Annotated in this window: 63 protein-coding genes and 1 other RNA gene (2 of these 64 cut by a window edge); 41 read left to right on the top strand and 23 right to left on the bottom strand. The window is 44.6% G+C overall.

Translation table 11 applies throughout. The features are described 5' to 3' along the window. From M2444_RS10690 to M2444_RS10680, 3 genes are all read right to left on the bottom strand, one after another. On the bottom strand, positions 1–333 hold the 5' end (the start) of the coding sequence (locus tag M2444_RS10690) for a TIGR03943 family putative permease subunit (RefSeq protein WP_094876169.1). The gene continues 543 nt to the left of window position 1, outside the view; 333 of the gene's 876 nt are visible here — the first part of the coding sequence; the start codon lies at positions 331–333; its stop codon lies off the left edge, out of view. 48 nt (positions 334–381) lie between these two features. Then, positions 382–1299 (bottom strand): permease, encoded by a 918-nt coding sequence (locus M2444_RS10685; RefSeq protein ID WP_481857494.1) that lies wholly within the window; start codon positions 1297–1299, stop codon positions 382–384. A 68-nt stretch (positions 1300–1367) separates the two neighbouring features. Then, positions 1368–2396, bottom strand: a complete 1029-nt coding sequence (locus M2444_RS10680) for a CobW family GTP-binding protein (RefSeq protein ID WP_280786914.1) — start codon at positions 2394–2396, stop codon at positions 1368–1370. Positions 2397–2599: 203 nt separating this feature from the next. On the opposite strand from M2444_RS10680, the gene rpmG reads away from it, so the two are divergent. The 9 genes from rpmG to M2444_RS10635 all read left to right on the top strand — a co-directional run bounded on the left by rpmG (position 2600) and on the right by M2444_RS10635 (position 8929). Beyond that, on the top strand, positions 2600–2749 hold the full coding sequence (gene rpmG / locus M2444_RS10675) for a 50S ribosomal protein L33 (protein ID WP_280786913.1): 150 nt from the start codon (positions 2600–2602) through the stop codon (positions 2747–2749). A gap of 50 nt (positions 2750–2799) precedes the next feature. Then, complete coding sequence (locus M2444_RS10670) at positions 2800–4008, top strand: GTP-binding protein (RefSeq protein WP_280786912.1); 1209 nt, start codon at positions 2800–2802, stop codon at positions 4006–4008. A gap of 214 nt (positions 4009–4222) precedes the next feature. Further along, positions 4223–4930 carry a metal ABC transporter ATP-binding protein gene (locus tag M2444_RS10665; RefSeq protein ID WP_280786911.1) on the top strand — a complete coding sequence of 236 codons (708 nt, stop codon included), beginning with the start codon at positions 4223–4225 and terminating at the stop codon, positions 4928–4930. Then, positions 4876–5742 carry a metal ABC transporter permease gene (locus M2444_RS10660; RefSeq protein WP_094876164.1) on the top strand — a complete coding sequence of 289 codons (867 nt, stop codon included), beginning with the start codon at positions 4876–4878 and terminating at the stop codon, positions 5740–5742. Before M2444_RS10665 ends, M2444_RS10660 begins: the two co-directional genes overlap by 55 nt. Continuing rightward, complete coding sequence (locus M2444_RS10655) at positions 5732–6778, top strand: metal ABC transporter substrate-binding protein (RefSeq protein ID WP_280786910.1); 1047 nt, start codon at positions 5732–5734, stop codon at positions 6776–6778. Before M2444_RS10660 ends, M2444_RS10655 begins: the two co-directional genes overlap by 11 nt. A 28-nt stretch (positions 6779–6806) precedes the next feature. Continuing rightward, on the top strand, positions 6807–7076 hold the full coding sequence (gene rpsN / locus M2444_RS10650) for a 30S ribosomal protein S14 (RefSeq protein ID WP_094876162.1): 270 nt from the start codon (positions 6807–6809) through the stop codon (positions 7074–7076). 177 nt (positions 7077–7253) lie between these two features. After that, positions 7254–7691: a DUF6157 family protein gene (locus tag M2444_RS10645; protein WP_094876161.1), complete on the top strand. Its 438-nt coding sequence runs from the start codon at positions 7254–7256 to the stop codon at positions 7689–7691. After that, positions 7669–8442, top strand: coding sequence for a GNAT family N-acetyltransferase (locus M2444_RS10640; RefSeq protein ID WP_280786909.1), 774 nt, complete (start codon positions 7669–7671; stop codon positions 8440–8442). The genes M2444_RS10645 and M2444_RS10640 overlap by 23 nt, the downstream gene beginning before the upstream one ends. A gap of 127 nt (positions 8443–8569) precedes the next feature. Beyond that, positions 8570–8929, top strand: coding sequence for a class I SAM-dependent methyltransferase (locus M2444_RS10635; RefSeq protein WP_280786908.1), 360 nt, complete (start codon positions 8570–8572; stop codon positions 8927–8929). A gap of 324 nt (positions 8930–9253) precedes the next feature. Here the strand turns inward: M2444_RS10635 and M2444_RS10630 are convergent, their stop codons facing one another. Both M2444_RS10630 and M2444_RS10625 read right to left on the bottom strand, forming a co-directional pair. Continuing rightward, positions 9254–10057, bottom strand: coding sequence for an MBL fold metallo-hydrolase (locus tag M2444_RS10630; RefSeq protein ID WP_094874386.1), 804 nt, complete (start codon positions 10055–10057; stop codon positions 9254–9256). Positions 10058–10203: 146 nt separating this feature from the next. Then, positions 10204–10788: a helix-turn-helix domain-containing protein gene (locus M2444_RS10625; RefSeq protein ID WP_094874387.1), complete on the bottom strand. Its 585-nt coding sequence runs from the start codon at positions 10786–10788 to the stop codon at positions 10204–10206. A gap of 164 nt (positions 10789–10952) precedes the next feature. On the opposite strand from M2444_RS10625, the gene M2444_RS10620 reads away from it, so the two are divergent. The 9 genes from M2444_RS10620 to M2444_RS10580 all read left to right on the top strand — a co-directional run bounded on the left by M2444_RS10620 (position 10953) and on the right by M2444_RS10580 (position 16722). Beyond that, positions 10953–11240, top strand: a complete 288-nt coding sequence (locus M2444_RS10620; RefSeq protein WP_042126253.1) for a Dabb family protein — start codon at positions 10953–10955, stop codon at positions 11238–11240. Between the two features lie 210 nt (positions 11241–11450). After that, positions 11451–11891, top strand: a complete 441-nt coding sequence (locus tag M2444_RS10615) for a DUF86 domain-containing protein (protein WP_042186787.1) — start codon at positions 11451–11453, stop codon at positions 11889–11891. Positions 11892–11950: 59 nt separating this feature from the next. Next, positions 11951–12616 carry a helix-turn-helix transcriptional regulator gene (locus M2444_RS10610; protein WP_094874388.1) on the top strand — a complete coding sequence of 222 codons (666 nt, stop codon included), beginning with the start codon at positions 11951–11953 and terminating at the stop codon, positions 12614–12616. Positions 12617–12716: 100 nt separating this feature from the next. Beyond that, positions 12717–13169, top strand: coding sequence for a YtxH domain-containing protein (locus M2444_RS10605; RefSeq protein WP_094874389.1), 453 nt, complete (start codon positions 12717–12719; stop codon positions 13167–13169). Positions 13170–13423: 254 nt separating this feature from the next. Continuing rightward, positions 13424–14230 (top strand): glutamate racemase, encoded by an 807-nt coding sequence (gene racE / locus M2444_RS10600; protein ID WP_042193608.1) that lies wholly within the window; start codon positions 13424–13426, stop codon positions 14228–14230. A gap of 212 nt (positions 14231–14442) precedes the next feature. Beyond that, positions 14443–15657 carry a M14 family metallopeptidase gene (locus M2444_RS10595; RefSeq protein ID WP_094876157.1) on the top strand — a complete coding sequence of 405 codons (1215 nt, stop codon included), beginning with the start codon at positions 14443–14445 and terminating at the stop codon, positions 15655–15657. Between the two features lie 104 nt (positions 15658–15761). Then, on the top strand, positions 15762–16013 hold the full coding sequence (locus tag M2444_RS10590) for a hypothetical protein (RefSeq protein WP_094876156.1): 252 nt from the start codon (positions 15762–15764) through the stop codon (positions 16011–16013). 125 nt (positions 16014–16138) lie between these two features. Then, the gene (locus M2444_RS10585; protein WP_042126263.1) at positions 16139–16441 is read left to right on the top strand and encodes a HesB/IscA family protein; all 303 of its coding nucleotides are present in this window, start codon (positions 16139–16141) and stop codon (positions 16439–16441) included. A gap of 41 nt (positions 16442–16482) precedes the next feature. Beyond that, positions 16483–16722 (top strand): YuzB family protein, encoded by a 240-nt coding sequence (locus tag M2444_RS10580; protein WP_042126265.1) that lies wholly within the window; start codon positions 16483–16485, stop codon positions 16720–16722. An 86-nt stretch (positions 16723–16808) separates the two neighbouring features. On the opposite strand, the gene M2444_RS10575 is transcribed toward M2444_RS10580, so the two are convergent. Both M2444_RS10575 and M2444_RS10570 read right to left on the bottom strand, forming a co-directional pair. Next, entirely contained in the window at positions 16809–18779 is a 1971-nt protein-coding gene (locus tag M2444_RS10575) for a sulfatase-like hydrolase/transferase (protein ID WP_280787052.1), read from the bottom strand. 203 nt (positions 18780–18982) lie between these two features. Continuing rightward, a complete protein-coding gene (locus tag M2444_RS10570; protein ID WP_076283187.1) occupies positions 18983–20122 on the bottom strand; it encodes a THUMP domain-containing class I SAM-dependent RNA methyltransferase in 1140 nt (379 codons plus the stop codon). A gap of 198 nt (positions 20123–20320) precedes the next feature. On the opposite strand from M2444_RS10570, the gene M2444_RS10565 reads away from it, so the two are divergent. Next, positions 20321–20950 (top strand): O-methyltransferase, encoded by a 630-nt coding sequence (locus M2444_RS10565; protein WP_094876155.1) that lies wholly within the window; start codon positions 20321–20323, stop codon positions 20948–20950. A gap of 7 nt (positions 20951–20957) precedes the next feature. On the opposite strand, the gene M2444_RS10560 is transcribed toward M2444_RS10565, so the two are convergent. Next, positions 20958–22178 (bottom strand): MFS transporter, encoded by a 1221-nt coding sequence (locus M2444_RS10560; RefSeq protein WP_094874394.1) that lies wholly within the window; start codon positions 22176–22178, stop codon positions 20958–20960. 278 nt (positions 22179–22456) lie between these two features. On the opposite strand from M2444_RS10560, the gene hemE reads away from it, so the two are divergent. From hemE to M2444_RS10510, 10 genes are all read left to right on the top strand, one after another. Next, a complete protein-coding gene (gene hemE / locus M2444_RS10555) occupies positions 22457–23518 on the top strand; it encodes a uroporphyrinogen decarboxylase (protein WP_094874395.1) in 1062 nt (353 codons plus the stop codon). A gap of 35 nt (positions 23519–23553) precedes the next feature. Next, positions 23554–24510, top strand: coding sequence for a ferrochelatase (gene hemH, locus M2444_RS10550; protein ID WP_280786907.1), 957 nt, complete (start codon positions 23554–23556; stop codon positions 24508–24510). Next, the gene (hemG, locus tag M2444_RS10545) at positions 24507–25928 is read left to right on the top strand and encodes a protoporphyrinogen oxidase (protein ID WP_280786906.1); all 1422 of its coding nucleotides are present in this window, start codon (positions 24507–24509) and stop codon (positions 25926–25928) included. The genes hemH and hemG overlap by 4 nt, the downstream gene beginning before the upstream one ends. A 273-nt stretch (positions 25929–26201) precedes the next feature. Then, entirely contained in the window at positions 26202–27590 is a 1389-nt protein-coding gene (locus M2444_RS10540) for a CapA family protein (protein WP_280786905.1), read from the top strand. A 21-nt stretch (positions 27591–27611) separates the two neighbouring features. Then, positions 27612–28343 carry a glycerophosphodiester phosphodiesterase gene (locus tag M2444_RS10535; protein WP_481857493.1) on the top strand — a complete coding sequence of 244 codons (732 nt, stop codon included), beginning with the start codon at positions 27612–27614 and terminating at the stop codon, positions 28341–28343. A gap of 36 nt (positions 28344–28379) precedes the next feature. Then, positions 28380–29003, top strand: coding sequence for a fumarylacetoacetate hydrolase family protein (locus M2444_RS10530; protein ID WP_094872259.1), 624 nt, complete (start codon positions 28380–28382; stop codon positions 29001–29003). A 23-nt stretch (positions 29004–29026) separates the two neighbouring features. After that, a complete protein-coding gene (locus tag M2444_RS10525; RefSeq protein ID WP_094872260.1) occupies positions 29027–29830 on the top strand; it encodes a DUF92 domain-containing protein in 804 nt (267 codons plus the stop codon). Positions 29831–29841: 11 nt separating this feature from the next. Continuing rightward, complete coding sequence (locus M2444_RS10520; protein ID WP_094872262.1) at positions 29842–30444, top strand: TetR/AcrR family transcriptional regulator; 603 nt, start codon at positions 29842–29844, stop codon at positions 30442–30444. Positions 30445–30498: 54 nt separating this feature from the next. Continuing rightward, positions 30499–32436 carry an ABC-F family ATP-binding cassette domain-containing protein gene (locus M2444_RS10515; protein ID WP_280786903.1) on the top strand — a complete coding sequence of 646 codons (1938 nt, stop codon included), beginning with the start codon at positions 30499–30501 and terminating at the stop codon, positions 32434–32436. Between the two features lie 54 nt (positions 32437–32490). Next, a complete protein-coding gene (locus tag M2444_RS10510) occupies positions 32491–32961 on the top strand; it encodes a tetratricopeptide repeat protein (RefSeq protein WP_280787051.1) in 471 nt (156 codons plus the stop codon). A 55-nt stretch (positions 32962–33016) separates the two neighbouring features. On the opposite strand, the gene M2444_RS10505 is transcribed toward M2444_RS10510, so the two are convergent. From M2444_RS10505 to M2444_RS10480, 6 genes are all read right to left on the bottom strand, one after another. After that, positions 33017–33847, bottom strand: a complete 831-nt coding sequence (locus M2444_RS10505) for a hypothetical protein (RefSeq protein ID WP_280786902.1) — start codon at positions 33845–33847, stop codon at positions 33017–33019. After that, positions 33831–34871: a M42 family metallopeptidase gene (locus M2444_RS10500; protein ID WP_280787050.1), complete on the bottom strand. Its 1041-nt coding sequence runs from the start codon at positions 34869–34871 to the stop codon at positions 33831–33833. Before M2444_RS10500 ends, M2444_RS10505 begins: the two co-directional genes overlap by 17 nt. A 2-nt stretch (positions 34872–34873) precedes the next feature. After that, complete coding sequence (locus tag M2444_RS10495) at positions 34874–35185, bottom strand: LapA family protein (RefSeq protein WP_042186819.1); 312 nt, start codon at positions 35183–35185, stop codon at positions 34874–34876. Between the two features lie 87 nt (positions 35186–35272). After that, positions 35273–37063 (bottom strand): oligoendopeptidase F, encoded by a 1791-nt coding sequence (pepF, locus tag M2444_RS10490; RefSeq protein WP_094876149.1) that lies wholly within the window; start codon positions 37061–37063, stop codon positions 35273–35275. 220 nt (positions 37064–37283) lie between these two features. After that, a complete protein-coding gene (locus tag M2444_RS10485) occupies positions 37284–37454 on the bottom strand; it encodes a hypothetical protein (RefSeq protein WP_167348490.1) in 171 nt (56 codons plus the stop codon). Between the two features lie 6 nt (positions 37455–37460). Further along, positions 37461–37694 carry a hypothetical protein gene (locus M2444_RS10480; protein WP_036689271.1) on the bottom strand — a complete coding sequence of 78 codons (234 nt, stop codon included), beginning with the start codon at positions 37692–37694 and terminating at the stop codon, positions 37461–37463. A gap of 175 nt (positions 37695–37869) precedes the next feature. Between M2444_RS10480 and M2444_RS10475 the strand changes: the two genes are divergently transcribed. Next, a complete protein-coding gene (locus tag M2444_RS10475) occupies positions 37870–38067 on the top strand; it encodes a cold shock domain-containing protein (RefSeq protein ID WP_042126303.1) in 198 nt (65 codons plus the stop codon). Between the two features lie 213 nt (positions 38068–38280). Here M2444_RS10475 and M2444_RS10470 read toward each other — a convergent pair whose 3' ends face one another. Beyond that, positions 38281–39528, bottom strand: coding sequence for an MFS transporter (locus M2444_RS10470; RefSeq protein ID WP_280786901.1), 1248 nt, complete (start codon positions 39526–39528; stop codon positions 38281–38283). A gap of 201 nt (positions 39529–39729) precedes the next feature. Here M2444_RS10470 and M2444_RS10465 point away from each other — a divergent pair, with 201 nt between their 5' ends. Beyond that, the gene (locus tag M2444_RS10465; protein WP_179281672.1) at positions 39730–40812 is read left to right on the top strand and encodes a tetraprenyl-beta-curcumene synthase family protein; all 1083 of its coding nucleotides are present in this window, start codon (positions 39730–39732) and stop codon (positions 40810–40812) included. A gap of 66 nt (positions 40813–40878) precedes the next feature. Then, a complete protein-coding gene (gene pfkA, locus M2444_RS10460) occupies positions 40879–41850 on the top strand; it encodes a 6-phosphofructokinase (protein ID WP_094872270.1) in 972 nt (323 codons plus the stop codon). Between the two features lie 64 nt (positions 41851–41914). Here the strand turns inward: pfkA and M2444_RS10455 are convergent, their stop codons facing one another. The 4 genes from M2444_RS10455 to M2444_RS10440 all read right to left on the bottom strand — a co-directional run bounded on the left by M2444_RS10455 (position 41915) and on the right by M2444_RS10440 (position 46048). Then, entirely contained in the window at positions 41915–43288 is a 1374-nt protein-coding gene (locus tag M2444_RS10455; RefSeq protein WP_094872271.1) for an MATE family efflux transporter, read from the bottom strand. Between the two features lie 115 nt (positions 43289–43403). Beyond that, positions 43404–44612, bottom strand: coding sequence for a putative glycoside hydrolase (locus M2444_RS10450; RefSeq protein WP_094876146.1), 1209 nt, complete (start codon positions 44610–44612; stop codon positions 43404–43406). A gap of 233 nt (positions 44613–44845) precedes the next feature. Continuing rightward, the gene (locus M2444_RS10445) at positions 44846–45034 is read right to left on the bottom strand and encodes a hypothetical protein (protein ID WP_036689649.1); all 189 of its coding nucleotides are present in this window, start codon (positions 45032–45034) and stop codon (positions 44846–44848) included. Positions 45035–45226: 192 nt separating this feature from the next. Continuing rightward, on the bottom strand, positions 45227–46048 hold the full coding sequence (locus M2444_RS10440) for a YitT family protein (protein ID WP_094872274.1): 822 nt from the start codon (positions 46046–46048) through the stop codon (positions 45227–45229). A 332-nt stretch (positions 46049–46380) separates the two neighbouring features. Here M2444_RS10440 and cshA point away from each other — a divergent pair, with 332 nt between their 5' ends. Next, positions 46381–48027 (top strand): degradosome RNA helicase CshA, encoded by a 1647-nt coding sequence (cshA, locus tag M2444_RS10435; protein WP_094872276.1) that lies wholly within the window; start codon positions 46381–46383, stop codon positions 48025–48027. Positions 48028–48146: 119 nt separating this feature from the next. On the opposite strand, the gene M2444_RS10430 is transcribed toward cshA, so the two are convergent. Further along, entirely contained in the window at positions 48147–48242 is a 96-nt protein-coding gene (locus M2444_RS10430; RefSeq protein WP_042186834.1) for a hypothetical protein, read from the bottom strand. Between the two features lie 186 nt (positions 48243–48428). Here M2444_RS10430 and M2444_RS10425 point away from each other — a divergent pair, with 186 nt between their 5' ends. The 3 genes from M2444_RS10425 (at position 48429) to M2444_RS10415 (ending at position 50099) form a co-directional block, all read left to right on the top strand. Next, positions 48429–49253, top strand: coding sequence for a YesL family protein (locus M2444_RS10425; RefSeq protein WP_280786900.1), 825 nt, complete (start codon positions 48429–48431; stop codon positions 49251–49253). A 104-nt stretch (positions 49254–49357) separates the two neighbouring features. Further along, positions 49358–49549, top strand: a non-coding RNA gene (ssrS, locus tag M2444_RS10420) — 6S RNA. 160 nt (positions 49550–49709) lie between these two features. Further along, entirely contained in the window at positions 49710–50099 is a 390-nt protein-coding gene (locus M2444_RS10415; protein WP_036689295.1) for a DUF1499 domain-containing protein, read from the top strand. A gap of 293 nt (positions 50100–50392) precedes the next feature. Here the strand turns inward: M2444_RS10415 and tpx are convergent, their stop codons facing one another. Next, a complete protein-coding gene (gene tpx, locus M2444_RS10410) occupies positions 50393–50911 on the bottom strand; it encodes a thiol peroxidase (protein ID WP_042186841.1) in 519 nt (172 codons plus the stop codon). Between the two features lie 116 nt (positions 50912–51027). On the opposite strand from tpx, the gene M2444_RS10405 reads away from it, so the two are divergent. Next, positions 51028–51663: a rhomboid family intramembrane serine protease gene (locus M2444_RS10405; RefSeq protein ID WP_094872279.1), complete on the top strand. Its 636-nt coding sequence runs from the start codon at positions 51028–51030 to the stop codon at positions 51661–51663. A gap of 4 nt (positions 51664–51667) precedes the next feature. Continuing rightward, a complete protein-coding gene (gene gltC / locus M2444_RS10400; protein ID WP_042186843.1) occupies positions 51668–52582 on the top strand; it encodes a glutamate biosynthesis transcriptional regulator GltC in 915 nt (304 codons plus the stop codon). A gap of 34 nt (positions 52583–52616) precedes the next feature. Here gltC and M2444_RS10395 read toward each other — a convergent pair whose 3' ends face one another. Further along, complete coding sequence (locus M2444_RS10395; RefSeq protein ID WP_042186846.1) at positions 52617–53288, bottom strand: zinc metallopeptidase; 672 nt, start codon at positions 53286–53288, stop codon at positions 52617–52619. Between the two features lie 35 nt (positions 53289–53323). Next, entirely contained in the window at positions 53324–53758 is a 435-nt protein-coding gene (locus M2444_RS10390; RefSeq protein WP_042186848.1) for a MerR family transcriptional regulator, read from the bottom strand. A gap of 546 nt (positions 53759–54304) precedes the next feature. Between M2444_RS10390 and M2444_RS10385 the strand changes: the two genes are divergently transcribed. The 3 genes in view from M2444_RS10385 to M2444_RS10375 are tightly spaced (at most 40 nt apart) and all read left to right on the top strand, a layout consistent with a single transcriptional unit that may run on beyond the window. Further along, complete coding sequence (locus M2444_RS10385; RefSeq protein WP_094872280.1) at positions 54305–55699, top strand: ammonium transporter; 1395 nt, start codon at positions 54305–54307, stop codon at positions 55697–55699. 40 nt (positions 55700–55739) lie between these two features. After that, on the top strand, positions 55740–56813 hold the full coding sequence (locus M2444_RS10380) for a DUF294 nucleotidyltransferase-like domain-containing protein (protein WP_280787049.1): 1074 nt from the start codon (positions 55740–55742) through the stop codon (positions 56811–56813). Beyond that, positions 56810–57511 carry the 5' portion of an exonuclease domain-containing protein gene (locus tag M2444_RS10375; RefSeq protein WP_280786899.1) on the top strand. 48 nt of this gene lie beyond the right edge of the window, so 702 of the gene's 750 nt are visible here — the first part of the coding sequence; it begins with the start codon at positions 56810–56812; its stop codon lies beyond the right edge, outside the window. The genes M2444_RS10380 and M2444_RS10375 overlap by 4 nt, the downstream gene beginning before the upstream one ends.

The following is a 57511-nucleotide window of genomic DNA, read 5'->3' as shown; positions in this document are numbered from 1 at the left end:
CATACTTCCCAAGGCACGATCAGGAAGTACAAATCCAAGCAACAGTGGAAAGAGGAATAATCCATAAAGCGCTGTACTTTTAAATATGGAATGAGGGAGGCGGTGCTCGCAGTCACATAGCACACTTCCCTTACCAAATAAGGCTTGAATAGCCAAGCTGAGCGCCATAAGTGTGAGAGGAATCGGACATAACTGAACCCAGCGTGCTAGCTTAGGCGCTACATAATAATGCAAAGCGTCCTGCTGCACTAGTTGCCCAATATAGAGAGCAAAGGCGAGCAGAATGACCGCCCTTAACAAATAGTGAAATCGGATGCTTCGAGAGTCATTCATACGCTTCCTCCTAACAATGCGGTAAGCATCTGCTTGTCACCTTTATGATCACAGCCATAAGGACATGAGTACGGCTCCAATAAATACGCTCGAAAAGATAAGAAAGAACAAATAAAGAGCAAATTTGGTCTTAAACAGCGAAAGTAACATCAATGAATTTTTGAAATCTAGCATCGGCCCAAATACCATAAAAGCGAGCAGTGCTCCTGCTGGAAAAGAATGTACAAAGGTGGAAGCTACAAAGGCATCTGAGGTGGAACAGAGCGAAAGCACAAATGCCAGTCCCATCATGAAAAAATAAGACCCGAGCGGCTTATCTCCGATCGCAGCTAAACTGTCCTGAACCATAAACGTCTGAATGCCAGCGGTCAATAGGCAGCCAATGATTAAGTATTTTCCCATCTCAAAAAACTCATCCGACGTATGCACGAAGACGGCAGCTAACTTTCCTCCACGAGAATTATTATGATGAGTGTTATCGGTTTCGCGCTGAACGCTGAGGCGTATAGGGGGCTTTTTCACCGTTGCATAGATAATCAAGCCTATAATACAGGCGACTATAAAAGCTAGACCCATCCGCGCATAGGCCAGTTCTGAGTGGTTGCGAAAGGCAGTCAGTGTTGCTCCATAGACGACTGGGTTTAGGATGGGTCCGGATAAGATGAACACAATCGCGACATAGACAGGCATACCCTTATGGATAAGTCGGCGGACAAGCGGGATCATTCCACATTCGCATACTGGGAATATAATTCCGAGCAGGCAAGCGAATAAAATAGCCAGAAACGCCTGCTTCGGAATCCACCGGGAGATCATTTCATCCGGGATAAAGACACGAAGCAGCGAGGATAATAAAGCTCCTGCTAACACAAACGGCAAGGCTTCTAGCAAAATCCCGATAAAGCCGGTTTTGAACGTGTCAATGTACGCGTTATCTAGTAGCTCCAGTTGATTAGGCACCCATATAAAACCAATGATAATCAGGAATGAGATCGGTAGAAGCAGCGGCAGTATTTTTAAAGGGGAAAGGGTAGTCAAGGCTCGAATAAGGTGGACCACCGATCTGCCAGCAGTTCCTCATCTAAATTTATCCCGATGAATACTACATAAGGCATTCCGGGGTAACGTGACGCCTCCCAGCTTGTACGCATTCCCGCATATTGGACAAGTTGAACCGGTTCCTGTTCGGACAAAAGGATATGCCCTTTGGCACGGAGCAGATTGTCACCCCATTCTTGAAAGAAAGCCTCTAGCCGTTCTTTGGTAGGCATTGTAGTCCCCGCTTGCGGAATGGTTAGCGTGATGGCCGTCACTTGGGAAAAAGAGGCATGGGACTCCTCTTGCCGTTCTTTTACTGCTGTGGCTCCCTGTTCTGAATTCATTTGTTTAAGTGTTGCGCCTTTAAAGGTTTGAGGTGCACGTTGTGGCGCGGGAGCGATGATTTTACGTGGGGTGATTCCTGATAATATCGGTGAAAGGTTGATTTCGCTGTAATGGGTATAAACGATTTCAGCCTCTGAATTTTGTTTTCGGACACCCTTTTCAATTCGCCATAAGGTTTCTGGCTCTACAAGATCGCTCTTATTAACGACAATGAGATCAGCGGAGGACAGCTGCTTGCGAAGGGTACGAACCAGCTGTTTGTCAGAAGAGAGTCTGCTGTTATATTCCAAGGCGTTCTCTGCATCCAATAAGGTGATCGTAAAATGCAATTCAACCCTTTCCTGTAGAACGGCTTCTTGTAATGTTTTGGAAATTTCTTCAGGGTTCGCGACGCCAGTAAGCTCGATATAAATAGCATCAGGCCGTCCTCTTAACAGTACCAGCAGGCTGTCTGCCAAATCCTCTTTACGGCTACAGCATACACATCCGTCCAGTAGCTTAGTCACGGTTGTACCCGTATGCTCCTGCAGAATATACCCATCAACATCTCTCTTTCCCAGCTCATTCATAACTACGCCAGGGTTCAGACCTCTTACCTTGCTCTCTTTCAGCAGGGACAATAGCAGAGTTGTCTTCCCGCTCCCCAGAAACCCGCTCAAAATAATTACTGGTATCTTCATGATCTCCACTCCTGCCTGATTCTCTTGGAAATACAAGAATCATATTTTTATAATTCCATCTATACGTGAGTTGTCCGCCAGAAAGACCACAAAGTTAAGAGAGTTGAAATATTTACAAGACGATAGTTGACAGAGTGTGAATAAACCGTGTACGATGTGTTAATCGTAATTATTACGATTTAACTAAAAAGGAGATGGAACCGATGAGAGTAACCATTACTTTAGCATGCACCGAGACAGGAGATCGCAACTATACCACTACGAAGAATAAGCGAAATCACCCAGAACGTATGGAAATGAAGAAATATTGCCCACGTCTCAAAAGAGATACATTACACCGCGAAACCCGGTAAGTGCTATAAATGCCAAACATAAATGCTAATCAATGATAGGAGTGTTCTGAATGAAAAAAATCCCGGTTACTGTGCTCAGTGGCTACTTAGGCTCTGGGAAGACAACGCTGCTGAATCATATTTTGCATAACCGTGACGGGCTTAAAGTGGCCGTTATAGTAAATGACATGAGTGAAGTGAATGTGGATGCAAATCTGGTGAAGTCGGGAAATACGCTGTCCAGAACCGAAGAGAAGCTGGTTGAAATGTCTAATGGATGTATTTGCTGTACACTTCGGGATGATTTGATTATTGAAGTGCAAAAGCTAACTGCTGAGGGACGATTTGATTACATCCTGATTGAATCCTCTGGCATTAGTGAGCCGGTACCCGTAGCCCAGACCTTTACCTACGCGAATCCCGAGCTAGATATCGATTTAACTTCACTTGCTCAATTGGATACGCTGGTGACGGTAGTGGATGCTGGGCGTTTCTGGCATGACTTCTCCTCTGGGGATAGTCTAATAGATCGTAATCAAACGGCTGGTGAGGGAGATTTCCGCGATATTGTAGATCTGCTGATTGATCAGATTGAAACCTGTGATGTGCTGCTGCTGAATAAGTGTGATCTGCTGCAAGAAGATGAACTCAACAAGCTTGAAGCTGTGCTCCGTAAACTGCAGCCATTGGCCAAGCTTATCCGCACGGTTAACGGTGTAGTCGATCCGAAGGAGATTCTGAATACTGGATTGTTTGATTTTGACAAAACAAGCTTGTCTTCGGGCTGGATTGCGGAGCTGAATAAGGAGTCGCATACCCCTGAGACAGAGGAATATGGGATATCCTCTTTTGTCTATCGTCAGAGAACACCTTTCCATCCGCAAAGATTAAGTTTTTTCTTTAGCAACTGGCCGGAAGAGGTTGTTCGATCAAAAGGAGTAGTATGGGTAGCGGCCAAAGGGGATCTTGCAGCTACTTTAAGTCAGGCAGGACCTTCGATTCAGTTCGGACCTGCCGGTTACTGGCTGGCTACAATGCCTAAAGAGCAACAGCTGGAGGTGCTGGAAGAGGAACCTGAGCTGCGGGCGAAATGGGACGAGCAGTGGGGCGATAGAATCAATGAAATTGTATTTATCGGTGTAAACATGGATCAAGCTCAGCTCGAAGCCAGATTGGACAGATGTCTGCTGACAGCCGAAGAACTGAAGCTGGATTGGGCCAAGTTTAACAATCCATTACCATGGCCTGTTGAGGAGCTTCTAGCAGCCGCTGAAGAGTAGAACTATAGGGAGTTAGAGATGAAAAACCGGGATCCAGCAGGCTGGAATTCCGGTTTTTGCTATATGTTCCAGAAATTAATAGTTACTATTACGATTAATTTCTGGATTTGGGTTTACAAATCGTAATGATTACGATATTATCAATTTTGTTAATCGTAAAACTTACGATTTAAAAGCAAGGCAGACATAATCAGTCAGAAGGGAGGCGAGGCATATGATCCTGTCATCCATGCGAAATGTAGTGTTCGGGTATGGGGATGAACCTGTACTTGATAACATTTCACTAGACATTCATACCGGACAGTTTATTGGGATAACAGGACCTAATGGGGCTGCCAAGACCACCCTGTTGAAGCTTATGCTCGGCCTGCTCCGTCCATGGAGTGGAACGGTACATTTGAATAAAGCGCTGTCGGATAACGGGAAGCTGGTTATCGGGTACGTACCACAGCAGGTAGCTTCTTTTAACGCGGGGTTCCCAAGCAAGGTGATTGAACTGGTTCGCTCAGGTTGTTACCCAAGGCTGGGGTTATTTAGACGGTTCACACCGGAGCAGGACGAAATCGTTGAGCGAAGTTTAAGGCAGGTGGATATGTGGCATTTGCGAGACCGGAGGATAGGAGAGCTGTCAGGCGGTCAAAAGCAGAGGATCTGTATCGCCCGTGCCTTGGCACAGCAGCCGCAGATATTGGTTCTGGACGAACCCACTACAGGAATGGATCTGGACAGCCGCATAGGGTTCTATAAGCTAATGCGCCACGATGTCAGTGAACACGGTCGAACGGTAATCATGGTGACACATGCTCTGGAAGAGACCAGTTCCTATCTTGATACGGTGATCAGCTTGGAACGAAAGGAGGACGAAGGGTGGCAATGTTTAGTTACGAATTCATGCAACGTGCATTTTGGGCCGGTGGGTTAATTGGCATTATCGGTCCACTGCTCGGGGTGTATCTCATGCTTCGCCGTCAGGTGCTCATGGCAGATACCCTCTCTCATGTATCACTTGCAGGAGTAGCCCTAGGTTCGATCCTGCAGCTTAATCCAGCATTAAGTGGTTTCATGGTTGCGATTCTTGGCGGTATTGTTATCGAACAGCTTCGACGTTCCTATCGTACATACAGCGAGCTTCCGGTAGCTATTATTATGACCTCTGGACTGGCGTTGGCAGTTGTGCTTATGAGCTTAAAGCAGAATTTGAGTAAAAGCTTCAGCTCCTACCTGTTTGGTTCCATTGTTGCGGTCAGCGATACCCAATTGATGATTATTGCTCTCGTAGCTGTAATCGGCCTGCTCTATTTTATTGTTTTTCGCAGATCTCTGTATAATCTGACCTTTGATGAAGAAACCGCTACTATCAGTGGAGTTCATGTAGGCTGGTTATCCTTTTCGTTTGCGGTACTCACTGGGATGACGGTAGCGGCTGCAATGCCAGTTGTTGGGGTTTTATTGGTTTCAGCACTTATTGTTTTGCCAGCATCGATCGCTTTGCGTATCGCGTCAGGTTTTGCGACAGCTATATGGATCTCGATTAGCGTAGGACTGCTTGGTGTGTTTAGTGGACTCAGTGCCTCTTATTACATCAATACACCGCCGGGTGGGACAATTGCGCTTATCTTGCTATCTTTTTTGTTAATTGCAATCTTGGTACAGAAGCTGATCAGGCTTAAAAATCGTCGTCACATTCAAAAATCTATTTCCAGAAAAGGAGATATATCTCTCAATGAAATTTAGAATGCATCATCTAGCTATTTTGTCTCTATCCACCTTACTTTTTGCCGCAGGCTGCGGTAACAATAATGCAGTTAATTCTACTGCTTCGAATGCCGCGAATGCCTCTGGAGCCGCAGAAGTTACTGCACTTCCAGAAGCCTCGAAATTAAATATTAAAGTCAGTTTTTATCCGATTTACGAGTTTACGAAAAATGTGGCAGGTGATCTGGCAGAAGTAGAAGCACTCATTCCAGCTGGAATTGAGCCGCATGATTGGGAACCAACCGCTCAGGATATGGCTGAAATCTCAGATGCGGATATGCTGATCTATAACGGCGCTGGAATGGAAGGTTGGGTGGATCAAGTACTGGAAAGTGTATCTGGAAAATCATTAATCACGGTAGAGGCCAGCAAGGGCTTGGACATCATGGAAGGTACAGAAGAGGAAGAAGCGGACCACGACCATGGGGAAGGTGAACATGCTCACGAAGAAGGTGAACATGCTCACGAAGAGCATTCGCATGATCATGGTGGACTAGATCCGCATGTGTGGCTCAATCCAGTGCTTGCTATTCAAGAAGTGCGTAACATTGAAGCGGCTTTATCTGCGGCTGCACCTGACAACGCTAAGGATTTCAAGGCGAATGCAGATGCTTATGTAGCTAATCTGGAGCAGCTAGATCAAGCGTTTAAGGATGAACTTAAGGAGACTAAACGTAAGGATTTCATCACCCAGCATGCGGCTTTCGGTTACCTTGCCAAGCAGTATGGATTAACTCAGGTCCCAATTGCCGGATTGTCTCCGGAGCAGGAACCTTCTGCAGCGAATATGAGCAAGATTGTGGAGTTTGCGAAAGAGCATAAGGTGAAGACGATATTCTTCGAGACGCTTGTATCCTCAAGTGTGGCAGATACGATCGCTAAGGAGATTGGTGCCAAAACAGCCGTTCTAAACCCGATTGAAGGATTAACAGAAGAGGATCGTAGTCAGAACCTGGATTATTTAGGGATCATGCGTCAGAACCTGGCAGCCTTGAAAAGTGCATTAAACGAGTAGAACATACAGAAGTGGAAGGAGAACCACAATGGCCAAGAAATCAAAAGTTGTGAAAGAATTGAAGAGACAAGAGCTAGTCGCAAAATATGCAGCTAAAAGAAAAGAACTAAAAGAAAAAGGAGACTACATGGCTTTGCAAAAGCTGCCACGTGATTCCTCCGCAACTCGTCAAAAAAATAGATGTCAAGTCTCCGGCAGACCTCGGGGCTACTTGCGGAAATTCAAAGTTTCTCGGATTGTATTCCGTGAATTGGCACATAAAGGTCAAATTCCCGGGATCACAAAGTCGAGCTGGTAGAAGCCAGCTTTGCTAATTATAGAATACAAAGAGAACGGTCAATCCTTCGTCATTTAGAGGATTGGCCGTTTTTGCTGCTTCAATTATATGGACCTTAGAAAAATCGGCTATGCTTAGAATAGGAAGATGACTTATCATATAAGGAATATATATCTATTTCGTATGGAGGCGTTGCAAATGAGCTATACCGATACTTTTATTCGTGTAGCAGAGGATTGTCCAGAGGAGACCGGGGTACCTCCGATGTCTTGTCGAACACTCCCGCCTGCACATGTAATTCAATATGAACTGCTTATTCATGAACCTTACCAATACAACCATGAAGAACTTCTATATGAGGTTCATGTGCGTCATAAACAAATCCCACTAGAAGATCGAGTGACTCGTAAGGAGGAAATATGGAACGAGCTATTTTCCAGAAACCACCCTTGCCTGCGGGCGTCATTGCTGCCGAAGCGGTTTGGTTGGGGAGTTCATTTTAACAGTGATGGCAAAATTGCTCTATATGGCAAAGAGTCCCCCCAATATGACCATTTTACAACCCAAGGAGAGGAAAGTGCTGTAAAGCTGTTGCCAGCGATGCGTAACAAACGTGCCTCGAAAGGAGAGGATTAAGCTGTATAAATTCATAGAAGAAATCACACTGAATACTTGGCCTGCAGAACAGAGCCTGCTTTTGAATGGATGGATTCTACGTACGGCAGCGGGTTATACCAAAAGGGCTAATTCGGTGAATCCGTTATATGGGGCTGAGCGCTGTACGGCAGATTTAGGAGATCAGATCAAGCTTGCGGAGCAGTATTATGAACATGCTGGACTAAAGCCAGTCTTTAAAATAACTCCCTACATCCAGCCTGCAAGCCTTGATGAGAAGCTAGCTGATCGTGGTTACAGCATAGCGGAGCCTTCATCAGTAAGAGTGCTTGATCTGGAGGACTTAGCGACCCCTGATTTATGTTATACGGTTCAGGTGCAGGAGAACTTGACTGAAGCGTGGCTAAACGTATTCAGTGAGCTTACCGAGCTGTCCGATAAGAATCGGGAAACCTTAACCAGAATGTTGTCCGCCTCGCATTTGAAGCAGGGTTATGTCATATTGTTCAACAATGATATTCCTACCGCTTGTGGTCTTGGCGTGATTCAGAACGGATACATGGGTCTGTATGATATTGTCACTGCTGCGGAATACCGTAGACAGGGGATGGCAGAGCAATTATTGCTGGCCTTGCTTCACTGGGGGAAATCACGGGGAGCTAAGACCTCTTTCCTGCAAGTGGTACAAGTTAATGCTGGAGCTTCAGCCTTGTATGACAAACTGGGTTTTAAGGAGATTTATCAGTATTGGTATAGGGTGCTGGGAAGCTAGTGTGAGGAGTGGAAGAAAATCTATGTCCGAATATTGGAGTCGAAGATTTGCGCAAGAAGGCATGATCTGGGGGAGTGAGCCGAGTCCTACAGCTTAGGCAGTAAGGGATATTTTTCGGCAACATAATGTGAAGTCGGTTCTAGTCCCCGGTTCAGGATATGGACGAAATACGAAGGTATTCTCAGAAGAGTTTAAGACCTTCGGCGTTGAGTTAAGCGTGGAGGCGCTAAAGATGGCGACAGAGTGGGACTCTAGGAGTCTTTTTATTTTAGGTTCAGTGCTAGACTCTATTTTGGAAGAAAAGGTAGATGCCATCTATTGCTATGACATGCTGCATTTATTTCTCGAAGAGGATCGTAGAAGATTGGTGGCTAATTGTCTGGAACAGTTACAGCCAGATGGATGGCTCTATTTCACCAGCTTTTCCGATGAGGACGCAAATAACGGCTGTGGAGCACTTTTGGAGCCGGGAACCTACGAAATATAAAGAAGGGAAATGTGCCCACTTTTTTAGCGATGTGGAATTAAATTTCAATACCTAGAAGTAGAGCAGCACTTAATTCTCTTCGAAACGTGAGAGGTAGTTGTTTCGCTGATAATGAGGGAAAACCTCCCTGAAATTTAGCAAATATTGCTTGAAATCCATGGTTTTAAGGGAAAAACTCCCTAATAATTCGTTGAATATCCTTTGAATTGGCTATTTCAAGTGAATTAAAGGGAGTTTTTCCCGGATTATGCTTTGAGAGGGATGCTCGCCCGGATAAATAGGGACTTTTTCCCTAATTCTAGTTGAATGATAAAAGCACCTTACTTACACAAACTTTCCTTGACCCGGCAGCGCCATTTCTTTGAAATTTTTGCATAAATGAGCAAGCTGAGTAGATAGTTTTTCTCCCTCCATCGGTACCCCATGTCCAGAGAGAACGATATGAGGATTGAGCAGTGCAAGGGTGCGGACCGACTTTTCCGCATCTTCCCAGTCTGTCGTGAAATAAGAGGGAGGGCCATGCACCACCTGATGCTGAGTCGCCACAGCGAATACCGATTCTTGTTTGACCGTAAGGAAAGTGTCACCAGCAATTAGCACCTTATCCTCTGGTCTGAACAGGGAAATATGTCCCGGACTATGTCCAGGAGTATGGACCCATTTCCAGCCGTGTGCTCCAGGGACGGTCCTGTCTTCCGGCAACGGATGGATGGCTGATCCAAGGTCGATGCCATGATGGGAGAATAATGAGGACACCATACTCATCAGTCCACCGCCTACGGCCGGATCGGCTGGCGGATAATCCGCTTTACCTGTTAAATAAGGAAGCTCTAGTGGATGAGCATACACGGGTACATTCCATTCCTCAATAAGCTTTTTCACACCCCCGATATGATCAAAATGCCCATGCGTCAAGACAATTGCCACCGGAGGCTTCTCAAACTTCTCCTTAGCAAAATCAATAATATGGTCTGTGTATGAGCTTAGCCCCGTATCTACAATGATCCAGTCCGAATGGGGCTGGCCGATGAATGCGCAATTTACGAACATGGTTCGCAGTCCGATGACACCAGGGGCCACGTCCCAAGTATCGGTGTAGCCTTCAGATAGTATTCCGTCAAGTCTCATCTTACGCCTCCTGTTCCGTTCTTAGTTCTGTACGTGGTACCTAAGCAGTAGTATGACCTTTTTTCGAGAAAAAAATATGGCAAAAAACCCTTTTCATGAATTCATGAAAAAGGGTTGGCATTGCACTTATAAACGAAGTGATCACATTAGAGCGTTCCGCAGTCTGCAAATAGAATATGGCGTGGAATCCGGAAGAAGGCTTCGGCTTTTTCCTGCAGAGCAGGGGTAGGCAGATGGCTGCTGTGCAACCATTTTCGAAACGTTCCGGGATGAACGCCTATCCAAATACTTACATCGGTAACGGAAAAATCGTAAACCATACAGAGACCGGTCAGAATCACATTGCTACGTGGAGAACTGGTAATACTTCTTTTCATAAATCGCGAAGGTGTTGGTTGACATACAATTGGACTTTGACGAATCAGTGCTTCATTAAACAAAATGTGGGGCGGGTACCCGAGTAGGCGGCAGGTCTTGTCAATGTTATTGTTGGAAGGGATACGACCTTCGTATACCCAGGCACTTACGCTGCGAGAGGATATACCCAGATCTTCTGCGAGTTTTGAAAGTTTGATATCCTTAGCCATCAATACAGCAAGTAACACACGGTTTCTAATCTGGCTACGCTTTGGACGGCGGAATCTTTTTACACGAACGCCTTGTCCAAGATATTTGCGGTTGATCAGAGACCACGCCTGGATATTATGAGTTTCTTGTTGGTTACTAGGCATAATTCCTCCGATTTTTTAAAAATATACTACAACACTTTCCTGTACATCGGCAATGGTTAATGCTGCTATTTCTGTAATCACCTTTTAAGTTTCTTTCAGAACACGTAAGCTTATGATATATTTTTAATATCTAATTACAATATTACAACAGGGAGCGAGTTAGAATGATCAAGCATATTGTGTTTTTTAAATTGAAGGACCGGTCCGAAGAAAGCGTTGCGGCAACGGTAGCCGTACTGCGAAATATGGAAGGTAAAATTCCGCAGCTCCTTTCGATTGAAGTGGGTGCTGATATCATTCATTCTGATCGATCCTTTGATATTGCTCTAGTTACGGTGGTAGCTTCTCTAGATGATTTACAGGCTTATCAGGTTCATCCCGCGCACAAGGAAGTTATAGCTCATATTAATGAGGTTAAAGAACTTTCAATTGCTGTGGATTACGTAATTTAAGCAGTCTACTGATTAACAAGCATCATCATTTTATACCGGAAGCGGTGACAGGAATGCGTGAGCTCGAGTATCCGATGGAAGCGTTAACTTATTTGGTCGTTTTTCTTGCGGCATGTTTCATTATGTTCTTCTGGCTGAAACGCCGCGGCAAACGCGGTAAGTAGGGATAATGCAGATTTCTCTAACTATTTTTGACATGGGGGTATTGCTGTGTATTATGTCAACCGCAAACAAATCGAAACCATTCTTGCTCAAATCCCAGATATAACGACGGGTCTTCGGACTGTAACAGCTTCATGGGATGGCAATACTTTAACCGGACTAATACAAGAACGTTGCCTTCATCTGGCGATAGAGGTGGTTACGGACGTTGGTAGTTGTCTGATTGACGGTTTTATTATGCGCGATGCTGGAAGTTATGAGGATATCATTTCAATCATACATGAAGAAAAAGTGCTAGGTAAAAGTGAGATCTACGAGCGATTGATAGAGCTTGTCGCACTTCGTAAGCCGCTCGTGCAGGATTATTTTGCCTGGGAAAGAGAAGCGCTGCACCCGCTCACACCAATCCTTTCAGAGGTGCTAGAGAAGTTTGCTGTTGAAGTAGGGAATTATTTGGATCAGGAACTTGGGTCCGGTGTAACGCTATAATAGCATAAGATAGAATCATATAAAATAGGCGGTAGCCGTGAAAGAGAGGGGGTTCCTTTATGATGAAGATGGGGCAGGAAAATGGATCGACAAGGCACTTGATTATGACGCTCCTGAAGACGAAAGGACCACTGACCATCGGCGCGCTGGCAGAAGAATTGGGAATTACAGAGATGGGTGTCCGTCGCCATGTGCTTCAGCTGGAGCAGGAGGGACTTGCTAAGACAAAAGTGGTTCGGCAAGCGATGGGGCGGCCTTTACATATGTATTCTTTAACAGAGAAGTCCGAAGAGTATTTTCCAAAAAGTTATCACAATCTGGCTTTGGAGCTTCTGCGTGAATTGGATTATGGCAGTGGATTGGATGCTGTTAATACATTGTTTGAGGGACGCCGTCGCCGGATGCTCACACAGTATGCACCAATGATGGAACGCCGGAGTTTGGAAGAACGAGTAGCTGAGTTATCGTCGATCCAAAACGCCGGTGGATATATGGCAGAGTGGAACCGTGAAGAGGACGGTTCGTTTGTCATAAGAGAATACAACTGCCCGATTCGCCAGGTGGCTACTCAGTATCGTAAAGCTTGTCAATGCGAGCATAGCCTATTTGAGGAATTGCTGGATGCTAAGGTTACACGAAGTGAATGTATGGCAGAAGGCGGACAATGCTGCCGATACGCAATTGCACCCAAAAATGTAACAGACAAAACTTCTGAAAAGTCGTAATAATTAGTCACAAGACAAACTCCTGCTGCTTATGATATAGCAGATATAGGCATTAGCCCGGTAGAGCGGGGAGCAATGAATTTAAAGGAGAGATGAAACGATGAAAAAGGACACTAAAGGTTTGTTATGGGGAGCTTTAGTCGGAAGTGTGGTTGGATCAGTGACAGCCCTTCTGTTCGCGCCTAAGCCAGGTAAAGAGCTGCGCAAGGATATTGCGGAAGGAACAGCTGCCGGCATTGAAAAGGTACAGGGAATTGCCGTGCAAGCTGGAGACAAGAGCGTTGAGCTGTACGACAAAGCTAAGGATTCTATAGGTCATGTAGTCCATGAGGTTCGCGAATGGAGCAAATCATGTTCGAATGCTGTAGAAGAAGATACTGCTACTGTAGCAGTAAGTGGAATTGCTACGGAAGAAACGATTCAAGAGGCTGCGGCTACTTTGGAAGAGGTAACGGAGTTAGAGGTTTTACCTGTTAGTGATGAAGTAAGCAGTGAAGAAGCTAGCCTTGAAGAAGCTCAAACAGATGACAAGGACAATAACGAAATCGCATAATGAAACAGTGGATGGAGTGTTTGGTTTTACGGTTAAAAAGTACTTATTCTCTTTTAATAGAGCCGCTTTTTCGCATTGGGCGGAGAGTGGCTTTTTTATTTCATTTTTAAGGACCTGTGAAATAATGTAAAAAGTCTTGTCTTGAACAAAGAGTCCAAAAGGAGTATTATCTGCAATTGGGGCTGAAAGTCAGGTACATTTTGTTTTCGGCTTACATAAGCTACACAAAACAAGTAGAAGGAAGCGGTGTGTTCGTGCAGCAAGCTATTGCAATATTAGACTCAGGTGTGGGAGGGCTAACAGTTGTCAAAGAAGTGATGAGGCAACTCCCGCGGGAGAAGATCATTTATTTCGGAGATACGGCCCGAGCTCCGTACGGACCCCGTTCGACCGAGGAAGTAACATTGTTTACAGAACAAATTGTAGATTATTTGATCCAGTTTAATCCTAAAATGATTGTTATCGCTTGTAATACCGCAACAGCTGCGGCACTCGATTATATCTCAGCCAAGGTCTCTATTCCTGTCATTGGGGTGATTCATCCCGGAGCCCGTGCTGCAATTAGCGCGACCAAAAGCGGACATGTCGGCGTGATCGGTACAATAGGAACCATCGGCAGTGGGGCTTATACTAATGCACTAAAGCAGCTGTCTCCTTTTGTTGAGGTTGTAAGTCAAGCCTGCCCAGCGCTTGTCCCACTCGTTGAGCAAGGTATGTTCCGCTCAGAGAAAAGTTATGAAATTGTAGAGCAGGCATTGGAAGGCATTAAAGATAATAACATCGATACTTTAATTTTAGGATGCACTCATTATCCATTTCTTGTTGAGCCTATTGGTGAGACCATGGGACCGGGAGTCAAACTGATCAGTTCCGCAGATGAGACAGCTCGTGAGATCAGCACGATTTTATATGATAAAGGCAAGCTGTCCATCGGGGATGAAAGTCCAATTCATCAGTTCTTTTGCAGTGGTGATGCAGAAATGTTTCAGCGAATTGCCCGTGACTGGCTTGGAGAACAAATTAAACGCACCCCAGTAGTATGGCAAGTATCCACGTTATAAGCAGAGCAATGTTGAATTGAATAGGGACAAACTCTACGGAGTGTAAGATAAAATAGGCTGGGAAGCATAATTCCCAGCCTATTTTATCTTCTTGTGATTCATTTCTCCTTCATGCAAGGTAGTGGCTCTTGCATACAATAGAGTTAAGTGCTGTTTGCTGCTATTTTTGTATCCGCCGTATCAGCAATTTAAGGCCGAGAGGATGAGACCTAATGCGACAATATATTGCAAGTAGGGGAGATACCGTAAGCCGAATTGCCGCCCTGCATGGATTAACCCCTGAGCATGTCATTCAAGGCAATCCATGGGTTGGGAGACAGTCTTATTTATATCCGGGTCAGGTTTTATTTCTGCCGTCTTCGCCACGTAAAAGATATGCGGTGCAGGAAGGGGACGACCTTGAACGTATAACGTCATTATTCAATGTGAGTTTAGATGATTTGGAGAAGCTTAATCCAGGTGTGTCCTCAGGGCGCTTCTGTACACCGGGAAAAGTGCTCGTCATACCACCTCCGATTCCAGAGCGAGTGGTATTCTTACGTGGAGAGTACGGTCCGGTTGATGTTGAGAAGGACATCAGCAGTCTGATTGCACAATATCCTTTTATACAAGCACATCCAATTGGCAACAGTGTGCTCGGCAAGCCAATTCATGTGCTTAAAATAGGCAAGGGAACCCGTCATTTGCATGTTAATGCGGCTCTACATGCTAATGAATGGCTGACCTCGCCTTGCCTGATGTCGTTCATAGAAGAGTATGCGGCAGCTTATGTTAAAGGTTTGGCATGGAATGGTCATTGTCCAGAGGAATGGTACAATAATTGGACCCTATGGGCTGTACCCATGGCAAACCCAGACGGTGTGGAGTTAGTGCAGGAGGGCGTTTTACCAGGCCACCCTTATTATGAGGACCTTATGATATGGAACGGGGGACGGCGGAGTTTTCGCCATTGGAAGGCCAATATACGCGGTGTGGATCTCGGGGATCAGTTCCCTGCTCATTGGGAAGAGGAACGGGAACGCCGTGGTGTAATCGGGCCCTCTCCGCGTGATTACAGTGGTCCTAAGGCGTTAAGTGAACCTGAGGCAGCCGCTCTAGCGGTACTTGCTGAGAACGCGCCCGGAGAAGCTGCAGTGTCTTTGCATAGCCAAGGTGGAGAGATCTACTGGAATTACCGGGGATATGAGCCGCCCGAAAGCCGCGAATTAGCAACACGGTTGGCGGCTGCGAGTAGCTATCGTGCAGTCGAATTAACGGGCAGCGATGCCGGATATAAGGATTGGTTTATCCAAACCTTTCGCAAACCAGGATTTACTGTAGAGCTGGGGATCGGCAAAAATCCGTTGCCACTGGCAGATTTTGAGGATATGGCGTTAGAAACAGGTCTGATTTTGGGAACGATACTATCCAATGTGAAAAAATTATGAAACAATTACAGTAAACTTGCGTAACATAAACCATAGGGTATGGCCGCTGTCGTCACTACACGTTATCCGCGGCTGTATCCTTTTTACTTGGGAGGAGAGCCACTATGAAACTGAAAAAACTGCTGTCACTGAAACAATGGTCTACTATCTTCAGTAGTTCCTGGCGATATGTGATCTCCCCAAAAGTCGCAATAGGGGACAAGCTTTTATTCACAATCCCAGTGCTGCTCTATTGGGTGTTGCCGGATTTCATGCCTTTTTTACCGATCGATGATATTGGTGTGACAATGCTCCTTATGGGCTGGTTCGTGTCACGGATGGGACGGAAATACCCGGCACTTCAGGCCGGAAACTAAGGCAGTGAAGTGAGATTTAGCTCGGATTGTGTATCTAATTTGTTAATATAGTTGCTTTTAGATATCAATTACCTTTAAAATAGGTAATTGAGTATTTAATTTAAGTACTAGGAGATGGATGATAGATGAAGGTCAAAATTACCCGCAATGCGGCTAAAGTGATAAAGAAACAAATGGAACTTGAAGGAAACAGCGAGCTGAAGCTTCGCGTAGCGATTACGCATGCTCACGGTGATCATGCTCACTACGGACTGGATTTGGACACGCCTAATGAGAATGATGTTGTAGTCTCGACAGATAAAGAAATCGATGTTATTCTTGATCCGAATCAACCGCTCCTTGATGGTGTGGTCGTTGATTATTTATATCTTCCTGAAGAAGGTTTTGTTATTACTAATCCATCTAAAGGTAATCACGGCGATCACTAAACGTTTCGCCTTAAATTTGGGACATAAAGAAGGGTTGCTCCATGGCTAACGATATACAAGTGTGCGATGAATGTAATTTTATGAAATTGAAAAGTATCATACCCAAACTGCAAAAGATGGCGCCTGATGCAGAGATCAAGGTCGGCTGTAAGTCGTACTGCGGTCCATGTGGCAAACGGGCCTTTGTATATGTTAATGGTCGTTATGTGAGTGCTCCAACAGAGGAAGAAGTGTTGAAGAAGGTAGAAGCTTTTATCAAGCAACCGGCCGTTCAGAAATAATGCAGAGGTCTTATCCATCAACTTAAAAAGCCCTAAACCCGTTCTGATGACGGAGTCTAGGGCTTTTTGTTTATAAAATCAAATATTTATGGTGCGGATTCTTCTTTTCGGAGCATCTTGATGCCATCGTATTTCATGATATCGTCTGAGATTTGCAGTCTTTGCTTGCTTGTCTCGAACCCGGTGCTACAACCCGCAACGTCTATAGCTTCGCGGCTGTCAAGGCTATAACAGGTGCCGTTGTTGAATTGTCCATTATCACTTGGTAGATAGGATCTCTTCGCATTAGCAAAGGCACCGGTTCGCAGTGTCACAAGTCGCTCTTTGCCGCTGAACAGATTATTACCCATAAGATAATAAGGATCTTGTGAGATCCCCAGCAGATGGAGTAAGGAAGGTGTGAGATCCAATTGACCAGCCGGATTAGAATCAAGCACCGAGGTGTTATTACCCGGCAGATGAATGAGCAATGGAACTTGATGCATAATTTGATGCATGTCGAGTTTGCTTAAGCTTTTACCAAGAAATTGTTCGTAATAAGAGGTGTCTTGGATTGAGTTATCATGATCACCATAAAAGGCAAGAATCGTGTTATCCCACAACTCACGCTGCTTCATATCACTCACCAATTCACCTAGAGCTTCATCTGTATAATGAACAGCCTGCAAATAATCTCCGAAGATGGTACCTTTAAACTCCCCGGTATCAAGCCCTTGTTTAGCCGCAGGGAGAGAATATGGGTGATGACTAGATAGTGTAGTCAAAAAAGAGTAAAAGGGCTTCTGGATCGATTCTGCAGAATCCATAATATTTAGGGACTGCCGCAGGAATGATTTATCTCCCAATGACCAGCCTAGAGGCTCGTCGATCTTAAAGTCTTTTTTGCTATAAAAATGGTCATATCCCATCGCCTTATACATCATCTGCCGATTCCAGAAGCTTCCTTCATACGCATGGAAGGCATTGGTGCTATAGCCCCTGGACTTCAAAATGGCAGGTAACGTGTCGAATTGATGATCCGGGTAACGGACAAATACTGAGCCGGAGACCAGCGGATACATTGAACCATTCGAGGCGAAATCGGCATCGGAGGTTCGTCCTTGTGAGGTCTGATGATAGTAATTACTGAAGTAGGTATTCTCTTTGATTAGAGCGTTCAAATTAGGTGTGACCTCTTGTCCATTGATCGAACGTCCCACTACAAAATTCATAAAAGCTTCGGCCTGAATAACAACGATGTTGCTTCCGCTGTATTTTCCAAAGCTGTCGTTAAGAGCACTTTGCTCAGCATTGTGTTCATTGAACCAGAGCTTCATGGAGCTGGCTTCCTTTTGTGAAAGCTCAGGCTGCGGGCCTAAATGATCTTTGGTATACAAGTAAATATCATAACCATGAAATCCAATGAGTCCAGTAACGTTATACATCGCCAAGCTCCACCAATTACCAGTGAATAAACCCTTGGCCCACGTAGTGGCGTAAGAGTGGATAGGACCAAAGGTCAGAATGCAGCCTAATAGTAATGCAACGACTCCGTTAACGCTCTGTTTTAGTCCTCTCATTAAGCGTGAAGAGGGACGGAAATGACTTGTACGAGCATAATAGGATGGCTGTTTATTATTATAGGTAGGCGTGTTCCGACGGAATAACACCACGCAAATGGTGTAAACCAGAAATATCAGCCAATCCGCGAACAAGTAGAGATCAGAGGGACGGAGTAGTGCAAAGATACTTCCGCCAAGTGCATCCATCTGTCCGGCTTGAAAAAGAACAGGAACGGTGATGAAATCCTGAAAGTAGCGATAGTAGACAATATCAGAATAAATAAGTAATGTCAGGAGCACGTTTATGATTATCAGGGCTATGGTCTGTCCACGTCGGGGGAGCCATAACACCCAAAATGATAACAGCATAACTGAACCGATAGCAATTAGCTTATCGAGACGGTTCATATCAATATTAGGGGCATGCAGGCCGCTGTGAAGAAACATTAGCTTAGCGAGCATAAGGACAAGAAAAAGGATGTAACCAATATAACGGGAGCGGACAATAGTGATCATTCTATCCGTTATCGATGAGCTGCTCCTACTAAATAGATCTCGTGACACGTTAAAGCCTCCTAGCGTAGAAGTTGAGTATGTAAGAAGAAACGGACACCGTCCTCAGTCGAGGGAGATGTCCGTTCTTATATTTCTCGCATAAACGCTTACCATCCTTATAAGGACGCCGAAGGCGTTCATGCTTGGCGTAATTGTCTTCCGAATTATTTCGGATTTCTAGGTGGAAGTGGACCCAAGTATTGATAATATTGACACTCAATACGTCCGTTATACAACTTGCGACGCTTGTCCGCTTTACGGCCGTAATATTGTTCGAATTCCTTATAGGGACTAATCGCGAAGAATGACCAAGTCGGTAGATACAGCATCATTTCACCAAACTGGCGAGTCAGCTTCTCCACCTCTTTATCATTACTGATCCGTTCACCATATGGCGGGTTGGTAATGATACAGCCATATTCGCCTTGGGGTCTTGCTTTGGCGGCAGCCATCACGGTGAAGGTGATTTCTCCGGACAGGCCGGCGCTTTTAGCAGCGGCTTCAGCAATTTCTATAGCAGCAGGATCGATATCCGTGCCGGTTAGCTGCAACGGATAATCATCTCGCACGGCATCGAAAGCTTCTTCGCGAGCTTCTTCCCACAGATACTTAGGAATGACTGGCCAATGTTCTGAAGGGAAGGAACGACGTAGTCCCGGTGCGATGTTCCAAGCGATCATCGCGGCTTCGATCAACAATGTTCCCGAACCACAACATGGATCATATAGCGGCCGGTGGCCATTCCAGCGGCTAAGCTGGATTAAAGCGGCGGCCATCGTTTCCTTCAGTGGCGCTTCTGTAGCTTGTCTGCGGTATCCACGTTTGTGAAGAGCGGGTCCGGTGGTGTCTAGCGTAATAAGCGCGATATCATTTAACAGTATCACTTCGATCACATATCGAGGTCCGTTCTCTGGGAACCAGTCCGTATGATAGGAGAGCTTCAGCTTCTCGACGATAGCTTTTTTGACAATCCCTTGGGAAGCGGGTACACTCGTTAGTTGTGATTTATGGGATCGTCCTTCAACCGGAAATTCTCCATTCTCGGGAATCCAGTCTTCCCAAGGCAGCGCTTTAACACCCTCAAATAACTCATCGAAGGTTTTAGCGGGGAATTGACCCATTTTTACTAATACGCGGTCGGATGTACGCAGCCATAAATTACAGCGACAGATGTCGATATAATCACCACTGAACAATACACGACCGTTCTCGACCGTGGTCTCATAACCCAGTTCGTTTAATTCGCGCGCTACTACAGCTTCTAGTCCCATGGGGGCAGTAGCGATTAATTGTAATTTGCTCAAATACTCTCAACTCCGTTTAACTTGTAGATAAATACAAAAAGCCAGTACAATAAGAAAAGCCAGTACCATAAGAAAAGCATCCATACAAGTATAGGGGAATGCGGGACACTTCACAATGCCCGGCATTCCATAAATCATAAAATCTTCCCCGTCATCCCTTCATTCGAGAAAACGGGGGGTCATCAAAGGAGAAACTTTATGCTTACACAAGAAGAATACAGTGAACAACTTTATACCGAGGATGAAATCCTGCTTCAGGTAAAAGAAGCTATCGTCCAATCGGGTATGCCGGAGGTGTCTGTCGAGCCGGGGTACGGAAGACTGCTCACTATGCTTGTTAGACTGTCCCGCTCCACGCGTATTTTGGAAATTGGTGCACTTGGCGGCTACAGCGGGATTTGCTTATCTCGCGGCTTCACTGAAGGTGGCACGCTGACTTCGCTAGAACTGAGGGCCGATTATGCCGAGCTTGCTCGCCGTAATTTAGAACTGGCCGGATTCGGGGATTCTACGGAATATAGAATAGGACCCGCTATGGACAGCCTGAAGGCACTGGACGAAGAGGGAGCTAAGTTCGATTTCTTCTTTATCGACGCAGACAAGATTAACTATATCAATTACTTGGAATATGCCATCAAGATGGCTAATCCAGGAGCGATCATTGCTGGTGATAATATCTTTCTCCGCGGACGGACGCTAAATACAGATCGAAATGGACCTGCCATTCTGGCTGTACGGCATTTCAATGAAATGATCGCCACCGATGACCGTCTGATCAGCACTTGTCTGCCAGCCTATGATGGACTGGCGTTGGCAATGGTGAAATAGCAGAAGATTAGCGAAATAGCCGTGGCGGAGTAGCTTTGTATAGCTTAACCCGGACCCATACGGTGTTTAACAGCAACAAGCTTCCGGAGATGATAAACAGTCCCTCAATACCAATATAACCAGATAGAAAGCCGCCTATGATAGCTCCTAGCATATTGCCCAGTGACAATGTGCTGCCGTTGAAGCCGAATGCGCGGCTTTCTTTCCCGTCAGGGGTATAAGACCGGATAAGCGCATTAACGCTGGGCAATAGGCCGCCCATAAAAATCCCCATGAGAAAGCGGACAATGATTAGCTGCCAAACGCTAGTAACGAATGCCTGCGGAATCAGGAATAGTGAAGCCCCGATTAAGGCGTAGGTCAGAATGCGATGTGCGCCGACTTTGTCACTCAGCTTGCCGAGCAAGGGGGAAGCCATCATGTTAGAGATCCCTGTAACTGCGCTGACCATTCCAGCTAAAAAGGCTATATTCTCAGCAGGCCCATTTAACTTTTCAACATAAAGCGGCAACAAGGCCATGGGGCTGATCATTGCAAATTGCAGCAAAAAGGTTACACCAAACAGTGCCGGGAGCTGAGGGATTTTGATCAATTCCTTCAAGCCCTCCATTACTGATACCTGCGGCTCTTGTGCCGCTTCTGCACGATCAAATTTCTCTTTAACGAGAAATAATGCCAGCAGAGAGGCGATAAAGAGCAAGGCGCCAACGACATAAAAGATCGGACGAAATCCGATTAAATCAGCAAGAAAACCACCAATAAGTGGTCCAAGAATGGTACCTGCAACAGAACCCGACTGCATCAGCCCCATAGAAAATCCCATGCGTGCTTTGGGAGTAGTACCCGAAACGAGGGCGATGGAAGCGGGATTGAAGCCGGAGATTGTACCGTTTAGCAGTCGCAGTAAGAGCAGCTGCATAGGGGATTGTGCGAAACCCATTAACACCATAACGATAGCCATGCCAAAGCTGGAGCGCAGGAGCATGATTTTACGCCCATATTTGTCAGCGAGTTTCCCCCATAGTGGCTGGAAAATGAATGAAGTTAAAAAATTTGCGGCAAAAATAAGGCCCGCCCAAATTCCAATTTCATGCTCACCCTGAACTCCAAGATCCTTAGCAAGATACAAGGTCAGGAACGGTGTAATCATCGTCATTCCGGCATTTACCAAGAATTGTCCGAACCAAAGCACTAAGAGGTTGACCTTCCATGTCTCCCATTTCTTCAAAGTGCTTTCACTTCCTTTCAAAGAATTTCAGAAAATACATGATTCACAGAAAAATAGACATTTTATCAGTATATCATTTTTTAAGCTTCAAAAGTGCAATACATGTCATAGTAATGTCATAGGATTGTCATTCCACGATCTTCGTTTTGCTTGTTACAACCTTTTAAAAAGGGCATAATAGTAAGTATGCCGATCAAGCATAAACGCCATCGGCGTTCTTATTAGGACGGTAAGCGTTTATTTTAAAAAATCCTATAAAATATAATGGAGATCTTATCATGACCTACAACGACACTTTTATCCGCGCCTGCAGAAAGCAGGAGACGGAGCACGTTCCCGTATGGTACATGCGGCAGGCCGGCCGTTATGATCCCGAGTACCGTAAAATCAAGGAAAAGTACACATTGCTTGAAATCTGCAAACAGCCTGAGTTGGCGGCTGAAGTAACCTTGATGCCTGTGCGCAAGCTAGGTGTGGACGCGGCCATTTTGTATTCAGACATTATGAATCCGGTCGCTTCTATCGGTGTGAAATTTGATATCGTCAAGGATATTGGCCCTGTGATCGAGAATCCGATTCGCTCTGCAGCAGATGTCGAGAGACTGAAGCCCATTGATGTTGAAGGTGATCTCGGACATATTTTGGAGACAATTGCAATTCTGGATAAGGAGCTGGACGTGCCCTTGATTACTTTCGCAGGCGCACCGTTTACAATTGCCAGCTATCTGATCGAAGGCAGACCTTCCAAAGGATATATTCGTACTAAAGAGCTAATGTACAGTGAACCCCGTGTCTGGGAAATGCTGATGGACAAGCTCGGCGATATGATTATCGCTTACCTCCGCAGTCACGTGCGTAGTGGTGGAAAAGCGTTTCAATTGTTCGACAGCTGGGTCGGTGCCCTTGCGCCACGCGATTTTGAAAAGTATGTGTTACCGACGGTTTCTCGTATTTTTTCCGAATTATCCGATCTTGATGTACCGAAAATATACTTTCCTGGTGTGAGCTCTGGCGAATTGCTACCTAGTCTTACGAAGCTTCAAGCGGATGTAATCGGGGTGGACTGGCGTGTGAGCTTGTCCGAAGGTCGACGCAGAACAGGTGGGAAATTTGCGATTCAAGGCAACCTGGACCCGTATTTACTTACAGCGCCGATGGACGTCTTGAAGGAGCACGCGAAAGAGCTAATTGATGAAGGGGTACAAGAGCCGGGATATATCTTCAATCTGGGTCATGGCTTATTCCCGGAGGCTTCCTTAGAGAAGCTTAGAGAATTAACGGAATATATTCACGAATATTCACAGGAAGTATTGAAAGAATCAGCCAAACTGCGTTCTTAAAAATAGCCCATTAAATCTATAAGGGGATGGAATCCGTGACAGCAAAAATAGGTGTTCTCGTCATGTCGTATGGCACTCCTAAAAGCTTAGAAGACGTTGAAGCATATTACACTCATATTCGGCGAGGTAATCCGCCGACTGCGGAGCAGCTTAAAGAATTAACAGATCGCTACGAAGCGATTGTCGGGGGTGTATTCCCGCTGCGGGAGAATACAGACCGTCAAGTAGCTGCATTACAGGCAGCAATAAACGCGGATAAAGCTGGGGCGGATGTAGAATTTGTCTGCTATCAGGGTTTGAAGCATGCCTATCCGTTTATTGAGGACGGCGTCGAAGCTATGGCAAAGGATGGGATTACCCAAGCGGTTGGTGTTGTGCTTGCCCCTCACTATTCAAGCATGAGCGTGGGCGGCTACATCAAACGTGCTCAGGAAAAGGCTAATGCATGTAAAATCAACATGGGTTTTGTGGAGAGCTACCATATGCACCCAGTATTGATCGATGTTCTAAGCAGGAGAGTAACTGCGAAAATAGATCAATATATCGAAGCAGGTGCTACTCGCGATGAGATAAGGGTATTATTTAGCGCGCATAGCCTTCCAGAGCGTATTCTAGCTATGGGGGATCCTTATAAAGATCAACTATTGGAGACTTCAAAGGCTATTGCAGATCAAGCGGGGATAACCAATTGGCAGTTTACGTGGCAAAGCGCAGGACGGACCGCTGAACCTTGGCTTGGACCAGACATTCTGGATACTCTTCAACAGCTTAGCAAGGAACAGGTAGAGTATGTTCTAGTGGCACCGATCGGGTTCGTATCCGATCATTTAGAAGTGCTGTATGACCTTGATATCGAGGCAACAGCCGTAGCTTCAGAGCTGGATATGCGTCTTATGCGGATTGAATCATTAAACAGCGATCCTGCGTACATGTCCGTATTGAGCGATGTTGTTCGTACAAGACTGAATCAAATGCCGGCCGGTCAATCATGACTGGTCCCTCTAGGCGAATTGTTATCATAGGCGGTGGGCTGAGTGGACTCAGCGCCGCCTTTTACATTCGTAAGTTTTACAAGAAAGCCGGCATGAAACCTGATATTGTGCTGCTAGAGAAAGAAAAGACTCTTGGTGGGAAGATCGAAACATTGCACCGGGATGGATTTGTGATTGAGAAAGGTCCGGATTCTTTTTTAGCTAGTAAAACAGAGATGATTGAATTGGCTAAGGAATTAGAGCTAGATCACGAGCTGGTGAACACAAATCCAAAGGCAGAGAAGACCTATATACTACAGCGTGACAAGCTTCATCCTATGCCTACCGGTCTGGTGCTTGGAATTCCTACTGAACTAAAGCCATTTCTATCAAGTGCTCTGGTTTCATTCGGTGGCAAAATACGCGCGCTGATGGACCTGATCCTTCCTCCTAAGCGGAGTAATGTCGATGAATCCCTCGGACAGCTGATTGAGCGACGTTTAGGTACTGAAGTGATGGAGAATTTGACCGAACCGCTATTAGCCGGTATGTATGCTGGGGATTTACACAAAGTCAGCCTACAGGCTACCTTTCCGCAGTTTGGAGAAGTAGAGCGGCAGTATGGTGGTCTTATTCGTGGATTCATCAAAGAACGGAATTCCTCCAAGACAAAAACGAGCACAAAGAACAGCACTTTTCTGACCTTTCGAAAAGGACTACAAAGTCTCGTGCATGGCTTGATTCATGAACTGCACGATGTAGAACAGCGAACTGAAGCTGCGGTGGTCTCTATACATGCTACAGAAACTAAAGCTTCTCGCTATGAGCTAGAACTGGAAAGTGGCGAACGGCTGCTTGCGGATGAAATATATATCACCACACCAAATTCTTTTGCTGCCGAACTTTTGCGTCCACATGTGGATGTTTCAGCACTCGATGCAGTAAATTATGTATCGGTTGCGAACTTAGTCTTGGCCTTCAACAAGAAGGATATCGAAATTGATGATGCAGGAGCAGGTTTTCTTGTGCCACGTAAGGAAGGACGCAATATTACTGCTTGTACATGGACGTCTACGAATTGGCCGCATACGAGCCCGGAAGATAAAGTGCTTATGCGCTGTCATGTAGGCCGCTCCGGAGATGAGCAGAATGTTCAACTTCCAGATGAGGCGCTTACGGAACTAGTGAGTAAGGATTTACGAGAGATCTTGGGCATTACAGCAAAACCTATATTCACGGAAATTACTCGTTCGGAACATTCGATGCCACAGTATCCTGTTGGACATCTTGACAATCTTTCTAAATTCCATAGGGAGCTTGAGACCACACTTCCTGGGATATATGTCTTTGGAGCGGGATATGATGGAGTGGCAATGCCTGATTGTGTTAAGCAGGCTAAGCTTACAGCACAAAGCGCTGCAAAGCGTATATCGAATTAATTGTTCATTTACGGGAGAGTTAGAATTATATAATGAACGGTGAAGCGAAGATTTTTTTGCTTCACCGTTTTTGTTTAAAACATACTATTCTAAAATATAAGAAAGTATAAGTTTTACGCTATACTTTATGTCTTATATTTCTCGCTTAAACACTCACCGTCCTTAAAAGGACGCCGAGAGCGTTTATACTTGGCGGACTCTCTTATTTGGAGGGACAGGTGCTAGATATGCTATAATAGAACCAATTTGAGAGTAGAGGAGATCATAGAAACAATGTATCCGCCGCGATCGCGTTCTAGACAGAAGAGCAAACATAAGAGCAAGCGTAAGCGCAGAACGGCCTGGATGTGGGTCAATGCAGGTCTACTTCTGATGATTATTGTGGCGCTCAGCTATAGTTTTATGGATGACAGATTCAAGGGAAGTTCTGAGCCGCCTCCAGTGGCACAAATGACGGCTTCGCCTACGCCGGATAGTACTGCTCAGGAGACAGCACCTGTAGTGACTGCAACGCCTGAAGCCACGGAGTCTCCCATTCCTTCTCCAACGGTAACTCCGGAAGCTACACCTACACCCGAGCCAAAGAGAGAAGAAAATGTTGAAACACAGGCACCTGTACCAACTGAGACCCCTTCGCTAGATGAAGGTAGCTCCCAAGTCGCAGATAGTGGTTCTGTGTCTGGACTTCCATCAGATGACCAGGCTTCTGGCACTACAGTGACCTTGAATTTTGGTGGAGATGTTATTTTTTCGGGGAAAGCCGGGGAATTGCTCGAAAAGAAAGGTTACGACTATTCGTATGCCGCGCTCGATGGAATGTTCAAGAAGGATGACCTAACGGTCGTGAATCTGGAGACTCCTGTGACCACGGGTGGGGTTGGCGCCGCTAATAAGCAATACGTATTCAAAGGCTCGCCTAAAGCACTAGATGCTCTTAAAGCAGCCGGAGTGGATGCAGTAAATATGGCGAACAATCATACGCTGGATCAAGGGGAAGAAGGTCTGCGAGACACGCTTAGTCATCTGTCAGAAAGAGGCATTCCTTATGTTGGTGCTGGACTCAACAGTAAGGAAGCATTTTCAGCACAATATTTTGAGCGTAAAGGGATTAAGATCGCCCTGCTGGGGTTCACACGGGTGATTCCTGCATCGGACTGGATGGCGGGTAAAAATAAACCGGGGCTTGCTTCAGTATATGATAGTAGAGAAGGAATTAAAGCGATTGCTGCAGCTAAACAAAAAGCTGATTTGGTTGTCGTAGTTGTCCATTGGGGCAAAGAACGGGTAGAGCAGTTTGATAATATTCAGCAGACCCTTGGACGTAGTTTTGTCGATGCGGGAGCCGATCTTGTCATTGGTGGTCACCCGCATGTATTGCAAGGTGTGGAGCCATACAAAGGCAAGTGGATCGCTTACAGCACCGGTAATTTTATTTTTACGAGATCAACTGTACCCGCCACTTGGGAAACTGCTGTTTTTCAGGCGGAATGCAGTAAAAAAGGTCAATGTTCATTACAGCTGAAGCCTATGACTGCTGAGCTAGCTCAGCCCGTGCCCATGAATCAGGTGAACGGACAGCTTTTGCTGAAAAAAGTAGAGTCTTTATCTGCTGGTCGAGTTAAGATCGACAGTGACGGTAAAGTCACTCAAGTTACAAAATAGGGTTCCTGGGAGGTCCTTATGATGAACAATTTGTGTGTTGCCCATCGGGGATTTTCCGGTAAAGCTCCGGAGAATACATTAGCAGCAATCCGGATGGCCATTGCCATGCCTTTTGTCCACTGGATGGAATTGGATGTCCAGCTCTCCAAGGACGGTATTCCTGTTGTCATTCATGACTTCACACTGGACCGTACAACCAATGGCCATGGTAAGGTGAAGAATATGGATTGGGAACATATCCGGCGTCTCGATGCGGGCAGCTGGAAAGGGCGTTCTTTTCGGGGAGAGCGGGTGCCTTCCTTGGAAGAGGTGCTTACCTTAGCTTCTGGTAGACTGCGTCTCAATATTGAACTGAAAACAGTGGGTAATATGTATCCTGGCATCGAGCAGAAGGTGACGGATCTTATTTCCTCTAAAGGCATGCGGGACGACGTGGTTTTGACCTCTTTTGACAAAGATGTGTTGAAAAAAATCAAGGAAATAGACCCTCACTTTCGTACAGGCTTAATTTTTGATTCAAGATTTGGTAATCCTGCTCGAAGGCTGCGTGAACTGGAATGTTCTCTTTTGTCGATTAGCTTCTCGCGTCTAAATCCTAGATTGGCTAAGGTTTTGACGGAGCAAGGGGTGAAGATTATGGCCTGGACTGTGAACAAAGAGAAAGAGATGCGTCGCTTAGCAGATATGCATTCTGATATAATGATTTGTACAAACCGTCCGGATATCTGGGGCGACACATTTCTAAAAGTATAAATAATCCAATTCGATGGGAAAGAGAGCTGATTGTCTGTGTGCGCTGCTGTTAATAATTTGTATTGTGTTGGACGGAACTACAAGCTACATGCGGAGGAATTAGGAAATAACGTCCCCGTAGAGCCACTCATTTTTTTGAAGCCCTCACATGCGGCGGTTTCCCTCGATAAAGCAGTCATTCAGCTTCCAAAGGATTCAGGCCAGGTTCATTATGAAGGAGAGCTTGTGCTTCGGATCGCGCGTGATTATGTACCGGGTATGAGCGTGGAGGATCTGGTGGATGTTATGGCACTGGGACTAGATTTCACACTGCGTGATGTGCATAATGATCTGCAGAAGAAAGGTCTGCCTTGGACACCGGCTAAAGGCTTTAAGAACGCTGCTCCACTCACACCTTACATTGCATTTCCTGACAAGGAAGAGCTAGAAGGAACGGATTTCACGGTTTTAAAAAATGGTGTTGAAGTTCAGCGAGGAAATGTTAAAAACATGATTTTTTCGCTCCAAAAAGTTGTCGATTTTATCGCTGCGCGTTACGGGCTGGGTAAAGACGATGTGATTTTCACAGGAACACCAGAAGGTGTAGGCCCTACCGTATCAGGAGATTCTTTTGAATTGTACTGGGGTGACAAGCTGATGGGGACTTGCCTGATCGGCTAAAAACATCTGTTGGAGTTGAATCTATGTTATGGATTATTGGCGCCCTTGGCGCTTTGTTAGTTGCGGGAGCGGCTTATAGGAAACAATCCTTAAGTCTCTCCGGCATGCTTGCCGCGGTAGCTATGGGGACCATCTATTTTGGTGCTGGAAATGCCTTTTGGTTTGGAATATTGTTAATTTTTTTCATCTCTTCAAGCCTGTTGTCTAAGCTTCATCATGATAATAAGGCAGAGCTTGAGCAGACTTATGCCAAGACGGGTCGCCGAGATGCTGGGCAGGTCTTTGCTAATGGCGGGCTTGGGATGGTTTTCGTTCTACTGAATGCGATGGTTCCGATGGAACATTGGGAATTTTTATTTATCGGGGTTATGGCAACGGTAACCTCTGATACATGGGCTACGGAGATTGGTACACTCAGCAAGAAGTCACCTCGGTCTGTCCTCACAGGTAAAATACTTCCAGCCGGTGCCTCGGGTGGCGTATCCAGCCTGGGCACGCTGGCCGCTGCCGCAGGAGGTGCACTTATCGGTGCATCTTCATGGCTGCTGCGGATGATATCCGGCATGTCAGATCAATCCTTCTTGTTGCTTACATTGGCTGGACTCACTGGAGGTCTTGCGGGTGCGTTCACGGATTCTATTCTTGGGGCAACCGTTCAGCAGATGAATCGCTGCACCGTATGCGGACGCGAAGTGGAAAGTACACATCACTGCGGTAAAAAGGTTGAAAACGCACGTGGCTGGAAGTGGATGACCAATGATGCAGTTAATGCTATTAGCTCTATCGTCGGAGGGGCTATTGCTTTACTGTGTGGAATGATGTTTTAAAGGAGGAACCGATGAGCAGCACGTCCAATCATAAACATACTGCCATTCTGGATGCCGCATACGAGCTCTTCGGTTCAGGTGGATTTTACGAAACGAAGATGTCGGAAATTGCGGTTCAGGCCGGAATTGCTAAGGGCACCGTTTACTTATATTTTAAGAGTAAAGAAGAATTATTCATGGCGGTAACGCGCCGGGATTGTGAGGGATTCCTTCAGCAATTACAGGAAAAGCTGAAGGATAGTGATACTTTGGCAGGTAAACTGTCGATCATCGCCAAACATCATCTTTACTATTATTATGAGCGAAAGCGACACACGAAGCTCTTTTTCCGCGCACCTAACAATAACCCAGAGCTTGTGGCGTATATGACGCTTTTTATGGAAGAATATATGCAGGCAGTGGTGAAGGTGTTGCTGGAGGGCGGAGCGTCTGAGCCTGAGCTTATGGCGCAGTCCTACATAGGGATGTTGGATCGGCTGAAGATGGATATTTTGTTCGATCCATCTTTTAAGGAAGAAGATGCGTATAAACGTGCTGGTTTCGCTGCGGGTCTTTTTATTAAAGGGGCAATGGATTACTTGAATTTAGGTCAGGACGATAGATCGGTGGAATAGCAGCACTATGCTGCGACCGGTTTTATGAAAATATAAGGCAAGCGAGGAAATAGCATGAATATTATGACCGTGGAACATCTTTCCAAAAGTTATGGTGAGAAAGTACTTTTTAGTGATGCTTCATTTGGTATGGACGATCGGGATAAAATTGGTTTGATCGGTGTGAATGGAACGGGTAAATCAACGTTTTTACGTATTATTGCCGGTCTGGATACTCCGGATGGCGGGCAAATTGCGATCGGAAATAATGTTAGAGTGCAGTACTTGGCACAGAACCCTCCTTATGAGCCGACAAATACGGTACTGCAACAGGTCTTCGCCGGAGAGGATCCAGATCTTGCTACCATGCGTGAGTATATGGAGACTATGTCTCGCCTTGAAAAAGAACCAGGTAACGCAGAACTGGAAGGCAAACTGGTGCGGATTGGACAGGCTATCGATGCGGCAGGTACTTGGCATTTGGAGAGTGAAGCTAAGAGCGTGCTTACTAAGCTGGGTATAGTGAAATTCGATGCACTGATGGATACACTGTCTGGTGGTCAACGGAAACGTGTAGCACTTGCGGCAGCCCTGATTACGCCATCTGAGTTACTTATTCTGGATGAGCCTACGAACCATATTGATACGGACTCCGTGGCTTGGCTAGAGCAATATTTACAGAAACGGCGTGGCGCCCTCTTAATGGTAACGCATGATCGTTACTTCCTGGAGCGTGTCGCAAGTGTCATGCTAGAGCTGGACGGAGGACAGTTATACCGTTATGAGGCCAACTATTCCCGTTTTCTAGAGCTAAAAGCCGACCGTGAAGAGCGTGAGGCCTCTGCGGAGCAAAAGCGTAAGAACCTGCTGCGTACGGAGCTTGCTTGGATTCGTCGTGGAGCTAAAGCTCGATCAACGAAACAGAAGGCAAGAATCGACCGTTTTGAGAAGCTGAAAGAAAGTACAGGAAGCAGTTCGAACGGTTCGCTGGATATTTCGGTGGCATCCACACGTTTGGGTCGTAAAATCATTGAAATCAATGAACTGTCGAAATCGCTGGATGGCCGTCAGTTGATTAAAGATCTGACCTATATTGCCGTACCCCAAGACCGCGTAGGTATTGTAGGTCCGAATGGCAGCGGTAAATCAACCCTTCTGAATCTGATTGCAGGTAAGCTGCAGCCGGATAAGGGAGAGGTTCAGCTTGGCGCGACAGTTAAGTTGGGTTATTTTACGCAAGAACATCAGGATATGGATGACAGCATGCGAGCGATTGAATATGTGAAGGAAGAAGCGGAAGTCATACGAACGGCTGATGGTAGCGTCATTACGGCAGGTCAAATGCTTGAACGCTTCTTGTTCCCTCCTGCGATGCAATGGACGCCGATTTCCAAACTGTCAGGTGGCGAAAAAAGGCGCCTGTATCTGCTTCGTGTATTGATGGGAGCTCCAAACGTGTTGCTGTTGGATGAGCCTACGAACGACTTGGATATCGGAACGTTGGCTGTTTTAGAAGACTATCTGGATGAATTCCCGGGCGTCGTCTTCACAGTATCCCATGACCGTTATTTCCTGGATCGTACAATAGATAAGCTGATCGCTTTTGAAAATGGTGATATCCGGATTCATGTTGGCGATTATACGGAATATGAAGAATGGCTGGCCAAAAATGTCTCTTCACGCCATGCAGAATCGAACAAAGATGACGGAAATGCAAAGCGTAAAGAGACTACAGATGTTAGTAATAACACAGCGCCATCCTCAGCGCCTAAGACCAAACTCAAATTCAGCTTTAAGGAACAGCGTGAATATGAGGGAATTGACGAGCAGATCGAGCTTGCAGAGCAGCGCTTGACGGATATTAGTGCCAAGATGGAAGCAGCGTTTGCTGACTCTGGGAGACTGCAGGAGTTAATGGAAGAGCAGCGGCTTGCCGAAGCCGAGCTGGAGCGTCTAATGGAGCGCTGGACCTATCTGAATGAGCTTGCAGAGAAAATCGCTGGTAAAGCATAAAACGGATTGTCTTGGTGTAACAATAAGGGAGGGCTCAGTTTGGAGAATCAACTTATGTTAGCTGTAGCCCTGCGAAACGAAGGTAAAGCTGAAGAAGCCAGAGTGATGCTGTTAGAGCTATATGAGCAGAATAGTGATGATGCAGAACTTCTATATCAATTGGCATGGACGCATGATGTGCTCGGCCTGGAACGCGGGGCAGTACCCTATTATGAGAAAAGCTTAACACTAGGCTTATCTTCGGAGCAGAGAATCGGCGCTTTATTGGGACTGGGCAGCACCTACCGAACACTCGGAGAATATGAAAACTCCAAATTAATTTTGGAGCAGGCCGTTCATGAATACCCAGAGAATAAGGAGTTTCCGGTGTTCCTTGCGATGACCTTGCACAATCTTGGAGATCATAGTCTGGCTATGGGGATTTTGCTTAAATTGCTGGCTGAAACCTCAGCAGATGAAGGAATAAGAAGCTATAGTAAGGCCATTTCCTTTTATTCAGATAAGCTAGAGCAAGTCTGGGATTGAATAAAATCACAAAAAGAAGCGATTCTCTACTATTAGAGATCGCTTCTTTTTTGCTTTATTTCGTTCCGTCCACCGCAATCATTTGCACCACAGCACGAGAGTCGCCAGGTAAGATGATTTCATCAGCATTCATCTGTGAGGAGCCATCTCCATCTAGAAAGATACCTTCGAGGCCTTCAGCAGGCACGCTCTGTAGGATGGCTGTGCGGAACTCTGCCGCCGTCGAGAGTGTTGGCGTAACAATCAGCCACAGCTTGCCATTATCATCATACAGCATGCCTGAGCGCATTCGTTGCTCATCAGCATAAGGAAGATGTTCTTTCGCGATCACAGCTTCCCAGACATCTTCATGCTTAAGATTCATACTAATGCCGCCTTGCGCAAAATAATGCTGGCGATCCGTAACGTTCAATTCTTCTCCCGATGAGACGACTTGTACCGAAAAGCTACGACTGGCACCATCCCAGACCAGGGTTCCGCGTGCATATTTAGCGTTAAACCAGCCGGAGCCGTATGCCTTTTTAACCCCGTTAGTGGGGACATCATTTATTATAGCAATAGAGAGGAGTGCGTCTTCATAGAAGAAGCCTCCATTAATCCCATAAGCCATAACTTGCTGAAGAGGTGCACCAGCGGCTCTGAGTTGAACATCATCTGGCGAAAGTGACATCATATAGAGTTGAACATTTTCTGGACTTACAGCCTCTGAATAGGTGTAGGCGTGGGGAAGATCAGCAAAGGGATCTTCCGTGTGATTTCTGGATAACAGGATCATTGAGAGCACTGACGCTGCTACCAAGAGCAGCAGAAGTGAAACGATCAGCCATTGTCTACGTCTCCAGAGCTGCGTTAGCTTGCCAGTGCTTGACTCAGTTAGTGCCCACATAAGCAGCGAGAAGCTTAGCAGTGTTTACTACAGCTTGCTTATGTGTACGTTCCATGGAGTGGGAGGCGTGTACGCCTGGGCCGATCAGTGCGGCACGAATATTATTGCCGCCTCGAAGGGCAGCGGAAGCATCAGAGCCGTACATGGGATAGATATCAACGGCATAAGGAATAGCAAGTGCTTCTGCCAGCTCAATCAAACGGCCAGTCATAACATAATCATAAGGGCCGGAAGAATCCTTTGCACAGATGGACACATCGGTTTCTTTACAGCTAAGATCATCGCCCATAGCACCCATATCGACTGCGATCATTTCATTAATCTCGCCAGGAATCCAAGATGTGCCATGTCCCACTTCCTCATAGTTGGAGATGAGGAAAGAAAGGTTGTGGAGCGGTTTCCAGCCTTCGCGCTTCATGCTTTCCAGCAGGCCAAGAAGGGCAGCCACGCTAGCTTTGTCATCCAGATGCCGGGATTTAATATACCCGCTAGGTGTAATCACCGCACGTGCATCGAAGGAAATGAAATCACCAACAGAGATGCCTAGCTTAAGTACATCTTCTTTGTTAGATACTAGCTCATCAATCCGTACTTCCATGTTCTCTTCTGAACGTTTGAAATCACGAGCATCAGGATATACGTGAACGGATGGATGGCTGGTTAAGATGGTTCCAGTATAGGTTCTGCCGCTGCGGGTATGGATCACACAATATTCATTCTCGATGCTGTGCATTGTGAAGCCACCAACAGAGGTTAGTCGCAGTGTACCATCAGATTTAATAGAGCGAGCCATGCCTCCAAGTGTATCCACGTGAGCGCTGATGCCGATTGTACGGGAAGGATCTAGGCCTGGGACGGTTAGAATTACGCCGCCTTTTTCATTCCAGCTTAGCGGTACATTTAATGCTGCCGCTTCTTCGGCAACAAGGTTCATTACTTGTGCTGTGAAGCCGCTGGGGCTCGGTGTATCAAGTAATTTTTTTAGGATTGAGAGTATGTAATCTTCGTTTGGTTGAATAGTAATCATTAGTTAAGTCCTCCTGTTAGGCCATCATTGTCTGTGTTAAAAGAATCTAAAGAAGTGTCGGCATCACGAAGTTTGGTTAGCTCAGCATTTAAGCTTTTAATTTGTTTTTGTAGCTTGTACTGGCGAAAAATACCGTAAGAACCCACGATGATTCCACCAATTAGCGCGCAGCCCAGAATAACTAGGATCAGCGGTATATTAACTACATCAAAACCGAAATTAACTTGAACGGGATCCACGTTGATGACTGCAAATATGGCTGTTAGCAGCGCGAAGATTAGACCTGCAATTAAAGACCATTGAATTCTCATTGAATTCTTCCTCCTCAGGGGATATAACAGAATAAAATCCCTTGCCCAAATAGGGCAAGGGATTAATGCAATACTAAGCTCTCTGCCTTATTTGGTCAACTGTTCCATTTGAGCGATAACATCTTCGAAGACACTCATTGCTTCGCGAATCGGCTCAGGAGAAGACATATCAACACCAGCTTTAGACAGAATATTAATGGAGTAGTCACTGCCGCCACTCTTCAGGAAGCCGAGGTAACGATCCACCGCAGGTTTGCCTTCTTCAAGAATTTGTTTGGCAAAGCTAGTCGCTGCTGAGAAGCCGGTTGCGTATTTATAAACATAGAAGCTGTTATAGAAATGCGGAATCCGCGCCCATTCCATCTCGATATCTTGATCTACAACCATTTCTTTACCATAGTATTTAACATTCAGGTCATAGTAGATGCTCGAAAGATCTTGTGGAGTAAGCGATTCACCTTCTTCAACACGCTGATGAATGATTTTCTCGAACTCAGCAAACATCGTCTGCCGGAAAATCGTTGTCCGGAACTGATCAGCATAGTAGGTGAGCAAATACATTTTTTCTTTAGGATCTGTAGACTTTTTGAGTAAATAATCCATTAGCAACGCCTCGTTAGTAGTAGAAGCAACCTCTGCTAGGAAAATCGTATATTGCGCATCCCGATAATTCAGAGCGCTATCCGAAAAATACGAGTGTAATGCATGGCCCATCTCATGTGCCAGTGTAAACATACTGTTTAAATTATCATTATGGTTCAGCAGTACGAAAGGATGCGTACCATATGGCCCCCAGCTGTAAGCCCCGGACCGTTTATTCTCGTTCTCATACACATCGATCCAACCGTTGTCGTAGCCTTTTTGCAGCACATTCAGATAATCTTCACCAAGCGGTTTGAGACCCTCTTTAGTGATTTTTTTGGCTTCTTCATAGGTGATATCTAATTTATATTCATCAACAAGCGGTGCAAACAGATCATACATATGTAACTCATCGACACCCAGCAGCTTCTGACGCAGTTTCATATAACGGTGCATCAATGGAAGGCTTTCGTGAATCGTATCAATCAAGTTGGTGTAAACCTCTTTAGGAATGTTATCTCCATAGAGTGACATTTCCATTACAGAAGGATATTTGCGAATCCGTGAGTAAAAGACATTTTTATTCACATTGGCGCTAAGCGTTGCTGCGATCGTGTTCTTCTGCTTCCGGTAGGTATCATAGACTGCCTTAAAAGCATTTCGGCGAACCTCACGGTCGCTACTTTCGAGAAACTTGATATAGTTGCCATGAGTCAGTTCAACTTCTTTGCCATCCTCATCTTTGATCTTAGGGAATTTCAGATCCGCATTGTTCAGCATACTGAAAATATTCTGAGGTGCTTGAGCTAAATTTCCGACCTGAGCGAGCAGTGCTTCTTCAGCCTTAGAAAGCACATGGGCTTTTTCACGTTTCATTTCAGTTAAGGTGAATTTATAAGCGGATAGGTTCGGATCAGCGATGAATTGGTTGAGCTTCTCAATTGGCAACGCCAGAATTTCTGGGGTTACAAAAGATAAGGCTTCACCTGCTTCAATACCAAGCTTTTTCGCTTTGGAGGACAAAGCTTGATATTCAGGATTAGCTGTGTCTTCATCTTGACGCATATGTGCATACACGAAGAGTCGTTCAGTTAAGATGGACAACTTGTCATCCAGCTCAAAACATTTTTTTAGAGCATCTGCGGAATCTAGTGTACCCTGAAAATCCGCAGCTTTTTTGATTAGGGATTTTGCTTCAGCAAATTCTGCATCCCAATCCTTCTGAGAAGCAAACACATCTTCAAGCTTCCAACGATTCTCAGCAGGTACTTCGCTTCTTTTCAATAATTGTTCCATAGAAACCCTCCTAGAATGATGAGATGTAGTAGGCATAATCTCCCTCGGCAATACTGTAGATGATAAATCACCCGGTAGCAAGCTGAGCACAAGTAGAAGAGGGATGGACTTGGGTGAAATAGGCATAACGTCCTCCTCTTGAAAGTAGAGTCGGCTTATTATGCCCTGTTAAGTCCTGATTATTAATATTTAGTGTTCTTTAAATATATGAAAGGATAAGTTATGCCAATAAACTATAAATAACAAAGATGAAGGCGAACAGAATCATAATGACCGCAGTTAAGGCCATGCCCCGCTTAAACTGCGGCGGGACACGATCCTTGGTCATAATTAGAACTGCGCCTAGACATAAGACTAGGACAACATAAATCGCGATATTTTCTGTGTTCATATTCTGTTATACCTGTTTGAAAGCTGCGATGATATTTTTGTACTCTTCTTCATTATCTTTATAAGATTCTTTGTTGAATCGGTTGTTCACCCACTGCATCATAGCTGGACGACTTAGGAAAGTATGTGTTTCTTCTCCCCATTGATCGGAGATTTCGCGAAGTACAATATAACGTCCTTGAACTTCTACCGTCATCATATTCCATTTGTCTGTTTTGTATATTTCATGTTTTTTGATCATTATCAATACCACCCTGGCGATTTTTGGCTTTTGGCTCAATGATAACGCACTGGTGAAGGGAAAAGCAAATTAAATCACATATTTATAGGTTGAGATAGATTGATTTGAGCAGAAGATTGCAGTATAATATAGTTATACGCCATATATGGCGGTTATTTTTTAGGAGGTTGTTCAATTGAAAGGTACAGTAAAATGGTTTAACGCAGAAAAAGGTTATGGCTTTCTTCAAGTAGAAGGCGGCGAAGATGTATTCGTACACTTCTCAGCAATTCAAGGTGAAGGATTCAAAACTTTAGACGAAGGTCAAGAAGTTGAATTCGATATCACTGATGGTAATCGTGGACCGCAAGCTGAAAACGTAGTGAAATTATAAGAAACGGCAAAGGCAGCTAAGCTGTCTGCTATAAATATATAATTTACTTGGCAAGCCCTTGCAAGAGTGGTTACCAACTATAAAACACAGTTCTTTCGGGAACTGTGTTTTTTTACGTCTAATAGACATCAATTTAGATGAAAGGTCTTCGCACTCCCAAGTGAAGGGATAGCAAAGACCTTTTTAATATTTTTGAATATCAGAAGTGTTCTATTATAGAGAAGCTTTTTTGTTTTTTTTCTTAAAATAGCGCATTGAATCTCGATGGGTATCCAATAAATGCTGTCCTAAAAAGCCTACAAAGGCTAGAAGGCTGAAGCCAACCGCTACCATATAAAAGGTGAAGCGCCCAGCTTCTTGATAGATCATTCCACCAAATGTACCACTTAGAAGTCCAGCTGCACTTGACCAAACAACCGTGTAGATGGCAAGACCGGTTGCTCGGAGACGATCAGGAATAATCCGGGTGATATAACGGACACATGTTACAAAAAAGACGCCAAATGTCAGGCTATGCAAGGCTTGAATCGCGATTATAGAGCCTGGATGCTCGGCGAGCGCCATGAGTAGAAAACGAAGGGCATACATGAGACTGGCTAAAATTAATAAGGGCAGTTCTTTAAATTTGTCGCCGTATTTGCCGAGTATAAATAATACAGGGATTTCACTTAGTGCTGAGGCAAGTAGTGCCCAGCCGATCACTTCCTCACCAGCGCCCAGATTCTTTAAACTGATGGTGAGAAAAGCTTCGTTCATTCTATGGCCCAGTGCGAGTACAAAGACACATCCGAAGAACCACAGCACCTCTTTTTGCAAAAGAATATCTTTAAGCCCATGTTCTTTCTTATCTGGTTTGGTATTAACAGCTTTCTGATTGGAGAGCTCTGGAACAGTTTTTTTGACATCCTTTAGGCCAATTGTAATTAGAAGTGCGATTATAATGATGATAATACATAAGGTAAGACTCCAAGTAGCACCTAAAGCTCTAAGCGCATAACCAACGGTTAAAGCAAAGAAAGAATAGCCTAAGGAGCCAAATACACGAATTGTAATGAAGTTTCGTCCGTGTCGCTCCGCAATTTTGATGGCCATTGTATCAGCAAGCGGAAAAACTGGGTAATAGAAGAAGTAGAAAAAGGACAAAATAAGCATAACGGAAGAAAATTCGGTCGCTCTGGCTAATAAAAGTCCGGTAACTAATTGCCCCGCGAGTAAAATAAACATGATTTTTCGAATGGTACCCAGCTTATCGCTCATCATACTCCAGAAGAGATTGGATAGGATGGAGATGAGGGGACCGAGGGAATACAAGTAGCCCACCTGAGAACTGCTAAACCCTAAATGTGTGTAGAATAAAGGAAAGTAGGATACTACAAGAACGCTTGTGCCATAAATCGTAAAAAGAAAGGAACGAAGCCAATTCTGATCACTGTAAGGGCTTCCGGTCCGTTTTGAAAACATGAAAGTGCACTCCTCTGAGATTGAAATATGGCTAGTATAGCATAAAGCAATGGAGGGTTATGTGTTTTATTCTTGAATTGCGTTATTTCTGAATCTTTCATAATTTTACGAAAGTGATTTTGTTGTTTGTACAAATACGTCTGATCATATTATAATAAGTGGTGATTTGGATAAGGAGACAACAATGTGGAGGCACTATCATTGAGTGAATTAGAGCAAGGCCGTTACCTTAGCCCGCGTGGCCCTATTGGGCTTATGAACAGGGTCTATAAGTACGTGCTGCCCGAAGTGAGAGAAAGTCTAAACTTCTGGCGCCAAGATGCGAATGGGATTCCCGATCCCGAGCTCCGGAAGCAAGCACTTGCCAGCATTGAGACGAAAGAGTTTCATTGCATAGGTGGAGGTATTTATGCCGCCGGCAATTTATCGATGAGACATATACTTATTCCGCTTATTGTTGCTTATCAAACTATCAGTGATTATCTAGATAACTTATGTGATCGCAGTACTTCGCTTGATCCTGCAGATTTCAGGCTGCTGCATCAATCTATGCTGGATGCCATTGATCCAAACGCTGAACCTGTCAATTATTATGCGCTTCGCGATGAACAGAATGACGGCGGATACTTGTATAGGCTAGTTCGAAAATGCCAGGAGATGATCTCTTTGCTGCCAGGTTATTCCGCTGCTGCAGCGGAGATTCGTGATTTGGCTGTGCTGTATACAGATTTGCAGGTATATAAGCATATCCGCCCGGAACTCAGGGAAACAGCCCTGAAGGAATGGTGGGAGCAGCAGGGTAGCCGTGCTCCGCATCTGCACTGGAACGAGTTTGCGGCTGCGACAGGCTCTACTTTAGGCGTATTCATGCTTTTTCTATCTGCATGTGATCCGAAGCTAAATAAGTCTTCTTCGGAATCGATTCGAGCTGCATACTTTCCACATGTGTGTGGATTGCACATTATGCTGGATTATTTGATTGATCAGGAAGAGGACCGAGCAGGCGGTGATCTTAATTTCTGCAATTATTATGACGACACGGATACCATGTTAAGTCGGATCGCTTCCATGGTTGAGTGGGCCCGTAAGGATGTACGTGAACTACCGGAATCATCTATGCATCGTATGGTGATTGAGGGATTGCTGGCACTTTATTTATCTGATCCGAAAGTTAGCGAACAGCGGGAAGTTCGCAGTGTGTCTAAAAGCCTAATGAGAGGAAGTCCGCTTACAAGGCTGTTCTTCTTCGCTAATAGCCGCTGGATACGCAATCGTTTTTTGTAACAAGGCTGCGAAGCTTCACCTATACAACGGATGGGGCATTGCATAACTTTAAGGAGGAACAACAGAATGACAAAAATCAAAAAAATTGCAGTACTGACTAGTGGTGGAGATTCACAAGGTATGAACGCCGCTGTTCGTGCGGTTGTAAGAAGCGCACTTTATTACGGCATTGAAGTTTTTGGAGTTCAACGTGGGTATCAAGGTCTTCTGAATCGCGATATCTTCCCTATGGATCTTCGCAGCGTAGGTGACATTATTCAACGTGGGGGAACCATTCTGCAATCTGCAAGATGTCTGGAGTTCACAAAACCAGAAGGTCAGCAAAAGGGTGCAGATATTCTTAATGAAATGGGCATCGATGGCCTAGTAGTTATAGGTGGAGATGGTTCATATAAAGGCGCTAATAAACTAAGTAAACTCGGTATCAAGACGATGGCATTACCGGGAACTATTGATAATGATATTTCCTACACGGATTACACCATAGGGTTTGATACAGCCGTTGGTGTCGTTGTAGATGCTATTAACAAACTGCGTGACACAATGTCCTCCCATGAGCGTTCTTCCATTGTAGAAGTTATGGGACGTCATTGTGGAGATATCGCGCTGCATGCAGGTCTGGCTTCTGGAGCAGAAACCATTCTTGTGCCAGAAATGCCATATGACTTGAATGAAGTTGCGGATCGTATGCGTGACAACTTTGTCAGAGGTAAACGTCACAGTATCGTCATCGTTGCAGAAGGTGTGGGTAAAGGCGAAGATGTAGCCCAAGCGTTGAAGGATCGTCATGCTTCTCTGGATGCACGGGTTACTGTACTTGGACATATTCAGCGCGGAGGAACACCAACCCCTGGAGACCGGAATCTTGCTAGCCGTCTTGGTGACTTTGCCGTTCGTAAACTAATTGAAGGCGAGTCTGATAAAGGTTGCGGTATCATCAAGGGAGAACTAACACTTACAGATATCGATCTTGTAGTGAATACGAAGAAAGACTTTGACGTGGAGTTGTACGAGCTTGCATCCCGTCTTTCTCAATAATTAACACACAAAAAAGGAACAGCTGCGAACTTCGCACTGTTCCTTTTTTGTGTTCTTTAGATTATTAACGATGTGTTTGAGCGTCTGTATATTGTGTGGTATAACGGCGTTGGAGTTTAACAAGCCGAGTTAAGAGCAGTGTGGCCCCAATCGCAAGACCGGTGATCAAGCCGATCCAATAACCATAAGCTCCTAGATCCGTATAAGTAGCAAGTACATAGCCTGTAGGAAGCCCTATAACCCAATAAGCTATAAAGCAAATAATGAAGGCTGGATTAACATCCTTATATCCACGAAGTGCTCCTTGTGTAGGTGTTGCAATCGCATCGGAAATCTGGAAAAAGATCGCATAGATTAAGAAATGCTGAATTAATGAAATGACATCAGGTTCATCAGTGTATAGACCAGCTACATGATGGCCAGCAAATAAGAGCAGGAGTGCAGTTGCCAGGGAGAGGATGGTCGCAAGTCCAATTCCCATAATGGCATATTGACGGGCATCCTTTTGCCTGCCGGATCCAGTCTCGAAGCCGACGAGAATGGTAAGGCTCATACAGATACTGAGCGGAATCATATATAACGTTGTTGCAAAATTAATGGCTGCTTGATGAGCTGCAATCGTTACAGTATCGAACCGACTCATCAACAAGGTTACAGCGGAGAAGACTGCAGTTTCAAAAAAAATCGAGAAGCCAATAGGTACACCGATCTTTAGTAGATCTTTGAAGCTTTTTAGCGATATAAAGTAGAACTTTCGGAAGATTCTAAGGCTTGCAAAGGGTTCTGCCCGATAAATGAACAGCAGGGCAACCGAAAAGATTACCCAGTAGGTGATAGCTGATGCCACTCCAGCTCCAACACCACCAAGTCGAGGAAACCCGAATTTCCCGAAGATTAGCAAGTAGTTTAAACCAACATTCACGGGTAGGGCTATGAGTGTGATCAACATGGACACTCGTGTTTGTCCCAGAGCGTCTATACAACTACGGAGAACTGTATATCCAAACAGCGGGATAATTCCGAAGGAGATCGCACTAAGGAAACGAAATGCAACATCTCTTACAGTAGGCTCCAGATTCATGAAATTAAGGATAGGTGCCAAGGCGAGGCTCCCGATTAATAAGACAATTACAGAGACGATCAGTGATAACCAGATTCCCTGTGTGACTTGATAGGCTACATCCTTTTCTTTTTTGCTTCCGATGAGTTGAGAGACGATGGGGGTAATCCCCATAAGAATTCCACTTAAGCCCGTTTGAATTGGAATCCAGAGACTGGTTCCTATCGCCACACCTGCCAGATCGGCTGTACCAAATTTACCTGACATGTTCGTATCAAAGAAGGTTATCGCTGACAAAGCAATCTGTGTAACCAGAATTGGAAATAAAATATGAAAAAATTGTATTGCTTTTTGTTTTAAAGAGGTGGTTTGTATCATCGTTCAGTAAAATGCTCCTTTTTCTCCATTAAAAGACCCGGCAGATGCCGGGTCTTTATCTTTATCTTTATATATCATACCTGATTTCAATTATAAATAATAAGGGCTATATACATTATTTCTCATAATCGACATCGGAGGTATATCGGTTATTGGCGTTCCAGAGCAGAAACTCCTCTACATTTTCATCTTTTAAAGCGCGGATTTGATCCTCCACCTGTTTTTTACCGTATTTAATATAATGACCTTTTCCGAGCCAGCTTGCTGTAAAATCCTGAATCCAAGGACGAATAACAGGTTTGTAGCTGCCAAGAGGATCGAGCTTTTTATGGGTATCAACCATGGAGCCTTTAATGGTAGCATACGGATCTAAGTCAGGCTCTTTCACTCCAAACCATCCCGTTGAATAGTGACTCGGATAAACCATCGGGCTGATAACATCCACATTTTTGGATATTTTAACGAAGTCTTGCCCTATGCCCTCAGCAGGAGCAGATGCGGCATATCCAAAAATATCTACGGATACACGAACACCAAGTGGAGCAAGCTCTGCTTTTGCGTATTTTACAAAATTAGAAATGATATCTACGCGAGAATCACTGGTTTTAGTGTATTTAAGTGTGTCTGCACGTTTTTCGAAACCTTCAGGAAAACGCACATAGTCGAATTGAATTTCTTTAAAGCCGAGTTTGACAGCTTCTTTGGCGATGTCGACATTGTACTTCCAGACATCTTCATTATAAGGATTAACAAAGCTATCGCCGCCTTTATTCTTCCATACTGTGCCGTCTGTATTAACAAAGGATAATTGCGGGTTCTTTTTGGCAAGTATAGAGTCTTTAAAGACAACAATGCGAGCGATGGGATAAACATCATGTTTATTCAATCTTTCCATCAGTTTGTTGATGTCGCCAATAAATGGCTGCGGATTACCGAGTTTCTGAAGTTCTGGGTTATCAGTTTTGTACGTGATGTAACCTGCATCATCCTTAATGTCGATGACCATAGAATTTAGTTCCGTCTGATCAAGTAAAGAAAGAAGCTTTTCCATTCGTTCTCCACCGGCACTGTATGCGGTAACATAGATGCCTTTTACTTTTGGAGCATCAGGCTGAGGATCTGCGTGTAGCATACTTTGTGAGTCGCTTGTCTCTGTTGTAGCATTTGGAGCTGGAGTTGCAACATTTGAATTATTATTTTGCGTAGCGATGATGGGGGGATTCATGGCAGACTTCAATGCAATTGCCACTTCAGCGTCATGTTGATTCTGTTGCACGCCTACACTTCCCAAGGCCATCATCAGTAGAGCCCAGGTGATGTTCATTCGTATTCTCTCCCTTTATGTACATTTCCTAAATTATATAGGAACGGTTGCTTCTAAAAAGAACAGTGTTGTAATAATAATGTTGGCTCAGATCGGGTCTGGAAAACCATCCTTGTTGTATATAACCGGGACGCACACATTCTAAACCTTTTGTTAAAAAGTAAATGCCGCCTCAACACGGCAACATGGCCGAACTTAAGGCGGCAACTATCAAGACTTCTCTTGCGGCTTACTCATTGAAGATACGCAGAATTCTGATGTTCACAGATACTGTAATGGATGATATCCATGGCATCTGCAGGTTCCAGAATACTAAGCCCGTCACGCAGAACGATTACGGAATTTAATTCGTCCTGCTTGAGAAACGGCATCATATCAGGATACCACCTCATGACGATTGCTGACAGCTTTACCGTTTCCATTTCCACAAAAATCACCCTTTCCTTTTTCGATAGGTCTGAATGGAATTCAGTAATCATCGGAAAACGAAGTGCTTGGAAAAAAGAGGGGTAAATCTCAATCTTTATGAAATTGTTAGGGTTCTGCGTGATTATAATATATCACAATTCTGTGATTGGTGCATTTTCCAAATTAATACTTTTCGCTGCCGGTTTTTATCTTTTTCGGAAGGAGCCCATAACACCAACTGTCTCCACAATATTTACAAACGCCTGAGGATCTGTCGTGCGAATAATACGTTGCAGTTCTGCAAGTTCGTAGCGGGTTGTTACTGTCATTAGCATGTCCTTTTCAACATGAGAATAAGCGCCTTCTGTTTTAATCTTTGTGACACCTCGCTGGAGTCCCATTAGATGCTGAAGGAGCTCATCTGTACGATTCGTTACTATATATACGGTTACCTTTAAATGGCTGATGTGAATCATGTCCAGTACCTTACCCGTTACGTATATAGATACCATCGATGCAAGAGCCAAATTCCAGTTGTTATCAAAATATGCCGCGGCAAGAATAACGAGTCCGTTTAAGCTCACCACCACGTTTCCAACTGGGAAATCGCGGAATTTAGTGATGATGGATCCCAGGATATCAAAACCTCCGGATGAACCACCTGCACGGAAGCTGAAGCCACAGCCAATACCGACCAACACTCCACCAAATACAGAAGAAAGCAGCATATCAGTAGCTACCAAATATTCGGGGATGACCGTCAAAAACCAGGTTGTTGCCACAACGGATAACATGCTTAGCATAATAAATCTCCGGCCTAACTGGAACCAACCAGCTACAAGCAATGGGATATTAAAGAGCAAGTATAAGAGGCTTATGTTTAGTGGTGTAAAGTAACCCACTAACATCGAAAGCCCGGATACTCCTCCGCTGAGTAAGCGATGAGGGATTAGAAAAAGATTAAATCCACTGGCAATCAACGCTGCTCCGAAAATAACTGCAATACAATTCCAAATCTGTCTTAACAAGCAAATCCACCTCTATAAATAAATTTAAAAATAAACCATGTATGCAATGAAAAGAAAGGAACCCACTGGTATTCCTACTTAGAGTTGTGATATAATGTACAGGATATTCTTGAGTAGGACGTTACAATGGTATTTTTGCATTGCATCGGATGTAAAGCTACAGTTGCTCAGGTACAATGAAGTACCTGATGAAAGGGAGGCTTTTCGTCCCAAAAGCGCTATATCATGCAGAAAAAAGAGCATGATTGGACAGCATATAAATGTGTTTACCGCTACTTAAGAATACAGACAAGCATGTGGAATGTCCACTGTATAGAAGGAGCATGAATAATTTGAAAACATTCGCAGAATTTGGCTTGGAGCCAAAAGTGCTACAAGCAATCACAGAGTTAGGATTTGAGGAGGCAACACCGATACAGGAGCAGTCAATTCCATTGGCATTGACTGGGTCGGATCTGATCGGTCAAGCACAGACTGGTACAGGTAAGACTGCTGCTTTTGGTATCCCCCTCATTTCGAAGATTAATCGCGAAGACGAAAAAATTCTGGCGCTTATTATGGCACCGACACGTGAGTTGGCCATTCAAGTATCAGAAGAAATCGGTAAGCTAAGCCGTTTTAAAGGTCTTCGTTCGTTGGCAATTTATGGCGGACAAGATATTGGTCGCCAAATCCGTGGTCTTAAGAAGAAACCGCAAATTATTATTGGTACACCAGGACGTTTGCTTGACCATATCAACCGTAAAACCATCCGTTTGGATGATGTTCAAACTGTTGTATTGGATGAAGCAGATGAAATGCTGGATATGGGCTTTATGGAAGATATTCAGACGATCCTCAAGCTCGTTCCTGAAGAGCGTCAAACGATGTTGTTCTCGGCTACAATGCCTCCAAACATTCAACGTCTTGCACAGCAATTCTTGAACAACCCGCAACACGTCTCCGTTATTCCGAAACAAATCAGTGCTCCGCTGATTGATCAAGCATATGTTGAAGTACCTGAACGTCAAAAGTTCGAAGCGCTTAGCCGTTTGATCGATATGGAATCACCTGAGCTTGCGATTGTGTTCGGACGCACGAAGCGCCGGGTAGATGAGCTTGCAGAAGCTTTGCAGAAACGTGGATACTCTGCTGATGGATTACATGGTGACCTGTCTCAGAATCAACGTGATGCTGTAATGCGTAAATTCCGTGATGGCAGCATTGATGTGCTGGTAGCTACTGACGTAGCAGCTCGTGGTTTGGATGTATCTGGTGTTACTCACGTAATTAACTTTGACTTGCCGCAAGATCCAGAAAGCTATGTACACCGTATCGGTCGTACTGGTCGCGCTGGTAAAGAGGGTACAGCTTGGTCTTTCGTTACCCCACGCGAAATGGATCACCTGCATTTGATCGAACGCGTTACTCGTCACCGTATTACTCGTAAACCATTGCCAACTATGGCTGAGGCTATTGAAGGTAAACAACGCGTAACAGCAGAGCGCTTGCTTGAAATGGTTGAGAGCGGTGAATTGAATGAGTACAAAGGTATTTCTATTCAATTGCTTGAGCAATATGATTCCGTTCAATTGCTGTCAGCTGCAATGAAGCTTCTGACTGGTGATAAGAAGGATTCTGCAATTGAATTGACTCCAGAAGATCCAATTCGTGCTAAACGTCGTGGTGGTAAGAACGACATTCGCAGTGGCCGCAAACCTAACGGCGGTTATGGTGGCAACCGTGGTACTTCTGGTGGCAGCACTGGTGGATACCGTGGAAACCGTGATAACAACGGTGGCGGAAGTCGTGGTGGCTACAGCAGCGGTAGTGGTAACTATGGTAGTGGCAGTGGCGGTTATGGCGGTGGCTATAAAGGCAACCGTGATGGCGCAGCTAGCCGTGATGGTGGAGCGAACCGCAGTGCGGACCGCAAACCATCTACTCGCCCAAGCAGCACAAGCACACGTCCAGCAAAACGCGAAGATTTTGATAATTAATACGTGATCAGAACCCGCGGGGGATGATTTATCAAAATACAAAGAAGACGAGATGCCGAATAGCGGTTCTCGTCTTCTTTTTGCTTAAATATAGGGTATTTATTGAATTAGCAGCTTATTTAAATGAAAGTACGAGTGATGATAACGAGCAGGATAAACAATACGAGGATCGTACCAGTGGAAGTCCAGCCGCCGTAGCCAACAGGTGAGGACATACAATAACCTCCTTTAGAATGTGGTGATTTTGGAAATTCTTATGATTACAATTCCAATATATGGACTTTATAGGCTTGATGTATAGACAATGACCTAGAATTCAGAAAGTTGGGCTATGGAAAAGAGTAGGTCAAATGAGGTATAGTTAAGATAAGCAGTATGCAAGAGACAGAGGAGGAAGGGAATTGGAGTTTAAAGGAGCAATGGGTGGTTTATACCGCATCACAGAATGGATTACACGTATCGCAGCTAGTAATATCTTATGGGCACTATGTTCCGCCCCGTTTTTATTTTTTGGATTGATGAAATTGATGATGCTTGGGACAAGCTCAGGTGGAGTAAATGAGCAGCTCACATTGAACTGGGCTATGGGGATTCTGGCGCCATTTACAGTATTTCCTGCTTCGGCGGCTTTATTTACCGTTGTGCGCAAATGGGTTATGGGGAACACGGATGTAGGAACTTTTCGTACGTTTTTTCAGGGGTATAAAGAGAATTATTTAAAAAGTATGCTCGGTGGAATTATCTACACATTGATGTTCGTTATTATGTACGTCGATGTAACGGTTTACATGACACAAATGCCTAACTTCAGAATTGTTGGTATTTTGATGTTAGTGCTCATGATTATTTTATCGGTGTCTATGTTTAACTTCTTTTCTATTGTCGTTCATTATCAAATGAGCTTTAAACAAGTGATGAGTAACTCAATATTGCTGACTATAGCACGTCCAATTCGCGTGTTCTCAACTTTGATTGCAGCTGCAGTGCTAGCTTATATTGGTCTTAGATATCCAGCACTGTATTTCATCTGTATTCCAACGTTGATTGCAATGGCTGCTTTCTTTAACTTCTATGCTACCTATAATAAACTGCAATTGCAGGTGGAGCAGAAGAAACTGAAAGAGGAAGAAGAACGAGAAGCTGCTTTGAACAATCAAGAGGATGACGACGATGACGATGATGATTTTGAAGACGATGTTGCGGATAAAGATGTAAAACGTATTTAACAAAGACGAGTATTAAGCACTCAGAAATCGTCAGTAATTTAATTCCAGTGTAAAATAAAGCGCATACAGGTTTACTTTTTCGTTAAAACGCAATATAATAATAACAAATCCTGCGATGTTCGTTACGGTTGCTCGTTGTTTTGAACCAATGATAATGTCTTGGGAGATCTACACGAAGCGCAGCTGAACAGCCCTGTCTATATGACTTGGGGAATTCAAAAACGTTTTCTGCGATCACCCACCTGCTCTAGCAGGTTCAGAAGACACTGTAGCCGGACGGCATAAGCGGGTTTTCTATTGTTTAGGCCAAAGCGCCCTGTATCCCGTGAAAGTTGGGAAACGGGCGCTTTTTTGTGTGTCTGGAACAAGGAGAAAGTGAGTAATACCCTTTTGTTCCTGAGACAAGAGTGTTACACTTAGAATAATGAACTTGGGATTTGTAGAGGGGGAAGAATTTTGTCGTTAAAAAGAACCTTGGTCGGTTTATTCCGTAGTCATGATGGAACAAGCGACCGCGCAAAAGATCCGACATTAAAAACGCGTTATTACAATCTTACGAAAGACAAAGCTTGGGAGGAAGTTTCATCAACGCTTAAGAAGGTTCCTGGATTCAAGGTGCTCCATGAAGTGGAGTCAGTAGGTGAGATCACTCTGGAGAAGAGAACGGCATTCGGCCGTACACTGGACATTACTGTCTCTGTGCTCAATACCACACCTGTACGTTGTGGCGTAGATATGTACTCTGCATCTAGAGGTTCGCTAGGTGATTTGGGTGCTAATTACCGTGTCATTCAGCGGTTGTATGCGTCATTGGACAAAAAATTAGGAAAATACAAAGCAGACTAATTTTCAGAGATTCTTACTAAACCTTCTTACTTAGGGATTGTATGAATGCGTTTACGCAAATGTGGCTGCTCTGGACGTTATCGATAAATCTTTCTATTACAAAAAAGCGGGAGAAGGATGGACCTTCTTCCGCTTTTTTCAAAATATAAGAAAGCAAAGTTCTACACCTATACTTTAGGTCTTATATTTCTCGCATAAACGCTTGTCGTCCTTATAAGGACGCCAAAGGAATTATGCTTGCAGTGATAAGTAAGTATTGTCGAAAATGGCCGCTGACTTACTGTTCTAGAGAATTAGAGCAAACTCTTCACAGCAGCTATAGCGTCTTCGTAATTAGGGTGCTCAGTCATTTCACTCAAATATTCAACATAGGTGAGTGTGTTGTTCTTGTCTAGTACAAAAATTGAACGCATATCTAACCGGAATTCTTTGATTAGTACGCCATAAGCTTGTCCGAATGAGGCTGCTTTGTGGTCGGATAGTGTGATTACACGATCGATCCCTGCAGCGCCACACCAGCGGGCTTGAGCAAAAGGTAGGTCCATACTTACCGTGAGAATAACTACATCGTCACCTAGCTCTGCAGCTTCGCTATTGAACCGGCGGGTCTGTGCATCACATACACCGGTATCTAGAGAAGGTACAACACTGATCAGCTTGATTTTACCGGCATAATCACTAAGAGAAACTTCTTCCAGTAGATTCTTACTGAGAACAAAATCAGGAGCGGGATCACCAGCTGTAAGCTTGGGTCCTACGAGAGTGATGGGGCTGCTTTTGAAAGTAGCTACGCCTGTTCTTTCTTGCGTCATATCCTTGTTTTCCTCCTCGAATTGTAATATTGGCTCTTACTGCCACAATAAATTATAATCTTATTTACAGGGAGATGTCCAACAGGGCAAGATATAAATGTAAAGGGATGGGTGTAATGATATTTATTCGGTATGAAAATTGGAAAAGTTATCTCCGGTATTACCCGGTAACATGTCTTCTCATTGTAGCTAACGTGATTATGTTTATGCTCATGGCGTTCAATGGTGGATCCACCAATATACAAACACTTGTTGATTTTGGTGCAATAGTTGATGTTAGCCCGTATAAAGAGGAACTGTGGCGTTATGTGGCGGCAATTTTTTTACATAATGGGTTTTCCCATCTATTCTTTAATAGCTTCGCTCTACTGGTATTTGCACCGCCTCTGGAGCGCTTGCTTGGCTGGTGGCGATATGCAATTCTTTATGTGGTAGGTGGAGTTATTGCGAATATTCTAACGGTTGCAATCAGCAGTCGCTCAGTATTAGAGGTAGGTACGGTCTCGGTAGGTGCTTCTGGAGCAATCTACGCCGTCTATGGCGCATTTTTATACATTGCTGTTATTCAACGGGCGATGATGGACGAAGGCTCGCGGAAGACGTTATACGGTTTGCTTGTAATTGGGATCATTATGTCGTTTGCAACACCAAATGTGAATTGGGTTGCACATATCGGAGGCTTGGTTTCTGGCTTTTTCCTATATGGACTTATTATTCGTATATTCAATAAAAGCCTAAGACAGGGGCGATGATGGAGTGGAGCTAAGACAGCTGCAATATTTTCTAAAGGTAGCCCAAAAAGAACATGTAACAAGAGCGGCGGAGGAACTTCATGTAGCGCAGTCTGCGGTAAGCCGTCAGATTCATCAATTGGAGCAAGAGCTAGGGGTTGACTTGTTCATGCAAAAAGGGCGTAATTTGCAGCTTACGCCGGTTGGACAGCTCTTTTGCAAGCGGGTGGATAGTATTCTTAAGGAATTGGAACATTCGGTAAATGAAGTGCATGAATTTCTAGATCCGGAACGTGGAGAGATTCGTATAGGGTTTCCTCACAGTCTTGGAACGCATCTTATCCCGACTATCGTTGCAGAATTCCGCCAGCACTATCCCCATGTCAAGTTTCGCTTTAAGCAGGGCTCTTACCCTTCGTTGATAAAGGACGTATTATCTGGAGAGGTGGATTTAACATTTATTTCGCCTTTTCCGGAAAATGATGAGCATGTCTCTGGAGATATTGTTATGACTGAAGAGTTATTTGCAATACTTCCTCAGAATCATCAGCTGGCAGGAGAATCTGAGATCCGACTGGAACAGCTTCAAAATGAAAAGTTTGTGCTATTCAGTCAAGGTTATTCTTTGAGACCGATCGTTTGGCAAGCGTGCTTGCAAGCGGGTTTTCAGCCGCAGATTGCATTTGAAGGTGGGGAGACTGATACCATTCGTGGTTTAGTGGCGGCAGGAATGGGTGTAAGCCTTCTTCCGGAGATGGCGTTCTATCAGACGAACCCTCTCCAACCGGCTCAAGTAAGGGTTGTGGAGCCTGCTGTGACGAGGACGGTTGGTTTGATATACCGAACAGATAGTAAGTTACCGCTGGTTGCACGTTCGTTTCGGACTTTTTTGATATCCTATTTTAAAGCAAGACAAAATAATACCCCGGTTGGCTCTTAGCCTACCGGGGTTTCTTTTTGCGCTGTATTTTGTATTAGTCGCGGTTACCTAAAAAGACGGTAATCAAACGAAGCAGCTCGAGTAAGGAAACAAGCGCGGCGGCAACGTACGTTAATGCAGCTGCGTTTAGGACTTTGGCTACTCCGCGTTCCTCTTCGTTACGAATGTAGCCTTGCTCTACCATGACTTGACGTGCCCGGTTGCTGGCATTGAATTCAACAGGTAGTGTCACAAGCTGGAAGGCAACAGCGGCCGAGAAGAAAATGATACCAAGGCCTACAAGATTAAAGTAACCGAATATAAATCCTGCCATAAGCATGAATGGTGCTATACCTGATGCGAAATTAACTACTGGGAACATCCGGTGACGTAGTGTTAACATAGGATAACTTACTTTATGCTGAATGGCGTGACCCACTTCGTGACAAGCGACTGAGACAGCTGCGATAGAACTCTCATAATATACGGGTTCTGATAAGCGTACAACTCTGTGAATCGGATCATAGTGGTCAGAAAGTGTACCTCTTACAGGCTCAATCGGAACATCGTGAAGTCCATTTGCGTCGAGCATACGTCTAGCTGCTTCATATCCTGTCAGACCGTTTAAGTTGGCCACCTTGGACCATTTGCTGAATGTCCCTTTAACTCTGAACTGGGCCCATAATGAAAAAATAAAAGCGATAATTACTAATAGATACATTCCCATAGCTGCATTCCTCCACTGTATTGTAAATATGGTATTTACATTGGCGGTCCTTGCGTAAGCAATAGAAGCCGAATCGCCTCCATGCAGGCCACTCCTTGTGGGAGTAGGTTAGAGAGCGCGCGTCTGGCCTGTCCCGGCTTCAGACCGCTTATAATTGGTTCAAGTGCCTTTACTTCACGTTCTAGTCGCTGCATATGCTGCTCAAGCTCGACTAATTTATCAGATACGTCAGTTTCAGGAGTAGCCTCGCTCCATTTGCTCATCATGGATTTGATTTCTTCCAATGAATACTTGTCATGCTTTAATTGATTAATACGTTCTAAGTCGACCAAGGTTTCATGACTGTAAAGTCGGTAATTCTTGGTGCTTCTTGACTCTGGGGAGATTAATCCCAGCTTCGTGTAATAATCAATAGTACGCTCACTGATATGAGCAGCCTTAGCTAATTCTCCGATTCGATATAGAATCATATCCCCATGTTACCTCGCCTCACTAATCGAATTCGACTGCCCACTGAGGAGAGTCGCTCCTATATTGGTGGTTTCTATTATGCTATCTGTAATGATAACAAACTGGAAACCATACAGTCAAACGTCATACTTTCATAAAGTATATGCATTAATAAGAGGTTAATTCATGAAATGAAAATGCGTTGTTTATATACAATACACTCAAACTCCATATGATATCAAATTTGAACCGATTATGCTCCTTAAAATAGCTCGACTATAAACATTACATTTAATGTTATGTTTATAGAATAATCAATAAGAATAATTCGATAAAAAGTAATATTAGAGCGGGGGTTCACGTAGTTATTTCAATGAATTTCATGGTTGTATGGTCCTAATATTCTGATATAGTCCAAGCGTACTGTGGGAAATTTACGGGTTTGATGAAAATAAAATAAAAACATTCCCAAAAATAGTCTTGTCAATTTACCTGACTTCTGATTATAATGACATTAAGAGTTTCACGCTTTGTTAGAAAATATAACATTGGGGAGTGGGGTAAAAATGAAAAAGAAATGGTTGATGATGTTACTGGCCATGATTACGCTGATGGTGTATCCGGTGAGTGCTTTTGCGGCGGACGGTCCAACAAATGCAGATTTGCAGGTCGGATTGGATACCGCGTTTACCTTCCTGGCATTCATCTTAGTTTTCTTTATGCAAGCAGGGTTCGCAATGCTTGAAGCAGGATCAGTTCGAATGAAGAATGCAGGTCACGTAGCCGGTAAGACAGTACTGACACTAGCCATTGCGAGTGTATGTTTCTGGGCCATTGGCTTTGGACTTGGCTTCGGTAACGGTAACGGCTTCTTCGGTACCACAGGCTTCTTGTATGGCGGAGATTCAACAGCATCTTCATTTGAATCACTTGCATTTTCTGATGTTACTTTAAATGTTAAATTCTTGTTCCAAATGGCATTTGCAGCAGTTTCCTTAGCTATCGTATCTGGAGGCATGGCAGAACGTGCAAAGATAAGTGTGTACATTATATTCGGAATTCTATTCTCAATCGTAATTTATCCTGTCGTAGCACACTGGGTATGGGGCGGCGGCTGGTTGGCTGAGCTGGGAATGCAAGATTATGCAGGTTCCACGGTTGTCCATCTTACAGGTGCCACTGCAGCGGTAGTGGCAACCATATTGCTTAAGCCACGACTTGGTAAGTTTAATAAAGAAGGTAAACCTGTTATTATTCCAGGTCATAATCAAGTATTTACTGTACTCGGTGTGATTATCCTCTGGTTTGGTTGGTTCGGATTCAATCCAGGTAGTGCTTTGTCCCCAATGGGAGGTTTCTTTGGTCACGTAGCATTAACTACGAATATCGCAGCAGCAGCAGGCGGCTTGGCGGCATTAATTGCTTCTTGGTTGTATTTTGGTAAATCTGATATTCCAGCAATGCTGAATGGTGTTTTAGCTGCATTAGTTGCGATCACTGGTGCATGTGCTTACGTTGAACCATGGGCAGCAATCATTATTGGTTTAGTAGCGGGTGCGTTCACATTCATGACTTCCCAATGGCTGGAACGTGCTGGACTTGATGATCCAATTTATGCTTTCTCAGTACATGGTATTGCGGGGATGTGGGGCGCGGTTTCCACGGGTCTGTTCGCTGCACCGGATCTTATCACTAAAGGCGCTTTGGTAGGGGAAGCCGGATTGTTCTACGGTGGAGGTTTCCACCAATTGGGTGTTCAAGTGCTTGGGGTAGTAGGAACATTTGCTTTCGTAGCCGTGCTTTCTTTCATTATTCTATATGTAATGAAGGTAACAACAGGACTTCGTGTTACGGAAGAAGAAGAATTGATGGGTCTGGATATCAGTGAGCATGGTACTTATGGATACCCTGAACAAATGAAATTAATTGCAGAATCGGAATCCAAAACCCTTAAACAATAATATTAATCCTGAGAATAGGGAGGCGGACCGTGTGGCTTCGATGGAGTTAACAGATGGGTATAATGAAGAAAGCTTTAGGACCATCGTTTTAGCCGGTTCGCCACAGGAACTTAGAGAGAGGCGAATTGCCTGCCAAAGTATTCTTCTGGAACAGTTGAATGTAATTCCTATTGAGGAATGGATGTTTCGTGTGAATACAATGCATGATCTTATTGCAAAGACTGCAGTACTAATATGTGAGGCGCAGATGAAAGAGGCGGGCTATGGCCCGCCTCCCTGTGCTTACTCCTTTATTGTGTTTGGTAGTAGTGGAAGGCAAGAAGCCACTCTGTGGAGCGATCAGGATAATGGTTTGATCGTTGAAGGTGAACCGGATGGGGTGAAGAATAGATACTTTGAATCTTTTGGAATGATGTTATCCGATCTGCTTGAAGAAGTTGGATATGAGAAATGTGCAGGAAAGGTAATGTGCTCCCAAGGGATGTGGAGGAAGACGTTATCGGAATGGAAGGAGCAGTTGAAGGAATGGAGAAACCAGTTGGAATGGGAGCCTATTCGGTATCTTATCATTTCTTCGGATATGCGCCATGTTGCGGGAAATAGGGAGTTATCAGCATTGTGGCAAGCGGCTTTCTATGAGGGTTTTATTGATAATGAGGAGTTGTCTGTGGCTGTTCTTCGCAATACAGTCCGCCATAAAGCGACTTTAAATCTTTTGGGGAAGGTGTTGACAGAGCGCTTTGGGGATTATGCAGGTGGATTCGACATTAAGTATGGAGTCTATATCCCGCTAGTGAACATTGTCAGACGCTTGTCGTTATTGCATGGCATTAAAGCTAGCTCGACCTTAGCGCGAATTGAAGCGCTTGACCGGCTTAATGAGTATCAATATTTGAATGCTATTCGGCAAGCTTTCTTGTTGGCTATACGGATGCGAGTGAACACGCCTATTAGTGTGCAGGATGGATTGTTAGTCAGTAGTGATTATGTTACGGAGAGTGAACTGAAGAATAAGCAGCTGTTGTCTGAGCTGCGTGAAAGTCTGCTGCTGGTTAGACGCCTTCATCGGGTGTTGCAGCGTCAGCTCCGCTCAGCGGAAAGGTGGCGAACATGAGGGAGCCGAACAAGAACGGAGGCTTTTGGAATAATCTGAGACAGGGTGGAATGCCTTCGGCAATTGCTTCAATGAAAGGTGGAGAAACGGCTCATCAAACTGCGCAGCAAATGGCCTATATCCGCTCACTTATGCGAGAGAAGCGTCGTCCTGAGGTGCTACGTACTCCGCTGTGTGAACTGGAGACGGTTATCTTTGATTTAGAGACAACTGGATTCTCCCATCAGCATGGGGATGAAATCATGTCTTTTGGTGCAATTAAGGTGGTTGGAGAGGAAATTAAGGAAGAGGAATGCTTTTATACCTTGGTGAATTGTCAGACAGCAATTCCGGATGATATTACAAGATTAACAGGAATAACGGAAGAAATGACGGGGTCTGCCCCCTCCTTAATAGATGGTCTTCATAATTTCATGTCTTTTGTGGGACAAAATGTGCTGGTAGCACATGCAAGCTCACACGATAAAGCTTTCCTTAATGCGGCGCTATGGAAAACTTCTAAAGTTCAGCTTACACACAGGGTGCTGGACACGATGATGCTTGCACGTTGGCTCGAGCCACAGCGAAGTAACTATTCGCTCGATGAACTGCTTTTAGTTCATGGAATTCCAATTCAAGGCCGTCACCATGCGTTAGAAGATGCCAAAATGACAGCCCAGCTGTGGGTAGCTTACCTTCGGGAAATTTCGGAACGGGGC

The organism is Paenibacillus sp. PastF-3, assembly GCF_029893135.1.
Classification (GTDB): Bacteria; Bacillota; Bacilli; order Paenibacillales; family Paenibacillaceae; genus Paenibacillus_AQ; species Paenibacillus_AQ nitricinens.
This window is presented reverse-complemented; position numbering and strand designations above follow the sequence as displayed.

What these genes read in the sequence shown, in the direction of transcription:
- M2444_RS10680 (WP_280786914.1), bottom strand. Translation starts at nt 2,396, where the DNA reads ATGAAGATACCAGTAATTATTTTGAGCGGGTTTCTGGGGAGCGGGAAG.
- rpmG (WP_280786913.1), top strand. Translation starts at nt 2,600, where the DNA reads ATGAGAGTAACCATTACTTTAGCATGCACCGAGACAGGAGATCGCAAC.
- M2444_RS10670 (WP_280786912.1), top strand. Translation starts at nt 2,800, where the DNA reads ATGAAAAAAATCCCGGTTACTGTGCTCAGTGGCTACTTAGGCTCTGGG.
- M2444_RS10665 (WP_280786911.1), top strand. Translation starts at nt 4,223, where the DNA reads ATGATCCTGTCATCCATGCGAAATGTAGTGTTCGGGTATGGGGATGAA.
- M2444_RS10655 (WP_280786910.1), top strand. Translation starts at nt 5,732, where the DNA reads ATGAAATTTAGAATGCATCATCTAGCTATTTTGTCTCTATCCACCTTA.
- rpsN (WP_094876162.1), top strand. Translation starts at nt 6,807, where the DNA reads ATGGCCAAGAAATCAAAAGTTGTGAAAGAATTGAAGAGACAAGAGCTA.
- M2444_RS10645 (WP_094876161.1), top strand. Translation starts at nt 7,254, where the DNA reads ATGAGCTATACCGATACTTTTATTCGTGTAGCAGAGGATTGTCCAGAG.
- M2444_RS10630 (WP_094874386.1), bottom strand. Translation starts at nt 10,057, where the DNA reads ATGAGACTTGACGGAATACTATCTGAAGGCTACACCGATACTTGGGAC.
- M2444_RS10625 (WP_094874387.1), bottom strand. Translation starts at nt 10,788, where the DNA reads ATGCCTAGTAACCAACAAGAAACTCATAATATCCAGGCGTGGTCTCTG.
- M2444_RS10620 (WP_042126253.1), top strand. Translation starts at nt 10,953, where the DNA reads ATGATCAAGCATATTGTGTTTTTTAAATTGAAGGACCGGTCCGAAGAA.
- M2444_RS10610 (WP_094874388.1), top strand. Translation starts at nt 11,951, where the DNA reads ATGATGAAGATGGGGCAGGAAAATGGATCGACAAGGCACTTGATTATG.
- M2444_RS10605 (WP_094874389.1), top strand. Translation starts at nt 12,717, where the DNA reads ATGAAAAAGGACACTAAAGGTTTGTTATGGGGAGCTTTAGTCGGAAGT.
- M2444_RS10595 (WP_094876157.1), top strand. Translation starts at nt 14,443, where the DNA reads ATGCGACAATATATTGCAAGTAGGGGAGATACCGTAAGCCGAATTGCC.
- M2444_RS10590 (WP_094876156.1), top strand. Translation starts at nt 15,762, where the DNA reads ATGAAACTGAAAAAACTGCTGTCACTGAAACAATGGTCTACTATCTTC.
- M2444_RS10585 (WP_042126263.1), top strand. Translation starts at nt 16,139, where the DNA reads ATGAAGGTCAAAATTACCCGCAATGCGGCTAAAGTGATAAAGAAACAA.
- M2444_RS10580 (WP_042126265.1), top strand. Translation starts at nt 16,483, where the DNA reads ATGGCTAACGATATACAAGTGTGCGATGAATGTAATTTTATGAAATTG.
- M2444_RS10575 (WP_280787052.1), bottom strand. Translation starts at nt 18,779, where the DNA reads ATGATCACTATTGTCCGCTCCCGTTATATTGGTTACATCCTTTTTCTT.
- M2444_RS10565 (WP_094876155.1), top strand. Translation starts at nt 20,321, where the DNA reads ATGCTTACACAAGAAGAATACAGTGAACAACTTTATACCGAGGATGAA.
- hemE (WP_094874395.1), top strand. Translation starts at nt 22,457, where the DNA reads ATGACCTACAACGACACTTTTATCCGCGCCTGCAGAAAGCAGGAGACG.
- hemG (WP_280786906.1), top strand. Translation starts at nt 24,507, where the DNA reads ATGACTGGTCCCTCTAGGCGAATTGTTATCATAGGCGGTGGGCTGAGT.
- M2444_RS10540 (WP_280786905.1), top strand. Translation starts at nt 26,202, where the DNA reads ATGTATCCGCCGCGATCGCGTTCTAGACAGAAGAGCAAACATAAGAGC.
- M2444_RS10535 (WP_481857493.1), top strand. Translation starts at nt 27,612, where the DNA reads ATGAACAATTTGTGTGTTGCCCATCGGGGATTTTCCGGTAAAGCTCCG.
- M2444_RS10525 (WP_094872260.1), top strand. Translation starts at nt 29,027, where the DNA reads ATGTTATGGATTATTGGCGCCCTTGGCGCTTTGTTAGTTGCGGGAGCG.
- M2444_RS10520 (WP_094872262.1), top strand. Translation starts at nt 29,842, where the DNA reads ATGAGCAGCACGTCCAATCATAAACATACTGCCATTCTGGATGCCGCA.
- M2444_RS10515 (WP_280786903.1), top strand. Translation starts at nt 30,499, where the DNA reads ATGAATATTATGACCGTGGAACATCTTTCCAAAAGTTATGGTGAGAAA.
- M2444_RS10510 (WP_280787051.1), top strand. Translation starts at nt 32,491, where the DNA reads ATGTTAGCTGTAGCCCTGCGAAACGAAGGTAAAGCTGAAGAAGCCAGA.
- M2444_RS10505 (WP_280786902.1), bottom strand. Translation starts at nt 33,847, where the DNA reads ATGTGGGCACTAACTGAGTCAAGCACTGGCAAGCTAACGCAGCTCTGG.
- M2444_RS10495 (WP_042186819.1), bottom strand. Translation starts at nt 35,185, where the DNA reads ATGAGAATTCAATGGTCTTTAATTGCAGGTCTAATCTTCGCGCTGCTA.
- pepF (WP_094876149.1), bottom strand. Translation starts at nt 37,063, where the DNA reads ATGGAACAATTATTGAAAAGAAGCGAAGTACCTGCTGAGAATCGTTGG.
- M2444_RS10485 (WP_167348490.1), bottom strand. Translation starts at nt 37,454, where the DNA reads ATGAACACAGAAAATATCGCGATTTATGTTGTCCTAGTCTTATGTCTA.
- M2444_RS10480 (WP_036689271.1), bottom strand. Translation starts at nt 37,694, where the DNA reads ATGATCAAAAAACATGAAATATACAAAACAGACAAATGGAATATGATG.
- M2444_RS10470 (WP_280786901.1), bottom strand. Translation starts at nt 39,528, where the DNA reads ATGTTTTCAAAACGGACCGGAAGCCCTTACAGTGATCAGAATTGGCTT.
- pfkA (WP_094872270.1), top strand. Translation starts at nt 40,879, where the DNA reads ATGACAAAAATCAAAAAAATTGCAGTACTGACTAGTGGTGGAGATTCA.
- M2444_RS10455 (WP_094872271.1), bottom strand. Translation starts at nt 43,288, where the DNA reads ATGATACAAACCACCTCTTTAAAACAAAAAGCAATACAATTTTTTCAT.
- M2444_RS10450 (WP_094876146.1), bottom strand. Translation starts at nt 44,612, where the DNA reads ATGAACATCACCTGGGCTCTACTGATGATGGCCTTGGGAAGTGTAGGC.
- M2444_RS10445 (WP_036689649.1), bottom strand. Translation starts at nt 45,034, where the DNA reads ATGGAAACGGTAAAGCTGTCAGCAATCGTCATGAGGTGGTATCCTGAT.
- M2444_RS10430 (WP_042186834.1), bottom strand. Translation starts at nt 48,242, where the DNA reads ATGTCCTCACCTGTTGGCTACGGCGGCTGGACTTCCACTGGTACGATC.
- tpx (WP_042186841.1), bottom strand. Translation starts at nt 50,911, where the DNA reads ATGACGCAAGAAAGAACAGGCGTAGCTACTTTCAAAAGCAGCCCCATC.
- M2444_RS10405 (WP_094872279.1), top strand. Translation starts at nt 51,028, where the DNA reads ATGATATTTATTCGGTATGAAAATTGGAAAAGTTATCTCCGGTATTAC.
- M2444_RS10395 (WP_042186846.1), bottom strand. Translation starts at nt 53,288, where the DNA reads ATGGGAATGTATCTATTAGTAATTATCGCTTTTATTTTTTCATTATGG.
- M2444_RS10390 (WP_042186848.1), bottom strand. Translation starts at nt 53,758, where the DNA reads ATGATTCTATATCGAATCGGAGAATTAGCTAAGGCTGCTCATATCAGT.
- M2444_RS10385 (WP_094872280.1), top strand. Translation starts at nt 54,305, where the DNA reads ATGAAAAAGAAATGGTTGATGATGTTACTGGCCATGATTACGCTGATG.
- M2444_RS10380 (WP_280787049.1), top strand. Translation starts at nt 55,740, where the DNA reads ATGGAGTTAACAGATGGGTATAATGAAGAAAGCTTTAGGACCATCGTT.